The sequence below is a fragment of the Burkholderia arboris genome (assembly GCF_038723655.1).
Lineage (GTDB): Bacteria > Pseudomonadota > Gammaproteobacteria > Burkholderiales > Burkholderiaceae > Burkholderia > Burkholderia arboris.
On the sequence record NZ_CP109821.1, the window covers coordinates 2,780,691 to 2,838,361 of the forward strand.

General features: G+C 67.5%; 46 protein-coding genes and 1 pseudogene (2 of these 47 cut by a window edge). 21 read left to right on the plus strand and 26 right to left on the minus strand.

Translation table 11 applies throughout. The features are described 5' to 3' along the window. From OHZ10_RS13060 to OHZ10_RS13085, 6 genes are all read right to left on the minus strand, one after another. Nucleotides 1-220 carry the start of a PAAR domain-containing protein gene (locus tag OHZ10_RS13060; protein WP_196486591.1) on the minus strand. The gene continues 1,127 nt to the left of window position 1, outside the view, so only the first 220 of its 1,347 coding nucleotides appear in the window; it begins with the start codon at nucleotides 218-220; its stop codon lies beyond the left edge, outside the window. Nucleotides 221-232: 12 nt separating this feature from the next. Then, on the minus strand, nucleotides 233-1,048 hold the full coding sequence (locus OHZ10_RS13065) for a DcrB-related protein (RefSeq protein WP_059233494.1): 816 nt from the start codon (nucleotides 1,046-1,048) through the stop codon (nucleotides 233-235). A 98-nt stretch (nucleotides 1,049-1,146) separates the two neighbouring features. After that, a complete protein-coding gene (locus tag OHZ10_RS13070; protein ID WP_226196671.1) occupies nucleotides 1,147-1,833 on the minus strand; it encodes an ankyrin repeat domain-containing protein in 687 nt (228 codons plus the stop codon). Nucleotides 1,834-1,928: 95 nt separating this feature from the next. Next, nucleotides 1,929-4,928 carry a type VI secretion system tip protein TssI/VgrG gene (tssI, locus tag OHZ10_RS13075; protein WP_342702713.1) on the minus strand — a complete coding sequence of 1,000 codons (3,000 nt, stop codon included), beginning with the start codon at nucleotides 4,926-4,928 and terminating at the stop codon, nucleotides 1,929-1,931. A gap of 568 nt (nucleotides 4,929-5,496) precedes the next feature. Next, the gene (locus OHZ10_RS13080) at nucleotides 5,497-6,834 is read right to left on the minus strand and encodes an AAA-associated domain-containing protein (RefSeq protein ID WP_059233492.1); all 1,338 of its coding nucleotides are present in this window, start codon (nucleotides 6,832-6,834) and stop codon (nucleotides 5,497-5,499) included. A gap of 22 nt (nucleotides 6,835-6,856) precedes the next feature. Continuing rightward, nucleotides 6,857-8,614 carry an ABC transporter permease gene (locus OHZ10_RS13085; protein WP_059233491.1) on the minus strand — a complete coding sequence of 586 codons (1,758 nt, stop codon included), beginning with the start codon at nucleotides 8,612-8,614 and terminating at the stop codon, nucleotides 6,857-6,859. 496 nt (nucleotides 8,615-9,110) lie between these two features. Between OHZ10_RS13085 and OHZ10_RS13090 the strand changes: the two genes are divergently transcribed. Then, a complete protein-coding gene (locus OHZ10_RS13090; protein WP_011545926.1) occupies nucleotides 9,111-9,377 on the plus strand; it encodes a hypothetical protein in 267 nt (88 codons plus the stop codon). Nucleotides 9,378-9,419: 42 nt separating this feature from the next. Here OHZ10_RS13090 and OHZ10_RS13095 read toward each other — a convergent pair whose 3' ends face one another. After that, nucleotides 9,420-10,736, minus strand: a complete 1,317-nt coding sequence (locus OHZ10_RS13095) for an ATP-binding protein (RefSeq protein ID WP_059233490.1) — start codon at nucleotides 10,734-10,736, stop codon at nucleotides 9,420-9,422. Then, nucleotides 10,720-11,445, minus strand: coding sequence for a response regulator (locus OHZ10_RS13100; protein ID WP_006493394.1), 726 nt, complete (start codon nucleotides 11,443-11,445; stop codon nucleotides 10,720-10,722). Before OHZ10_RS13100 ends, OHZ10_RS13095 begins: the two co-directional genes overlap by 17 nt. 224 nt (nucleotides 11,446-11,669) lie before the next feature. Between OHZ10_RS13100 and OHZ10_RS13105 the strand changes: the two genes are divergently transcribed. After that, complete coding sequence (locus OHZ10_RS13105; protein ID WP_059233489.1) at nucleotides 11,670-12,224, plus strand: periplasmic heavy metal sensor; 555 nt, start codon at nucleotides 11,670-11,672, stop codon at nucleotides 12,222-12,224. A gap of 69 nt (nucleotides 12,225-12,293) precedes the next feature. Here OHZ10_RS13105 and OHZ10_RS13110 read toward each other — a convergent pair whose 3' ends face one another. Next, entirely contained in the window at nucleotides 12,294-12,992 is a 699-nt protein-coding gene (locus OHZ10_RS13110; protein ID WP_059233488.1) for a pirin family protein, read from the minus strand. Between the two features lie 360 nt (nucleotides 12,993-13,352). Here OHZ10_RS13110 and OHZ10_RS13115 point away from each other — a divergent pair, with 360 nt between their 5' ends. The 4 genes from OHZ10_RS13115 (at nucleotide 13,353) to OHZ10_RS13130 (ending at nucleotide 16,550) form a co-directional block, all read left to right on the plus strand. Next, entirely contained in the window at nucleotides 13,353-14,135 is a 783-nt protein-coding gene (locus tag OHZ10_RS13115; RefSeq protein ID WP_059236656.1) for an ABC transporter substrate-binding protein, read from the plus strand. Nucleotides 14,136-14,352: 217 nt separating this feature from the next. Continuing rightward, the gene (locus OHZ10_RS13120; protein ID WP_151066089.1) at nucleotides 14,353-15,042 is read left to right on the plus strand and encodes an ABC transporter permease; all 690 of its coding nucleotides are present in this window, start codon (nucleotides 14,353-14,355) and stop codon (nucleotides 15,040-15,042) included. Next, entirely contained in the window at nucleotides 15,039-15,752 is a 714-nt protein-coding gene (locus OHZ10_RS13125) for an ABC transporter permease (RefSeq protein ID WP_059233487.1), read from the plus strand. Before OHZ10_RS13120 ends, OHZ10_RS13125 begins: the two co-directional genes overlap by 4 nt. An 18-nt stretch (nucleotides 15,753-15,770) precedes the next feature. Continuing rightward, nucleotides 15,771-16,550: an ABC transporter ATP-binding protein gene (locus OHZ10_RS13130; protein ID WP_059233486.1), complete on the plus strand. Its 780-nt coding sequence runs from the start codon at nucleotides 15,771-15,773 to the stop codon at nucleotides 16,548-16,550. Nucleotides 16,551-16,612: 62 nt separating this feature from the next. On the opposite strand, the gene OHZ10_RS13135 is transcribed toward OHZ10_RS13130, so the two are convergent. Then, entirely contained in the window at nucleotides 16,613-17,110 is a 498-nt protein-coding gene (locus tag OHZ10_RS13135; protein ID WP_174992936.1) for a GNAT family N-acetyltransferase, read from the minus strand. A gap of 88 nt (nucleotides 17,111-17,198) precedes the next feature. On the opposite strand from OHZ10_RS13135, the gene OHZ10_RS13140 reads away from it, so the two are divergent. Beyond that, complete coding sequence (locus OHZ10_RS13140; protein WP_226196673.1) at nucleotides 17,199-18,170, plus strand: LysR family transcriptional regulator; 972 nt, start codon at nucleotides 17,199-17,201, stop codon at nucleotides 18,168-18,170. A gap of 562 nt (nucleotides 18,171-18,732) precedes the next feature. Beyond that, nucleotides 18,733-19,809: a porin gene (locus OHZ10_RS13145; RefSeq protein ID WP_059236652.1), complete on the plus strand. Its 1,077-nt coding sequence runs from the start codon at nucleotides 18,733-18,735 to the stop codon at nucleotides 19,807-19,809. Between the two features lie 139 nt (nucleotides 19,810-19,948). Here the strand turns inward: OHZ10_RS13145 and OHZ10_RS13150 are convergent, their stop codons facing one another. Beyond that, nucleotides 19,949-20,287 (minus strand): P-II family nitrogen regulator, encoded by a 339-nt coding sequence (locus OHZ10_RS13150; protein WP_006398637.1) that lies wholly within the window; start codon nucleotides 20,285-20,287, stop codon nucleotides 19,949-19,951. An 83-nt stretch (nucleotides 20,288-20,370) separates the two neighbouring features. After that, nucleotides 20,371-22,077, minus strand: coding sequence for an NAD+ synthase (locus tag OHZ10_RS13155; RefSeq protein WP_342702722.1), 1,707 nt, complete (start codon nucleotides 22,075-22,077; stop codon nucleotides 20,371-20,373). Between the two features lie 108 nt (nucleotides 22,078-22,185). Between OHZ10_RS13155 and OHZ10_RS13160 the strand changes: the two genes are divergently transcribed. Beyond that, complete coding sequence (locus tag OHZ10_RS13160) at nucleotides 22,186-23,364, plus strand: GNAT family N-acetyltransferase (RefSeq protein WP_256085173.1); 1,179 nt, start codon at nucleotides 22,186-22,188, stop codon at nucleotides 23,362-23,364. A gap of 71 nt (nucleotides 23,365-23,435) precedes the next feature. On the opposite strand, the pseudogene OHZ10_RS13165 reads toward OHZ10_RS13160, so the two are convergent. Further along, nucleotides 23,436-23,644: pseudogene (locus OHZ10_RS13165) on the minus strand (fibronectin type III-like domain-contianing protein); the annotation flags it as partial. A 77-nt stretch (nucleotides 23,645-23,721) separates the two neighbouring features. On the opposite strand from OHZ10_RS13165, the gene OHZ10_RS13170 reads away from it, so the two are divergent. Beyond that, complete coding sequence (locus OHZ10_RS13170; protein ID WP_342702724.1) at nucleotides 23,722-24,540, plus strand: GIY-YIG nuclease family protein; 819 nt, start codon at nucleotides 23,722-23,724, stop codon at nucleotides 24,538-24,540. Between the two features lie 54 nt (nucleotides 24,541-24,594). Here OHZ10_RS13170 and ppa read toward each other — a convergent pair whose 3' ends face one another. Then, nucleotides 24,595-25,122, minus strand: coding sequence for an inorganic diphosphatase (gene ppa / locus OHZ10_RS13175; protein ID WP_011352863.1), 528 nt, complete (start codon nucleotides 25,120-25,122; stop codon nucleotides 24,595-24,597). 225 nt (nucleotides 25,123-25,347) lie between these two features. On the opposite strand from ppa, the gene OHZ10_RS13180 reads away from it, so the two are divergent. The 5 genes from OHZ10_RS13180 (at nucleotide 25,348) to OHZ10_RS13200 (ending at nucleotide 30,961) form a co-directional block, all read left to right on the plus strand. Beyond that, a complete protein-coding gene (locus OHZ10_RS13180) occupies nucleotides 25,348-26,787 on the plus strand; it encodes an aldehyde dehydrogenase family protein (protein ID WP_059236649.1) in 1,440 nt (479 codons plus the stop codon). An 85-nt stretch (nucleotides 26,788-26,872) separates the two neighbouring features. Further along, a complete protein-coding gene (locus OHZ10_RS13185) occupies nucleotides 26,873-27,631 on the plus strand; it encodes an SDR family oxidoreductase (RefSeq protein WP_256085175.1) in 759 nt (252 codons plus the stop codon). Between the two features lie 146 nt (nucleotides 27,632-27,777). Continuing rightward, nucleotides 27,778-29,082, plus strand: coding sequence for an MFS transporter (locus tag OHZ10_RS13190; protein WP_256085176.1), 1,305 nt, complete (start codon nucleotides 27,778-27,780; stop codon nucleotides 29,080-29,082). A gap of 242 nt (nucleotides 29,083-29,324) precedes the next feature. After that, on the plus strand, nucleotides 29,325-29,738 hold the full coding sequence (locus OHZ10_RS13195; RefSeq protein WP_340624366.1) for a helix-turn-helix domain-containing protein: 414 nt from the start codon (nucleotides 29,325-29,327) through the stop codon (nucleotides 29,736-29,738). Next, entirely contained in the window at nucleotides 29,735-30,961 is a 1,227-nt protein-coding gene (locus tag OHZ10_RS13200; protein ID WP_342702729.1) for an alpha/beta fold hydrolase, read from the plus strand. Before OHZ10_RS13195 ends, OHZ10_RS13200 begins: the two co-directional genes overlap by 4 nt. A gap of 89 nt (nucleotides 30,962-31,050) precedes the next feature. On the opposite strand, the gene OHZ10_RS13205 is transcribed toward OHZ10_RS13200, so the two are convergent. The 3 genes from OHZ10_RS13205 to hemC are packed head-to-tail and all read right to left on the minus strand — an operon-like array spanning nucleotide 31,051 to nucleotide 35,212. Further along, the gene (locus OHZ10_RS13205; RefSeq protein ID WP_059233477.1) at nucleotides 31,051-32,238 is read right to left on the minus strand and encodes a heme biosynthesis protein HemY; all 1,188 of its coding nucleotides are present in this window, start codon (nucleotides 32,236-32,238) and stop codon (nucleotides 31,051-31,053) included. A 2-nt stretch (nucleotides 32,239-32,240) separates the two neighbouring features. After that, on the minus strand, nucleotides 32,241-34,211 hold the full coding sequence (hemDX, locus tag OHZ10_RS13210) for a fused uroporphyrinogen-III synthase HemD/membrane protein HemX (protein WP_174992944.1): 1,971 nt from the start codon (nucleotides 34,209-34,211) through the stop codon (nucleotides 32,241-32,243). Continuing rightward, nucleotides 34,211-35,212, minus strand: coding sequence for a hydroxymethylbilane synthase (gene hemC / locus OHZ10_RS13215; RefSeq protein ID WP_059233475.1), 1,002 nt, complete (start codon nucleotides 35,210-35,212; stop codon nucleotides 34,211-34,213). The genes hemDX and hemC overlap by 1 nt, the downstream gene beginning before the upstream one ends. Nucleotides 35,213-35,420: 208 nt before the next feature. Between hemC and ppc the strand changes: the two genes are divergently transcribed. Next, a complete protein-coding gene (ppc, locus tag OHZ10_RS13220) occupies nucleotides 35,421-38,435 on the plus strand; it encodes a phosphoenolpyruvate carboxylase (protein WP_342702732.1) in 3,015 nt (1,004 codons plus the stop codon). A 119-nt stretch (nucleotides 38,436-38,554) separates the two neighbouring features. Here ppc and OHZ10_RS13225 read toward each other — a convergent pair whose 3' ends face one another. Then, nucleotides 38,555-39,307, minus strand: coding sequence for a class I SAM-dependent methyltransferase (locus OHZ10_RS13225; RefSeq protein ID WP_256085181.1), 753 nt, complete (start codon nucleotides 39,305-39,307; stop codon nucleotides 38,555-38,557). Between the two features lie 218 nt (nucleotides 39,308-39,525). On the opposite strand from OHZ10_RS13225, the gene OHZ10_RS13230 reads away from it, so the two are divergent. The 3 genes from OHZ10_RS13230 (at nucleotide 39,526) to OHZ10_RS13240 (ending at nucleotide 42,628) form a co-directional block, all read left to right on the plus strand. Beyond that, complete coding sequence (locus tag OHZ10_RS13230; RefSeq protein WP_059233472.1) at nucleotides 39,526-40,335, plus strand: helix-turn-helix transcriptional regulator; 810 nt, start codon at nucleotides 39,526-39,528, stop codon at nucleotides 40,333-40,335. Nucleotides 40,336-40,438: 103 nt separating this feature from the next. Beyond that, a complete protein-coding gene (gene argH / locus OHZ10_RS13235) occupies nucleotides 40,439-41,848 on the plus strand; it encodes an argininosuccinate lyase (protein ID WP_059233471.1) in 1,410 nt (469 codons plus the stop codon). Between the two features lie 96 nt (nucleotides 41,849-41,944). Further along, on the plus strand, nucleotides 41,945-42,628 hold the full coding sequence (locus OHZ10_RS13240) for an HAD family hydrolase (RefSeq protein WP_059236646.1): 684 nt from the start codon (nucleotides 41,945-41,947) through the stop codon (nucleotides 42,626-42,628). A gap of 80 nt (nucleotides 42,629-42,708) precedes the next feature. Here the strand turns inward: OHZ10_RS13240 and OHZ10_RS13245 are convergent, their stop codons facing one another. The 5 genes from OHZ10_RS13245 to apbC all read right to left on the minus strand — a co-directional run bounded on the left by OHZ10_RS13245 (nucleotide 42,709) and on the right by apbC (nucleotide 48,337). After that, entirely contained in the window at nucleotides 42,709-43,533 is an 825-nt protein-coding gene (locus OHZ10_RS13245) for a lysozyme inhibitor LprI family protein (protein ID WP_342702733.1), read from the minus strand. Beyond that, a complete protein-coding gene (locus OHZ10_RS13250; protein ID WP_059233469.1) occupies nucleotides 43,533-45,812 on the minus strand; it encodes an arginine/lysine/ornithine decarboxylase in 2,280 nt (759 codons plus the stop codon). The genes OHZ10_RS13245 and OHZ10_RS13250 overlap by 1 nt, the downstream gene beginning before the upstream one ends. Before the next feature lie 81 nt (nucleotides 45,813-45,893). Beyond that, nucleotides 45,894-46,463, minus strand: coding sequence for a dCTP deaminase (dcd, locus tag OHZ10_RS13255; RefSeq protein ID WP_006398615.1), 570 nt, complete (start codon nucleotides 46,461-46,463; stop codon nucleotides 45,894-45,896). Between the two features lie 112 nt (nucleotides 46,464-46,575). Next, nucleotides 46,576-47,112: a superoxide dismutase [Cu-Zn] gene (sodC, locus tag OHZ10_RS13260; RefSeq protein ID WP_059233468.1), complete on the minus strand. Its 537-nt coding sequence runs from the start codon at nucleotides 47,110-47,112 to the stop codon at nucleotides 46,576-46,578. A 133-nt stretch (nucleotides 47,113-47,245) separates the two neighbouring features. Next, entirely contained in the window at nucleotides 47,246-48,337 is a 1,092-nt protein-coding gene (gene apbC, locus OHZ10_RS13265) for an iron-sulfur cluster carrier protein ApbC (RefSeq protein ID WP_059233467.1), read from the minus strand. Nucleotides 48,338-48,685: 348 nt separating this feature from the next. Here apbC and OHZ10_RS13270 point away from each other — a divergent pair, with 348 nt between their 5' ends. Both OHZ10_RS13270 and metG read left to right on the plus strand, forming a co-directional pair. After that, entirely contained in the window at nucleotides 48,686-49,330 is a 645-nt protein-coding gene (locus OHZ10_RS13270) for an OmpA family protein (RefSeq protein ID WP_059233466.1), read from the plus strand. 376 nt (nucleotides 49,331-49,706) lie between these two features. Beyond that, nucleotides 49,707-51,863 (plus strand): methionine--tRNA ligase, encoded by a 2,157-nt coding sequence (gene metG, locus OHZ10_RS13275; RefSeq protein ID WP_342702735.1) that lies wholly within the window; start codon nucleotides 49,707-49,709, stop codon nucleotides 51,861-51,863. A 118-nt stretch (nucleotides 51,864-51,981) separates the two neighbouring features. On the opposite strand, the gene OHZ10_RS13280 is transcribed toward metG, so the two are convergent. The 3 genes from OHZ10_RS13280 to OHZ10_RS13290 all read right to left on the minus strand — a co-directional run. Further along, nucleotides 51,982-52,998, minus strand: a complete 1,017-nt coding sequence (locus OHZ10_RS13280; RefSeq protein ID WP_342702736.1) for a methyltransferase — start codon at nucleotides 52,996-52,998, stop codon at nucleotides 51,982-51,984. Then, nucleotides 52,995-53,717, minus strand: a complete 723-nt coding sequence (locus OHZ10_RS13285; RefSeq protein ID WP_174992949.1) for a hypothetical protein — start codon at nucleotides 53,715-53,717, stop codon at nucleotides 52,995-52,997. Before OHZ10_RS13285 ends, OHZ10_RS13280 begins: the two co-directional genes overlap by 4 nt. A gap of 268 nt (nucleotides 53,718-53,985) precedes the next feature. After that, a protein-coding gene (locus OHZ10_RS13290; protein WP_342702737.1) for a translocation/assembly module TamB domain-containing protein crosses the window boundary here: on the minus strand, nucleotides 53,986-57,671 show its 3' portion. Its footprint extends 358 nt past the window's final position; 3,686 of the gene's 4,044 nt are visible here — the last part of the coding sequence; its start codon lies beyond the right edge, outside the window — the gene reads right to left on this strand; it ends in the stop codon at nucleotides 53,986-53,988.

Here is a 57,671-nt window from a genome sequence, read left to right on the forward strand (position 1 = left end):
GGGGCGCCCACGACATCGTGCCCAGCACTTCGCCGAGCCCGCCGCCCGCGGCAGCGCCCGCCGCGACTGCGGCAATCACCGTCAACGCGGCGCCGCCCGTTGCGACCACCGCCACGGCCCCGATTACCGCGCCGGCGATCAGCCCGGCAATCATCCATCCCTTGGACGCCGTATGCGCAATCGGATCGCCCAATCGCGCAGCAGCAAGCAATGTATCCACGCGCGCTCCCCGTTAGCCCGCGTTCGCAACCGCGGTCAGATAAGCACGCACGGCCTCGATGCTCTGCATGCCGGTCATGCCCTTCACCGCCGCCACACCGCCGAGCCGGTCGCCCAGCGGGGCATGCTCGCGCGCATCCGTCGTCCAGAGCGCGAACTGACGGCCGTCCAGTGCTCTCCACGCCGGTTGTCCGATCGGAGCAGGTTGCAACGCCAGCGGCTCACCGGACGGGCCGAAGAACGCGGTGTCGTCGAACATTTCCGTGACGTCGTGCCGGAACAGTTCGGCCAGGCCGGTGAGCGCATACAACGTCGCGCTCGGCTCATGCAGCACGAAGACGATGCCCGCCTCGTCCTGGCCGAGCGCGGTCGGCACGAAAGCCGCACGGTCGGGCCGGGCCAGCACGACACTCTCGAGCAAGCTCTTGTACTCCTTGCTCTTGTCCTCCGTGAACGACTTCGGACAGGTACCGATGAAACTGATCGCCACGCGCTCGCGCCCGGCCTTCGGCGACATCACCACCGTCTGGCGCTGATGCAGCGGCGTGCCTTCCGACACCCACTGATAATCGACTTCGCGTGCGGTTTCGCCGTCGATTTCCCGATTGTCCAGATGCTTCAATTCGAAACGCGGAAGCGACTTGCGCATCTCCGATACGAGCCGCGTCACGAACGTATCGACCGTGTCGTCCGGCTCCATCGGCGCACGCGAAACCACGAACGTGAATTCGCTGCTCCCTGCTTCATCGACCGTGAACAGGTGAATCGTCTTGTCTTTGAAGTGCGCCGGCAACTGAATGACGGCGTCGTTCATCTGATATTCGGACATGCTCTTCTCGGTTCGGCCTGCCCGTCGGGGCAGGCGCCGGATTGAAACTGTTCGCCGGCGGCACAGGCGCAGCCGGCGCAGCCGTCATGCGGCTTGCGTTACTGCACGCCGGCCGTGACCAGACGCTTGTGAATGGCTTCGATGCGACTCAGCTGCGGCGAGCCTTTCGGCGTCTGCTGCAGTTCGTCGCCGAGGACTTTCGAATAGGCGAGGCCGTTGTCGTTCTTCACCGACGGATCGGCGCCATGCGCGAGCAGATAATCGACGACGTCCCACTGCCGCAGGCGCGTCGCTTCGTAGAGCGCGGTTTCCTTCATCGAGTCCCGCAGATTGACGTTGGCCTTGTGTTCGACCAGCGCGCGCATTTGCGGCAACAGCGTGTCCTTGCAGGTTGCGAAGAGCAGCGGCGTATCGCCGTCGTACCTGAGATCCGGGTTCATGCCGCCGGCCAGCAATGCTTTCAGCAGGTTGGGCGTGTCGGCCCGCGCAGCCAGATAGGCGACGTTCGCGCCGTTCTCGCCGAACGGCTGTTCGGGCTTCGCGCCGTCCCGCACCAGTTCGCTGACGATCTGGAAGTGCACGTTCGTGGCGTCCGTCTTCACCGGAATCGCCTCCTGCACCGCGAACGACAACAGGGTGGCCTTCTTGTTGCCCGGCGCAGCCAGATCGGTATGCGTCGCAAGCGATTTGACCTGCTCGAGATTTCCGTCGCGAATGGCACGCGCCAGCTCGAGTTGCGATCCCGAGAAAAAGTCTTCGGGCGGGTAACGCTTGAAGTCTGCCATTTTTGTTTCCTGTGCTTGAGTCGGCCACCAGAACGGCGACGACAAACCGATTACCGCGACAACCGCGCCCGCGGCGATGACCTTGCTGTATTTCATCAATGTCCCTGAAGTTGGCTCAGCAACGACGCCTGCTGATCGGCAACGGTCGTTTCCAGCCCGCTCGTCACCTGCCCCATCATGTGGCGCTGAACGGTCGTCAAACTGGTACCCGGGATGGTGATCTGCTCACCGGCGGCCTTGGGCATCAATTGCGACGTCACGTCGCTGATCGGGCCCAGCCTGCCTTCCTGCACCCCGGTCAGGATGTCTCCGTCGACCCGGTAGTTCGTGATGGCCGACGCCCGCGGTGTTGCGCCGTACATCGGCAGCGTTTCTGAATTGAGGCCGGCCGCGTTGAACGTCGTCGCGCCCGCGCCGCTGGCCTGGGACGCCGCCGAAGCCAGCCCGCCGCCGAGCGAATGACCGGTGAGATCGAGGCCGCCTGCATTGCCGGAGCCGTAGATCTTCTTGCCGATGGTCACCGCGCGATCGTAGTACGGGGAGTTGTCGCCCAATCCCTGATTGAGGTTGTTCGACCAGTCTTCCTTGACCGTGGGCTGCGTTCCCTTGAAGGCCAGGGTAGGCTTCATGCTGTCGCCGAACACCGCGGGATCGGGCACGTATGCCTGCGCACCGAAGTTGCTGCCGGGAATCTGCAAGTCCTGCGGCCTCAGGCCGAACTTCTTGAGCGCTTCCGGATCGTTCGACACGTTCTTCCATCCCGGCGGCGCCGTACCCGGCGCATACACGGCTCCCGCGAGTTTGGCCAGCTGCTGCGCCTTGACCGTCGCCTGAAGCTTGCGTGCCGCTGCCTGCACCTTGGGATCGGCCGATGCGAGACCCGCCGCGATGATCGCCTGCTGATTGGCCCACTCGATCGCCATCGCCTGCTCGGGCGTCACGAACAGCCCCTGGTTCAGGTGGATCACCGGGCCGTCGAGAAAGATGCCGCTCTGATTGATCAGGATGCTCGATGCGCCGTGGGACAGCTTGATGCTGTCCGGCTTCAGCGTGACGATGCTCGCGCCCACGCGATGCTCGATCTCGTCCGTCGCCTGATAGCTCTGCTTGCCCGGCCCCGCATCGCCGGCCAGCGCCTGCACGCCGACACTGTTGGCCGTCGTGAAACGCGCTTTCGCGATCTTCTCCGACAGGTTGCCTTCCGCAACATGCTTGCTCTCGTCGCCTTTCAGCACCGACACGCTCCGCGCGCCGGATTCGACCGTGTGCGACTCGCTGTCCTTGACGATCGTTTTCATGTCCTTCTGCGCATGCAGAAAGACTTCCTGCGCCCCGTTCACGTCCGAGAAGCGCAGTTCGTTGAAGCCATCGCCCTTGTGCGTCTGGCTGCGCATCCCCATCGTCTGGCCGCCGCTGCCGTGGTACGGGTTGCCCGAATCGCCGTTGAACACGCGCCCGACGACGATGGGGTTGTCCGGATCGCCCTGGTTGAACGAGACGAGCACCTCCTGGCCGATCCGCGGGATCGCCGATCCGCCCCAGCCCTTGCCGGCCCACGGTTGCGACACGCGCACCCACATCGAGTCCGAACCGTCGAGCTTGCCGCGCCGGTCCCACATGAAATGCAGCTTGACCCGGCTGCCGTCGGTGTAAATTTCCTCGCCCTTCGGCCCGACCACGATCGCGGACTGCGTGCCCTGCATGTGCGGCTTGGGCGTACGCCGCTCCGGCCTGAACGGGATATCGATCGGCAGGCACGTGAACGTGTTGTGATACGGCAGCTTCGACGTCTGCTGGGTATAGTCGTTCGCCACCTGATGACGAACGCGGAGGATCACGAAGTCCTTGTTGTTGTAAGTGGACGTGCCGTGATTGACCAGCGTGAATCGCCCGTTCGTCGTCATCCCGTGCGCATGCCCCGCGCCGTTGAAGCGATGCGCGAGCGCCTCTTCCGCTTCCATTGCGTAGCACGCGTAACGTTGCCCGTCGTCGCCGTGGTCATACAGCGAATGGAACTGGTAACGCTCGGTCGTCTGGATGTTCGGGTGCTTCAGGTTGACCGTCGGCACCTCGACGTGCATCAGTTGCGAGGACGGCTGGTTGTAGTTGAAATCCCGGTACGTGATCTTGCCGACCCGGAAGCTGAACGCCTCATCCCATCGATCGATGCCGTTCTGCTCGCTCGCGGCGCTGCTGGCTTCGTACGGAATCGTCTTCAGGTTCGGAATCGGCTGAAACACCGCGTTGGTGTCACCGATCACGAGGACGTGCTTGTCCTGTTCGTAGCGGAGCGTCCAGATCAGCCCTTCCTGCTCCATCAGGCGCGAGCAGAAACCGTAGTACGACTCGTCGTACATGACGATGTACTCGAGCTTCGGACGCTCGCCCTGCATCGCGAACTCGAAATCCGCAAAACCCATCTCGCGGAAAATGTCGGTCAGGATGTCCTGCGGCGTCTGGTTCTGGAAGATCCGGCAATCGGTCGAGCGTGTCAGAAACCAGAACCACGGCACGACCGACATTTCGTAACGGGTCACCGAGCCCGATTTTCCGACGCGGCCGAACGACGCGACGTACCCGTCGAAATATCGCTTCGTCTCGGTATCCGCTGCCGACGTCACGACGCGCGTCAGACTGAAATTGCGGCTCTGCGGCTCGAGCGTGATCTTGACCCGCTGCCCGACAATTTCCTGGGGTTCGATATTGTTGCGATGGGACAGCAGGTCGAGATGTGTTTCGGTCAGCTGATTGACGTGTTCGTCGATGACCGCCGCGCTGACCAGCAGCACGTCCGGACCGAGCGGCGTTTCGATCGTGATGAAACGATTGTCCTGGGTCAGACGCGGAAGCCCGCCCGTCAGGCTGTTGATGGCTTCGGCAATCGACTCCGGGGCCTTGCCCATCAACGACAAGCCGGTCTGCGCCAGTTGCACCGCGCTCGCGGCCCCGCCAAGCAGCCCCGCACCGGGCATACCGGTCAACGCCCCCAGTTGTCCCGCCATTCCGGCAATCGAACCCAGATTGCCCAGACCGCCGGCCAGGGTCGCACCGCTCCCTCCCGTCCCTTCGGGGTTTCCGTTTGCTGCGAAACTCATCATTAACCTCGTTCTTTTTGTCGGGCGAACCCGCCGCGACCTGGACGCTATCGCACCAACAAGGCGCTCTCAGCCACCTTGAAGGCGCCAAATATATCAAATCACAAGAGAATTCATAACCATTTGTCAGCATTTAATGTTGAGGCGCGTTGACAGCCGTGATAGATCCCCAATATCGATTGCCGACCGCCAGTCTCAGGCGCCCGACTGTCGGACGCATCGCACGATCGGCCTGCGATGCACGGCCGGAGCGCGGCGTACACCGAAAAACGAACGAGCCGATGCAGCGGGAAATCAACGTGTGGCGGGCCGGATGGCGCAGCCGGTCGTGAGCAAGGCGGTGCGCGCGACGATCGAACCGGGCGCGGCATGCTTGACGCATGCCATGCGCCCGTGCCCCCGGCAGGGGCACGATCCGGCGTTCAGGTAGGCGGGTAGTCAACGCGCGGCGCTCGTGGCGAACGCCGGGGACAGGCCCCGTACGGCCCTTTGCGGGGAGCGGCCGAATCGAACCGCGGCAGGCATCCGTGCGATGTCCGCCGAATGCTTTCGACCGACTCCGCGGGCGTCAGGACTCGACGTCCTCGAGGCTGAAGATCTCGGTCTGGTCGTTGTACGAGAAGATCTCGCCGTAGCGGCCCCAGTCGATCACCGCGTCGAGCGTTTCCTCGGCCGCGCCGTCCGACAGGAAATCCTCCAGCTCCTGCTCGAAACGCACGCGCGGCGCGCGGTGGCCCGGGCGCTCGTTCAGCACCTTCTTGATCCGGGCAGCCAGCGGCACGTGCTTCAGCAGATGATCGGCGAACATCAGCTTGCGCTCCTGCGTGCCGAATTCCGCGAACACGCGGCCCGGCGGCGTCAGGAACACGTCGCCTTCGCGCACGTCCGCGAAGCCGAGGTACTGCAGCACTTCGGCGATCGGGAACAGGTCGTCGACCTCCAGATGCAGCGTGCGCGCGATTTCCGGCATGTCGGCACGGCCGTGGTACGGCGCCATCGCGAGCGTCTCGATCAGGCCGGCCATCAGGTTGGTCGACACCTGCGGCAGCCAGCTGCCGAGTTCGAGGCCCTTCTTCGTCGCCTCGCCGGTCTGGCGGGCCGTCATCTTCGCGTAGATGTCGTCGACGAGCTTGCGGAACGCCGGGTCGAGCCGGTTGCGCGGATGCTTGAACGGCACCTTGATCTCGGCGATCACGCGGCCCGGGTTCGACGACAGCACGAGGATCCGGTCGCACATGAACACGGCTTCCTCGATGTTGTGCGTGACGATCAGCACCGACTTGATCGGCATGCGGCCCTGCGTCCACAGATCGAGCAGGTCGGTACGCAGCGTCTCGGCCGTCAGCACGTCGAGCGCCGAGAACGGCTCGTCCATCAGCAGGATCGTCGGATCGACGACGAGCGCACGCGCAAAGCCCACGCGCTGGCGCATGCCGCCCGACAGCTCGCGCGGGTACGCGTTCTCGAAGCCGTCGAGACCGATCAGGTCGATCGCGGCCAGCGCGCGTTCGCGCCGCTCGCGCGCGCCGACGCCGAGCGCTTCGAGGCCGGCTTCCACGTTCTGCAGCACCGTGAGCCACGGGAACAGCGCGAAGGTCTGGAACACCATCGCAACGCCTTCGGCCGGGCCATCCAGCGGCTTGCCGAGATAGGTCACTTCGCCGCCGGTCGGTTCGATCAGCCCGGCGATGATTCGCAGCAGCGTCGACTTGCCCGAGCCGGAACGGCCGAGCAGGCCGACGATTTCGCCCTCGCGCAGCGACAGGTTCGCGTCGTCGAGCACGAGCAGTTCGCCCTGCGTCTTGTTGAAGCCGCGGCAGACGTGATCGACACGCAGGATTTCCTCACCGAGGCGCGGCGGCTGGGACGTCTGGACGGGGGCGTTTACAGCATTCGGATTGTGCATCGCGTTTCGCTCTCAATCGGTCTCAGTCGAGCCGCAGCTTCGCTTCGGCGAAGGCATACAGCGGGCGCCACAGCAGGCGGTTGAACAGGGTGACGAACAGGGACATCACGGCGATGCCCAGGATGATCTTCGGGAAATCGCCGGCGGCGGTGGTCTGCGCGATGTACGCGCCGAGGCCGTGGGCCTCGATCTTGGTGTTGCCCCACTGCACGGCTTCCGACACGATGCTCGCGTTCCACGCGCCGCCCGAGGCGGTGATCGCACCGGTCACGTAGTACGGGAAGATGCCGGGCAGGATCGCCTGCCGCCACCACTGCCAGCCACGGATGCGGAAGTTCGTCGCCGCTTCGCGATAGTCGTTCGGGTAGGACGTTGCGCCGGCGATCACGTTGAAGAGGATATACCACTGCGTACCGAGCACGATCAGCGGCGACAGCCAGATATCGGCGTTCAGGTGAAAGCGCGCGATCACGATCACGAACACCGGGAACAGCAGGTTCGCCGGGAACGCGGCGAGGAACTGCGCAAGCGGCTGCAGCTTCTCGGCCAGCTTCGGGCGCAGCCCGATCCACACGCCGATCGGCACCCAGATCACGGAGGCGATCGCGATCAGCACGACCACGCGCAGCAGCGTGATGAGCCCGAGCACGAGCACGTGGCCGACCTCGCCCATCGTCACGCCGGTCGAGACGAAGCTGACGACGCGCCACACGATATATGCCGTGCCGATCAGCACCAGAACCGCCCACGCGATGTCGACCGTGCGCGACGCCTTCTTCTCGACGCGCGGCAGCGTGAAGCGCATCGCGCCCGACAGCGGCAGTCGCAGCGGGATCCGCGCCGCCTTCGCGAAGAACCAGCCGGCCGGTACGAGCAGCTGATGGATCAGGCGCGTGCGGCGCACGAGGTCGAGCAGCCACGATTGCGGCGCATCGCCCGACGCGGTGTTCTCCATCCGGAACTTGTCGGCCCACGCGATGAGCGGGCGGAACAGGAACTGGTCATAGGCGAGGATCACGACCGTCATCGTGAGGATCACCCAGCCGATCGCGCCGAAGTTCTTGTCCGAGATCGCCTGCGCGAGATACGCGCCGATGCCCGGCAGCGTGATGGTCTGGTTGCCGACGGTGATCGCTTCCGACGCGACGACGAAGAACCAGCCGCCCGACATCGACATCATCATGTTCCAGATCAGGCCCGGCATCGAGAACGGCACTTCGAGCTTCCAGAAGCGCTGCCACGACGTCAGGTGGAAGCTGCGCGCCACTTCGTCCAGGTCGCGCGGCACCGTGCGCAGCGACTGGTAGAAGCTGAACGTCATGTTCCACGCCTGGCTCGTGAAGATCGCGAAGATCGCCGCCAGCTCGGCGCCGAGCACGCGGCTCGGGAACAGCGCGAGAAAGAACGTGACGGTGAACGAGATGAAGCCGAGCACCGGCACCGACTGCAGGATGTCGAGGATCGGGATCAGCACCATGCCCGCGCGGCGGCTCTTGGCCGCGAGCGTGCCGTAGACGAGCGTGAACGCGAGCGACGCGACCATCGCGGCGAGCATCCGCAGCGTGGTGCGCAACGCGTATTCGGGCAGGTTCGACGGATCGAGCGAGATCTTCTGCGTCTGCAGGGTGCCGATCGGCGCCATCGTCTCGTGAAAGCCGACGACCGCCATCGCGATCAGGCAGATGATCAGCGGAAATGCGATGAAGTCCCACCGGTTCGGCAGCACACGCCACGCGGATGCGTTGGCGGTCCGGTTCGGATTGAAGAATCCGACGTCCATCAGGCGCTCTCCCCGGTAAGGCCGAACGAAGCCGGCAGTCGATGTTGATTCATGGCAAAGCGCACGGGCGCGGTAATTCGATTGACTGGCGATCTCGCGCAGGCGCGAGGCGCCGTGCGTGCATGCGCCGTCACGGCCCGGTCGAGCCGGCCCGCGACGGCACGACACTACACCAACCTGTATTTCAGGTACAACCGTCCGGGGACGGCGCAGGCAGCGCACGGATCGTGCCCGGCGCGCGGTGGATGGCGGGGAACGGCCCGGCCGCAGTCCCACGGCCGGCATGCAGGCCCGAATTATGCCGTGATCCGGCCCGGCCGGGAACCCGCCAGCCGCACGCGGGCGCAAACCGTGTCGGGCATCAGCAGCCGGATCCGGCGAAGCAGGTATGATCGGGGCTAGCCCCCAGGGTCTGTTTCGGCCGTCTCGTGGCAACGCACGCGCGTTCCCCATGTAAACCGGCCCCGGGGATCGACCGACGAGCGGGAGGAAGGGAATGGCAGGAAACTTGGTGATCGTCTGCCGCGATCAGGATGCCGACGCGTTCTATGAACTCATGCAGGAGTACGGGTCGTTCCAGACGCGGCTGTCGTCGACGGCATGGTACCTGAACATGAACGTCGTGCCGGAATCGCTGCAGGAGGAAATCCTGGAGCGCCTCGGCCGGTATACGACCGTCTACATCTTCGAGGCCACCACGGTGACCTACAACACGATCGACAGCAACGCGGCCGAGACGCTCGGCACGCTGTTCGGCGAATGATGCCGGGCGGCGCCTGCCCGGCCGGGCAGGCGCCGCAACCGCTTACGCGGCCTGTGCGTGGGGTTCGTCCTTCGGCACGACCTCGAACGGGAACGTCATCGAGACACGCAGCCCGCCTTCGGGGCGGTTGCCGATGTCGCACGCGCCGCCCAGCCTGAGCACCAGCCGCTCGACGATCGCGAGCCCGAGCCCGCTGTGGCCGTTCCCGCCGCGCGCGGGGTCGAGCCGCACGAACGGCCGCGTGGCGGCCGCGAGGTCACGCGGCGCGATCCCGCCGCCGCTGTCGCTGACCGACAGCACGTAGCCAGCCGGCGTGCGCGCCGTCTCGACGAGCACGGGCGGTGCGCCGTACGCATGCGCGTTGTCCAGCAGGTTCGACAGGATCCGGTCGAGTGTCGCCGTCGGCAGCCGGAAGCCCGGATCGGCCTCCAGCCGCGTCTGGACCGTCGGCGCGTTCGGCGCGACGGCGCGATAGCTGCGTGCGATCCGCTCGCAGGCCTGGTCGACCGGCACCGGTTCGCTGCGATCGGCCCCGCCGTGCGCAAACACCAGAAACTGATCGACGATGTGCGACATCGAGTCGACGTCGCGCACGACCCCGTCGCGCAACCGTGCGTCGTCCATCATTTCCGCCCGCAGGCGCATCCGCGCGAGCGGCGTGCGCAGGTCGTGCGCGACGCCCGCCAGCATCACCGCGCGATCGCTCTCGGCCTGCGACACCTGCTCCACCATCTGGTTGAAGCCGTGCGTGAGCTGGCGCAGCTCGCGCGGGCCGCGCTCGCGCAGCGGCGGCACCGGCTGCCCGCGGCCGAAACGCGCGACCGCGCGCGCGAGCGAGCGCAGCGGCTGCTGCAACTGCCAGGCCGCGAACAGCGCGGCGATCACGCCGGCCGAGAAGATCGTGCCGAGCCACAGCAGCATCCGGTCGAGCGAGCGCGGCGGCCGCAGCGGCTGGACGGGCACGACGATCCAGTTGCGGTCGGCCGGCTCCTTCACCCACAGCACCGGCGGATGGCCGGGCACGCCGATCTGGACCTGCGTGCCGGGCGGCATGCGGTCGCTCACGTCGTCGCGGAACCGCTTGAGCGGCGGCGGCAATCCCGAATCGCCGCCCTTCGGCACGTCGGCACTGTCCGGCGACACGAGCCGCACGCGCGACGGCAGCGGCTGGTCCGGCGTGCGCGCGACGTGCTGGCGCACCGCGTCGACGAGGAAGGTGGCCTCTTCGACGGCATACCGTGTCTGCATCTGGTTGCGCTCGAGCCGCATCGCGAAAAACCACGCGAAGTGCGACAGGAGCAGGACACCGACGACGAGCAGCGCCAGCCGCCCGAACAGTGAATCAATGGGTTTGCGCATGAGCCTCGCCGTCGGGCACGAACACGTAGCCGCGCCCGCGCACCGTCTGGATGAAGCGCGGCGTCGACGGATCCGTTTCGAGGATGCGGCGCAGGCGCCACACCTGGACGTCGATGCCGCGGTCGGTACCGTCGTACTCGGGCCCGTGCAGCAGCTCGAGCAGCCGCTCGCGCGTAAGCGTGCGCAGCGCATGGTTCACGAAGATCTTCAGCAGCGCGAATTCGCTGCTCGACAGCGTGGCCGGCTTGCCGTCGACCGACAGCGTGCGCGCCTGGAAGTCCAGCAGGAAGCGGCCGAACGCGAACGGCTCGCGCTGTTCGGGCGCCGCCGCCGACGGCGTCGCGCGGCGGCGGCGCAGCACGGCCTGCACGCGCGCGAGCAGCTCGCGCGGATTGAACGGCTTGCCGAGGTAGTCGTCTGCGCCGAGCTCGAGCCCGACGATGCGGTCGACGTCGTCCGCGCGGGCGGTCAGCATGATCACGGGGATGTCGTCGCCGGCCGCGCGCAGCTGGCGCAGCGCGGTCAGGCCGTCCACGCCCGGCATCATCAGGTCCAGCACGATCAGGTCGGGCCGCTCGCGCTCGAGGCGCTTCTCGAGCGTCGCCGCGTCGTGCAGCACGGACACTTCCATCCCCTGGCGCACGAGATAGTCGCGCAGCAGGTCTCGGAGTTCTTGGTCGTCGTCGACGATGAGGATCTGGGTAGTCATGGCTCGAAGTTTACCGCGCGAGGGCGGAGTCGAAGAACGAAACAAAGGGACGAAAGGGTTACTGCGGGTTACCGCGCAAGGGAACTGTAATGCACGGTAACCGGGCCGCCGCCCCACGTAACACCCGCCGCGACCTGCATCGCTAACCTGCGTCTTACCGGATGCGGTACTCGGCTTTCCCGGCACCGCATCGCCGGACCCTTTGGATACAAGGAGTTTCTGAAATGTATAAGAAGACTTCCCGCGTGGCCATCGCGGCCGCCACCGTGCTCGCTCTCGCATTCGGCACCGCGCAGGCCGCGCAGCCCAACGACATGCCGCCGCCGGGCGGCCCCGGCATGCACCAGATGCACGGCGGGCACGAAGGCGGCCCGTTCGGCGCGATCATGAAACTGCACGACCAGCTGAAGCTCAACGCGTCGCAGGAACAGCAATGGCAGGCGGCCGTGAACACGATGAAGCAGAACCGCGACACGATGCGCAAGAGCCACGAGCAGATGCGCGAACAGTTCAAGGCGCAGCAGAACCAGCCGATCCTCGACCTGAGCGCGATGCACTCGGCACGCCAGCAGGCCGAGCAGCAGAACGCGCAACTGCGCGAGCAGACGTCCGCCGCGTGGCTCACGTTCTACAACGGGCTGAACGACCAGCAGAAGACGATGGTCAGCACGGCGCTCAAGCAGCAGTTCGCGAAGATGGAGCAGCGCCACGAGAAGATGAAGGAGCGCTGGGAGCAGCACCGCGCGGCCGCCAAGGGCGCGTCGGCGCCGGCGCAGTAAGCCGGCGGGCCGCTTCCCGGAGCGGCACCGGAGGGGACGCGGGCATCGGCCCGCGTCCCCTTTTTCGTTTCAGGCGACGTCGAACAGCAGCACTTCGGCCGTCCGGCCGCGCGCGAACGCCACCGCCTGCACGCCGCCGATCCGCGCGCCGTCGCCGGCGGCCAGTGCGCGACCGTTGACCTCGACGTCGCCGCGCACCACGTGCACGTAGGTGCTGCGCCCGGCGCGCACGTCGAACGTCGCCACCTCGTCGCCGTCGATCAGCCCCGCGAAGATGCGGGCGTCCGCGCGCATCGTCAGCGCGCCGTCGCCGCCGTCCGGCGCCGCGACGAGCCGCAGCCGGCCGCGTTTCTCGTCGTCGGCGAAATGCCGTTCCTCGTAACCGGGGCGCCCGCCCCGCTCGGCCGGCTGCAGCCAGATCTGCAGCAGATGCAGCGGCCGGTCGCACGACGCGTTGGTTTCGCTGTGCACGAGCCCCGTGCCGGCGCTCATCCGCTGAACACCGCCGGACCGCACGATCGCGCCGCAGCCGAGGCTGTCGCGGTGGGCGAGCGTGCCGTCCAGCACGTAGGTCACGATCTCCACGTCGCGGCGCGGCTGCATCCCGAAACCGCGCGTCGGCGCGATCAGGTCCTCGCTCAGCACCTGTAGCGCGCCGACCGGCGGATGCGCATGCGCGGCACGGCCGGCGGAAGAAAAGCTGTGACTCGATTCGAGCCAGCCTTGGCGCGTGTGGCAGCGTTCTTCGGCGCGGCGGATCTGGAACATGGCGCGGACACTCCGGGGGCAGATTCTTTGTTCGGGTTTACCTCCACTGTAGGGGGACACCGAACGCGGCACAATCCGCCGCCGGCGCACCGCATCGTTGCACCTGCGTCGCCAATTGCCGGAATACCCGTTGCGAATACCACGATTGCCGCAACAGCCGAATCGAAGAATCGATCGATCGCGCCGGATTGCGGTTTTCCGGGTATCGCGTTCGGGTAAAATACCGCCCTTTTGGCGCTCGCCTTGCCGGCGGCCGCCATCGCCAGAGCGCCGTTCCGCGATTTTTGGCCGTCTAGAATACGCCGCGGCGCCCGGTCCGACCGGCCGCGAGCGCCCCCGAAAAGCAACAGAAGGATGGAAATGAAGAAGGCCGCCCTGTGCGCCGCCCTCGCCCTCGTGGCGGGCAGCGCCTTCGCGAAGGAGTGGAAGACCGTTCGGATCGGCGTCGATGCCAGCTACCCGCCGTTCGAGTCGACCGCGCCGAGCGGTGAGATCGTCGGTTTCGACGTCGATCTCACCAAGGAAATCTGCAAGCGGATCAACGTGAAATGCGTGTGGGTGGCGCAGGATCTCGACGGGATCATCCCGGCGCTGAAGGCGAAGAAGTACGACGTCATCGTGTCGTCGCTGACCGTCACGGACAAGCGCCGCGAACAGATCGACTTCTCCGACAAGGTGTACGACGCGCCGGCGCGGATGATCGCGAAGACCGGCTCGCCGCTGCTGCCGACGGTCGCGTCGCTGAAGGGCAAGCGCGTCGGCGTCGAGCAGGGCTCGACGCAGGAGACCTACGCGAAGGCGTACTGGGAACCGCAGGGCGTGACGATCATTCCTTACCAGAACCAGGATCAGGTCTATGCCGACCTCGGCTCGGGCCGCCTCGACGCGACGCTGCAGGACGAGCTGCAGGCCGACTACGGCTTCCTGCGCACGCCGCGCGGCAAGGGCTTCGCGTTCGCCGGGCCGGAAGTGAAGGATCCGAAGACGATCGGCGACGGCACCGCGATCGGCCTGCGCAAGGACGATACGGACCTGAAGCTCAAGATCAACAAGGCATTGGCCGACATGCACAAGGACGGCACGTACGACCGGCTGTCGCACAAGTACTTCTCGTTCAGCGTCTATTCGGCTCCGGCCCGCTGAGCGCCGACAAGAAGAAGCAACGGATGCGGGGGCGGCCCCGTGTCCGCGCAGTACAGGCAGTCAACCACGCGCCGCCCGCCCCCTTGCCCGCCGCTCGCGCGACGGGCTCGCCCGGCACCGTTGCCGGGGCGGACGGTCATGATACGCACGGGGCGTTCCGCGCAGCTTGGCGGGCGCGTCTTTCGCGGCGCACTGCGTGCGCCGTCAAGGACCACATATGTTTCTACAAGGTTACGGCCCGCTGATCCTCGCTGGCACCTGGCAAACCGTCAAACTGGCGGTGCTTTCGCTTGCGCTGTCGTTCCTGCTGGGGCTGCTCGGCGCCGGCGCGAAGCTGTCGCGCAACCGCTTCACGAACGGCGTCGGCACCGTCTACACGACGCTGATCCGCGGCGTACCCGACCTCGTGCTGATGCTGCTGCTGTTCTACAGCCTGCAGATCTGGCTGAACATGGCGACCGACGCGATCGGCTGGGACCAGATCGACATCGACCCGTTCCTCGCCGGCGTGCTCGTGCTCGGCTTCATCTACGGCGCGTACTTCACCGAGACGTTCCGCGGCGCGTTCCTGTCGGTCCCGCGCGGCCAGCTCGAGGCCGGCAGCGCCTACGGGATGACGAACTGGCAGGTGTTCACGCGGATCATGTTCCCGCAGATGATGCGCTTCGCGCTGCCGGGCATCGGCAACAACTGGCAGGTGCTCGTGAAGTCGACCGCGCTGGTGTCGATCATCGGCCTGGCCGACGTCGTGAAGGCCTCGCAGGACGCCGGCAAGGGCACGCTGCGGTTCTTCTTCTTCACGCTGATCGCCGGTGCGGTCTACCTCGCCATCACGACGATCTCGAACTTCGTGCTGATGTGGCTCGAAAAGCGCTACTCGACCGGTGTCCGCAAGGCTGACCTATGATCGAACTCATCCAAGAATACTGGCGCAACTATCTCTACACCGACGGCTATCGCATCACCGGTGTCGCGATCACGCTGTGGCTGCTCGTCGTGTCGATCGGCCTCGGCTTCTGCCTGTCGATACCGCTCGCCGTGGCGCGCGTGTCGAAGAAGAAGTGGCTGTCGAGCGCCGTGTGGCTGTACACGTACGTGTTCCGCGGCACGCCGCTCTACGTGCAGCTGCTGCTCTGCTACACGGGCCTCTACAGCCTGCAGGCCGTGCGCGGCACGCCGATGCTCGACGCGTTCTTCCGCGACGGGATGCACTGCACGCTGCTCGCGTTCACGCTGAACACCTGCGCGTACACCACCGAGATCTTCGCCGGCGCCATCAAGGCGACGTCGTACGGCGAGATCGAAGCGGCGCGCGCGTACGGGATGTCCACGTTCACGATGTATCGCCGCGTGATCCTGCCGTCGGCGCTGCGCCGCGCGCTGCCGCTGTACAGCAACGAAGTGATCCTGATGCTGCATGCGACCACCGTCGCGTTCACGGCGACCGTGCCGGACATCCTGAAGATCGCGCGCGACGTCAACTCGGCGACCTACATGTCGTTCCATGCGTTCGGCATCGCCGCCCTGCTCTACCTCGTGATCTCGTTCACGCTCGTGTGGCTGTTCCGCCAGGCCGAGCGTCGCTGGCTCGCGTATCTGCGCCCGCAAGGCAAGTAAGTTTTCGCAGGACTATTGATGAATTCCCAGACTCAGAAGCTTTTCGTCGACGATCTGCACAAGCGGTACGGCGACAACGAGGTGCTCAAGGGCGTGTCGCTGAAGGCGAACTCGGGCGACGTGATCAGCGTGATCGGCTCGTCCGGTTCCGGCAAGAGCACGATGCTGCGCTGTATCAACTTCCTCGAGCAGCCGAATGCAGGCCGCATCGTCGTCGACGGCGAGGAAGTACGCACGACGCCCGACAAGACGGGCGCCCTGCGCGCCGCCGATTCGAAGCAGTTGCAGCGCGTGCGCACCAAGCTGTCGATGGTGTTCCAGCACTTCAACCTCTGGTCGCACATGAACGTGCTCGAGAACGTGATGGAAGCGCCCGTAAACGTGCTCGGCATCCCGAAGAAGGAAGCCGAGGCGCGCGCGCGCGAATATCTCGAGAAGGTCGGGCTCGCGCCGCGCGTCGAGAAGCAGTATCCGTCGCATCTGTCCGGCGGTCAGCAGCAGCGCGTCGCGATCGCGCGCGCGCTCGCGATGCATCCGGACGTGATGCTGTTCGACGAGCCGACGTCGGCGCTCGACCCCGAACTGGTGGGCGAAGTGCTGAAGGTGATGCAGAAGCTGGCCGAGGAAGGCCGCACGATGATCGTCGTCACGCACGAGATGGGCTTTGCGCGCAACGTGTCGAACCACGTGATGTTCCTGCATCAGGGCCGCGTCGAGGAAGAAGGCGTGCCGTCCGAGGTGTTTGCGAATCCGAAGAGCGAACGCCTGCGCGGGTTCCTGTCGGGCAGCCTCAAGTAACACGCACGAAACACACGAACGCACGACGTTCGAACGGGCGCCCCGCGGCGCCCGTTTTGCGTTTACGCGGCGCTCACCGGCGCGCTGTCGGCGAACGCGCGCAGCTCGTCGCCCGCCAGCCGGTAACGCACCCATTCGCTCTGCGGCGCCGCGCCGACGCTCTCGTAGAAGCGGATCGCCGGCTCGTTCCAGTCGAGCACGCTCCATTCGAAACGCCCGCAGCCGGATTCGACCGCGATCCGCGCAAGCGCCTTCAGCAGCCGCAGCCCGGCACCCGCGCCGCGAAAGCGCGGCGACACGTACAGATCCTCGAGATACAGCCCCTGCCGCGCAAGCCACGTCGAATACGAGAAGAAATACACGGCGAAGCCGGCCGGCTCGCCATCGACCTCGCACATCAGCGCGCGCGCCGGCGAGCCTTCGCCGAACAGGCTGCGCTCGAGCGACGCCGGCGTGGCGATCACTTCGTGCTCCGCCTTCTCGTAGACGGCCAGCTCGGTAATGAAACGCAGGATCAGCGGTACGTCGGCGACGGTCGCGGAACGGATATCGATTTGCACGGGTTGAGCCCTCCTCCGGCCCGGATGTGAAACGGAAGGCGGCAACGCGCAACCGCGCTGGCGCCGATCAAACCATCATGCTACGTTCATGCCACAACTGCAGGAAGTGCAGTTTCTTCATCCAGACATGAACATGATGCATCCCGATCTGCGCCGCCTCGACCTGAACCTGCTGCTCGTGTTCGACGCGCTGTACCGCCACCGCTCGGTCGCGGCGGCCGCGCACGAGCTCGCATTGAGCCCGTCCGCGTTGAGCCATGCGCTCGCGCGGCTGCGCGACGCGATCGGCGATGCGCTGTTCGTGCGCCTCGGCAACGAGATGCAGCCGACCGTACGCGCCGACGACATCGCCACATGGGCCGGCGATGCGCTCGACGCAATGTCGAAGGGGCTCGCCCGCGCGGGCCGCTTCGATCCCGCACAAAGCGACCGCACGTTCGTGTTCGCCGCGACCGACTACACGGCGTTCGCGGTGCTGCCGGCGTTCCTCGCGCGGATCCAGCATGTCGCACCGCACTTGCGGATCCGCGTCGTGCATTCCGACCGGAAGATATCCGTCGACGCGCTCGCGGCCGGCCGCATCGACTTCGCGCTCGGCTATCACGAGGAATCGGCGGCCGATGCGTCGGGCATCGAGGATTTCGACTGGTTCTCCGACGACTACGTCGTGATCGCGAGCGCCTCGCACCCGTCGATCCGCCGGCGGCTGACGCTCGATCAGTACCTGGCCGCCCGTCACGTGGTCGTCACGCCGTGGAACGAATCGCGCGGCGTCGTCGACTACGTGCTCGACCGGCTCGGCCTCGCGCGGCACGTGGCCGTGCAGTTGCCGACCGTGCTGGCCGCGCCGTTCGTGATCGCGGAATCCGAACTGCTGATGACCGTGCCGAACCGCGCGGCGCAGGCGCTGCAGCACGCGGCGCCGATCCGCATCTTCGCTGCGCCATTCGAAATCCCGCGCTACACGGTGAAGGTCTACTCGCACGCGAAGCATGCGCGCACCGATGCGCATCGCTGGATTCGCGCGCAGTTGCACGACGCACGGCCGGGCCCCGGCTGAACGCAGTACACCCTGGCCGCGCGCCTTGTGCAACGGGCGTTTCAGGCACTGCCGGCGGTGGCCGAAACCGCCCGATTCATTACGAAATACTTACCCATTTCGCGACTTTCGCGCTTACGCCCGCACTTCCGCAACGTCAATAGTGGCAATCCTTGACCCATGTTCGCGGAATTCGTGTCTCCCTTGCCAGACAAGGGTTTTCCGTTAATTGCTAACCCTCGGTGCACCTGTTGCGCACCGTGTTGCATGGCAATTTGGCGACAGCGGTTAGTCAAACAACGATTTCCATCGCCACAAAATTGTATTTTTGCTAAATTAGTAACCAAAGTAGCAAAACGAAGTTCGTGAAATGTAGTTTAGCTTCACGACACTACAAGGAGACCCCGCAGGCCGACCCGGCTGCGCGGGACTGCTCAACGGTTTTTCCGTCCGCTTGCCCGCGTGCTGCGCTTACCGGCCCTGCGCGAGGTCTCCCTGGTTATCCCGCTTTTGCCCGGCGCTTGTCGCTCCGGGCATCTCGTGCAGTTCTGGGTTGACTTTTTGACAGGGTATGGAGGAGACGATGAAGAAAGCTTTGGTCGCGGCCGCGCTGATGGCTGCTGGGGTGGTGACGGCGCACGCGCAGAGCAGCGTCACGCTGTATGGCCGCCTGGATGCAGGCATCGAGTACATGAACGGCCTGCAAAACGGCCACCAAGTGCGCGCGGAAAGCGGCGACTGGGGCACGAGCCTGTGGGGCTTGAAGGGTAGCGAAGACATCGGTGGCGGCAACAAGGTCCTGTTCCACCTCGAAGGCGCGTTCAACACGATGACCGGCGGCTTCAGCGGCTCGATCTGGGATCGTTATGCGACGGTCGGTATCTCGAACGACCGCTACGGTACGCTGCTGTTGGGTCGCGAGCTCGCGATCGCCAACGGCGTGTGGGACTTCGATCCGTTCGGCCAGTCGGCCTGGTCGACCGCATCGCTCGTGCGCGGCCGCAACTGGAACAAGACCAGCAACAACGTGTCGTACCAGTCGCCGCAGTTCTACGGCCTCGACTTCTACGGCCAGTTCTCGTTCTCGAACTCGACCAGCTTCAACGGCAACACGACGGCCGGCCAACCGGGCCGTGCAGCCGGCGCACAGGTCACCTACACGAACTCGCTGTTCCAGTTGCGCGGCATCTACGACGAAACGCGCGACAGCAACGGCCGCTTCTCGGACGTGTTCAACTACTCGCGTGAATACTTCGCGGGCGTGAACGTGTTCCTCGGTCAGTTCAAGGTTCAGGCGGCTTACCAGGCATCGCGCGCGGACGGCAGCGGCGGCCCGGCAGTGAACGCAGGCGTGACGGGCACCCAGCAGGTCTGGGGCGGCGTGACGTGGCAGGCCACGCCGGCAGCGGCGCTGATCGCAGCCGTGTATCACGTGAACGCGAACCACGGCGGCGGCAACGCGAACATCTACACGGTCGGCGGCTCGTACAACATCTCGAAGCGCACGCTGTTCGACCTGCAGGTCGCGACGGTGCGCAACAGCAAGAACGCCAACTTCGGCCTGAACGCGAACGGCGCCGGTACGGCCGTGTCGACGGGCAACCCGAATCCGGGCGGCAGCCAGACCGGCGTCTACGCCGGCATCCAGCACCTGTTCTGATCGGGCGCCGTCAAAGAACGATTCGACAACACTTTCCACGCTGCTGCGAGAGGCGCGTATCGGTGCGGTACCCAACCGGGTATCGCACCGTTTTTTATTGGCGGGCCGACTTTGCGCGGCCCATCGACGAAGTCGGCGCTCAGACGGCCGCTTCGTTCTCTTCGCCGGTGCGGATGCGGATCACGCGCTCGACGTCCGACACGAAGATCTTGCCGTCGCCGATCTTGCCGGTGCGTGCCGCGCCGATCACCGCGTCGATCACCTGGTCGACCTGCGCTTCCGCGACGACCACCTCGATCTTCATCTTCGGCAGGAAGTCGACGACGTATTCGGCACCGCGATACAACTCGGTATGGCCCTTCTGGCGGCCGAAGCCCTTCACTTCCGTCACGGTCAGGCCCGTGAGACCCACTTCGGCGAGCGCTTCGCGGACTTCGTCCAGCTTGAACGGCTTGATGATGGCGGTGATGCGTTTCATGGTGGTTGTCCCCCAATGCTCGTTTGGATGAAAAATCGCGATCCCGATTGTAAGCCTGCGAGCCGCATCCGGCCCAGCACGGCTCAATCGAGACGTTCGGTAAACCGCGACGTGACCGGGTAGCGCCAGTCGCGCCCGAATGCGCGATGCGTGACGCGGATCCCGATCGGCGCCTGGCGGCGCTTGTATTCGTTGATCTTGATGAGCCGCGTCACGCGTTCGACGTCGGCCCGTGCATAGCCGGCCGCGACGATCTCGGCGAGCGGCCGGTCTTCTTCCATGTACATCCGCATGATCGCGTCGAGCACGTCGTACGGCGGCAGGCTGTCCTGGTCGGTCTGGTTCTCGCGCAGCTCGGCCGACGGCGCGCGCGTCAGGATCCGCTCGGGGATCACGTCGCGCAGCGGGTAGTCGGCGGTTTCGTTGCGATAGCGGCAGAGCCGGTACACGAGCGTCTTCGCGATGTCCTTGATCACCGCGAAACCGCCGGCCATGTCGCCGTACAACGTGCAGTAGCCGACCGCCATCTCGCTCTTGTTGCCGGTCGTCAGCACGATCGAGCCGAACTTGTTCGACAGCGCCATCAGCAGCGTGCCGCGGATGCGCGCCTGGATGTTCTCCTCCGTCGCGTCTTCCGCGCGGCCCGCGAACTCGCCGGCAAGCGCCGCACGAAATGCGTCGAACATCGGCGCGATCGCGATCTCGTCGTAGCGCACGCCGACGCGCCGCGCCATCTCCGCCGCATCGGTGGTCGAAATGTCGGCCGTGAAGCGCGACGGCATCATCACCGCGCGCACGCGCTCGGGCCCGAGCGCGTCGCACGCGACCGCCAGCACCAGCGCCGAATCGACGCCGCCCGACAACCCGATCAGCGCGCCGGGGAAACCGTTCTTGCCGATGTAGTCGCGCACGCCGGTCACGAGCGCACGGTACACCTGCGCATCCGTCGGCAGCTCGGGGGCGATCGCGCCGGGCAGCGGCCGCGCGCCGTCGAATTCGACGATCGCGTGGCCTTCGTCGAACTGCGGCATCTTCGCGACGAGCGCGCCCTGCGCGTCGAGCACGAACGAGCCGCCGTCGAACACGAGCTCGTCCTGGCCGCCGACGAGGTTCACGTACACCATCGGCAGCCCGGTCTCGCGAATCCGCGCGCGCAGGATGTCGACGCGCACCGCCCCCTTGTTCATGTGGTACGGCGAGCCGTTCGGGATCAGCAGCACCTGCGCGCCGGCCGCCTTCGCGATCTGCGCGGCCGACGCATGCCACGCGTCCTCGCAGATGATCACGCCGTATTTCACGCCGTTCAGCTCGAACACCAGCGGCTCGGCGTCCGTCGCGAAGTAGCGCTTCTCGTCGAACACCTCGGCGTTCGGCAGATCCTGCTTGCGGTAGGTGCCGACGATCTCGCCGCCGACGATCAGCGACACGGCATTGAAGGTATCGGCAGGCGGCACGCCGCGCTCGATCGGGCGGTTTGCATTACCATCGACGGCTGGCGCGCGCGCATCGTCGCCCGCACCGCGCAACGGATGGCCGACCAGCACCGTGAGCCCGTCGAATGCCTTCAGCGCATCGGCCAAGGCGTCGAGCGCGGCGGCCGCCGCCGCGTAGAACGCGGGCCGCAGCAGCAGGTCTTCCGGCGGATAGCCGGACAGCGCGAGTTCGGGCGCGACCATCAGCTGCGCACCATCGTTGTGCGCGGCGCGCGCGGCCGCGACGATCCGCGCGACGTTGCCGGCGAAATCGCCGACGGTGACGTTGATCTGGGCGAGAGCGAGTCGGGTCTTCATGGCGGGATCGGCGCAACCCGGCGGCGCGCCCTGAACGGCTGACGAAATCGACCCGGGCGCGGCCGCAGCGGCACGCATCCGGCAACATCCAACGGTACGGATTCACGCTTGAAACACGAACGCATCGATTATCGCACGGGCATCCTGTCGTCCCCCGCCGAGGTGCCGGCCGACGAATGGAACGCGCTGCTCGCGCGCGACGCGCAGCCGACGCCGTTCCTGCGCCACGAATTCCTCGACGCGCTGCACGTCGCGCGCTGCGCGGTCGACGACACCGGCTGGTCGCCGCATTTCGTCACGCTGACCGACGAGCGCACCGGCCGCCTCGCGGCTGCCGCACCCGTCTACGCGAAACAGCATTCGTACGGCGAATACGTGTTCGACTGGGCGTGGGCCGACGCCTACCAGCGCAACAACCTGCCCTACTACCCGAAGCTGCTGTGCGCGGTGCCGTTCACGCCCGTACAGGGCACGCGCCTGCTCGCGGCCGACGACGACGCGCGCCGCCGGCTCGCGGCCACGCTGCTCGCATTCGCCGAGCAGAGCGACGTGTCGTCGCTGCACGTGCTGTTCCCGACCGGCGACGAAGCACGGTTGCTCGAATCGATGGGAATGATGCTGCGCGAAGGCGTGCAGTTCCACTGGCTCAACGACGGCTACCGCCACTTCGACGATTTCCTCGGCACGCTCGAGCAGAAGAAGCGCAAGAACATTCGCGCGGAGCGGCGCAAGGTGCAGGACGCAGGTGTGACATTCCGGCGGCTGACCGGCGATCAGATCACCGACGCCGACTGGCGCTTCTTCTCGCGCTGCTACCGGCAGACCTACCGCGAGCACTTCTCGAGCCCGTACCTGAACCTCGATTTCTTCCGCACGATCGGCGCGACGATGCCGGAGAACCTGCTGCTCGTGATCGCGGAAGCCGACGGCCAGCCGATCGCGAGCGCGCTCGCCGTGTACCGTCGCGGCGAGCACGGCGGCGGCACGCTGTACGGCCGCTACTGGGGGGCGATCGAGCACGTGCCCTGCCTGCATTTCGAAACGGCCTACTACCAGTTGCTCGAGTTCTGCATCGAGGCCGGGCTCGATACGTTCGAAGGCGGCGCGCAGGGCGAACACAAGCTCGCACGCGGCTTCCTGCCGACCGTCACGCACTCCGCGCACTGGCTCGCCCACCCGGCGTTTTCCGATGCGGTCGCGCGCTTTCTCGAACGCGAGACCGAGCATATCCACGCGTACGTCGACGAACTGCGCGAACACGATCCCTTCCGGCGCGGCGCCGAGTAGCGTCAGCCAGCACACCGGCATGCGGCAAGGCCACGACGGGCCTCGCCACATGCCGCACGGCTGCGTCCGGTTCAGTGCGCGGCGAGCGTCACCGTATGCGACAGCGCCTGCGGATCGCGCGACGACGCGGCCGCCGACAGCACGGCGCTGCCCGCGCCGATCCGCCATGCGTGCGCATTCGCATCCAGACCGCGAAGTGCTGCGCCGGCACCGCGACGCTGACCGTACGGGCCTCGCCCGGCTGCAGCGCGACCCTGGCCCAGCCGACGAGCCGCTTCGGCGACGGGCACGGCGACCGGTGGCGTTGACGCGCGCTTTTTCTGAGACACTGGCGGCTTCGCATCCCGCCGCCCTGCCATGTCCTGGTTTCTGTATCTGATCGAATGCGCCGACGACAGCGTCTACACGGGCATCACGACCGACGTTGCCGCACGCTTCGACGAACACGCGTCCGGCAAGGGCGCGCGCTACACGCGCTCGCGCAAGCCGCGCGCGGTGCTCGCGTCGTTTCCGCTGCCCGACCGGTCGAGCGCGTCGCGTGCGGAATACTGGGTGAAGCGGCTCACGCCCGTGCAAAAGCGGGAACTGGCGGCCGGTTTGCGGACGCTCGAATCGGTGTTGCCCGTCGTGGTGCCGCTCGATGAAAGCGAAGACCCGGCCGGGTTGAAGGCCGGTACGCGCAGGCGCAAGAAGGTGCAGACGGAAACCGCCGACGACACGCCGCAGGCGGTTGCAACGGCTCCGGTTGCCGGGAAAAACGTGAAGACCGGGAAAGTAGCCAAGTCCGCGAAGCCGGCGAAAGGCAAGCAAGCCTCGAAGACTACGAAGGCCGTGCCGGACACGAAGCGTGAGAAAACCGGCGGCGATGCAGTCGTAAAAAAAACTGCGTCGCGTAGATCGCCGGTAAAGAAGACCAGGACGTCCGAATCCGCGTCCTCGAAAAAGCAGGCGCCGGCCGCCGCCGGCAAACCCGTCGCGAACGCACGGGAAGATACCGCTCCGGCACCGGCTCGTCGCCGTGCGTCGGCCACGAAAGCCGTGAAAGAGAACGCACCCTCCGTTGCCCCGCGCCGCGCAAAACGCACGAAGGGTGCACTGGCCGCCCCGCCCCCGCCGCCTTCCACACCCGCACGCAAGAAACCCGCGCGCACAAAACAAAACCGCGCGGCCTCCTGAGGAGACACGCGCGGTTTGCGCTCCGTACGAACCGGCCGTCGGCCGGTACGCCGCTTACTTCTTGTAGTTCGCGGCGCCGTCGGTGATTTCCTTGTGCGCGGCTTCGATGCCGGCCCAGCCTTCGACCTTCACCCACTTGCCCTTCTCGAGCGCCTTGTATTGCTCGAAGAAGTGCTTGATCTGGTCCTTCAGGTACTCGGGCACGTCGTCGATCGACTTCAGGTTCGCCGTCATCGGGCAGACCTTGTCGTGCGGCACGGCAACCAGCTTCGCGTCGACGCCCGACTCGTCGGTCATCTGCAGCATGCCGAGCACGCGCGAGCGCACGATCGAGCCGGCCAGCAGCGGGAACGGCGTGATCACCAGCACGTCGACCGGATCGCCGTCGCCCGACAGCGTCTGCGGGATGTAGCCGTAGTTCACCGGATAGCGCATGCCCGTGCCGATGAAGCGGTCGACGACGAGAAGGCCCAGTTCCTTGTCCGCCTCGTACTTCACCGGATCGCTTTGCGCGGGAATCTCGATGATCACGTTGAAATCTTGCGGCAGGTCCTTGCCGGCCGGAACATGATTGAAGCTCATGAGCACTCTCTGTAGGTCGATGGGAATTCGGGACAGGGCGCCGCGGCCGATGCACCGCCGCGGGCGTCCCCCAAGGGAATGCGCCATTATAGCCAATCGACCGGTGGCGTCCGGATGACGATCGGCGCGATAATCGTTCCGGATGGTCGGTCGTCGAACCACCGGCCGCGTTGCATCGAATCGGCGTCGGCGCTGAAGCGCCCACCCTGGTACACGGGAGCAGGCATGGAAGAGGCGAAGCACTTCATCGCGGGCGAATGGACGTTGCCCGCGCAACTGGAAACCATCGCAGTCGTCGATCCTTCCGACGGCCAGCCGTTCGCGACGATCGCGCGCGGCACCGCGCCCGACATCGAGCGCGCGGTCGCCGCGGCCCGCGACGCCTTCGCGGGCCCGTGGGGCGCCGCGAGTGCCGCCGAACGCGGCCGCGTGCTGATGCGGCTGTCGGCGCGCGTGGCCGATTCGATCGAGGAACTCGCCGCGATCGAGGCGCGCGACACCGGCAAGCCGCTGAAGCAGGCGCGCGCCGACGCGGCCGCGCTCGCGCGCTACTTCGAGTTCTACGCGGGCGCCGCCGACAAGCTGCACGGCGAAACCCTCCCCTACCAGGCCGGCTACACGGTGCTGACGGTGCGCGAGCCGCACGGCGTCACGGGCCACATCGTGCCGTGGAACTATCCGATGCAGATCTTCGGGCGCAGCGTCGGCGCGGCGCTCGCGGCCGGCAACGCCTGCGTCGTCAAGCCGGCCGAGGATGCATGCCTGTCCGTGCTGCGCGTCGCCGAGCTCGCCGCCGAGGTCGGGTTGCCGGCCGGCGCGCTCAACATCGTCACCGGCTACGGCCATGAAGCCGGCGCCGCGCTCGCGCGCCATCCGGGCATCGACCACATCTCGTTTACGGGCTCGCCGGCCACCGGCAAGCTGGTCACGCAGATGGCGGCGGAAAACCACGTGCCCGTCACGCTCGAACTCGGCGGCAAGTCGCCGCAGATCGTGTTCGCCGATGCCGATCTCGACGCGGCGCTGCCCGTGCTCGTATCGGCGATCGTGCAGAACGGCGGGCAGACCTGCTCGGCCGGCAGCCGCGTGCTGATCGAGCGCGCGGTGTACGAGCCGCTCGTCGAGCGCCTCGCCACCGCGTTCAACGGGCTGCGTGTCGGCCCGAGCCGCGCCGATCTCGACTGCGGCCCGCTGATCAACGCGAAGCAGCAGCAGCGCGTATGGGATTTCCTGTCCGACGCGCAGCACGACGGCATTCCGATGGCCGCGCACGGGCAGGTCGTCGCCGACGCGCCCGAAAGCGGCTTCTACCAGGCGCCCGCGCTGTTGCGCGACGTACCGCCGTCGCACCGCCTCGCGCAGGAAGAAGTGTTCGGCCCCGTGCTCGCCGCGATGCGTTTCGTCGACGAAGACGAAGCCGTCGCGCTCGCGAACGGCACGCCGTACGGCCTCGTCGCGGGCATCTGGACGCGTGACGGTGCGCGCCAGATGCGGCTCGCACGGCGCCTGCGTGCGGGCCAGGTGTTCATCAACAACTACGGCGCGGGCGGCGGCGTCGAGCTGCCGTTCGGCGGCGTCGGCCACTCGGGCCACGGCCGCGAGAAAGGCTTCGAGGCGCTGTACGGCTTCACCACGCTGAAGACGATCGCGATCCGGCACGGCTGAACCCGCGGCGCGCGACATGCGGCCGGCAGCGCCCGGCCGCCGATCGCTACACGGCGACTCTCATCACCAGCACAGGAGACACACCATGCGGTTGAGCGGCAAGACGGCCATCGTCACGGGCGGCGGCTCGGGTTTCGGCGAAGGCATCGCGAAGACGTATGCGCGCGAAGGCGCGAACGTCGTCGTCAACGACCTGAACGGCGCGGCGGCCGAGCGTGTCGCGAGCGAGATCGCGCTCGAGGGCGGCAAGGCGATCGCCGTGGCCGGCGACGTGTCGAAGCAGGAAGACTGGCAAGCGCTGCTGCAGGCCGCGCTCGACGATTTCCACTCGGTGCAGATCGTCGTGAACAACGCGGGCACCACGCACCGCAACAAGCCCGTGCTCGACGTCACGGAAGCCGAGTTCGACCGCGTGTACGCGGTCAACATGAAAAGCCTGTTCTGGTGCGTGCAGACCTTCGTGCCGTACTTCCGCGAGCAGGGCGGCGGCGTGTTCGTGAACGTCGCGTCGACGGCCGGCGTGCGACCGCGCCCGGGCCTCGTCTGGTACAACAGCACGAAGGGCGCGATGATCACCGCGAGCAAGTCGCTCGCGGCCGAGCTCGGCGCCGATCGCATCCGCGTGAACTGCATCAACCCCGTGCTCGGCGAGACGGCGCTGATGACCGAGTTCATGGGCTGCGAGGACACGCCCGAGAATCGCCGCCGCTTCCTCGCGACGATCCCGCTCGGCCGTTTCTCGACGCCGCAGGACATCGCGAACGCGGCGCTTTACCTCGCCTCCGACGAAGCCGAATTCATCACCGGCGTCTGCCTCGAAGTCGACGGCGGGCGCTGCATCTAGCCGCACCGGGCAGCACGATCGCCACGCATTGCATCGCACGAATCCGGAATCGGCGCCGCGGCGCCTGTTCCGGCCAACTATAAGGACAGCGGTGCATGGGATCCAGGTAACCGCTGAAGCGCTCACTCAGATCGACAGGAGACAACATGGCAACATCGACGCAGTCGCTGCCGGGCTCGTCCGGCGCATTCGAGGAAGCAACCTATCGCAAGGTGTCGTGGCGGCTCGTGCCGCTCCTGCTGCTGTGCTACGTGGTCGCGTATCTCGACCGCGTGAACGTCGGGTTCGCGAAGCTGCAGATGGCGAGCGACCTGAACCTGAGCGATACCGTGTACGGGCTTGGCGCCGGGATCTTCTTCTTCGGCTATTTCCTGTTCGAAGTGCCGAGCAACATCATCCTGCACAAGGTCGGCGCGCGCGTGTGGATCGCACGCATCATGGCGACCTGGGGCGTGATCTCGATCCTGACGATGTTCGTCACGACGCCCGCGATGTTCTACGTGATGCGCTTCCTGCTCGGCGTCGCCGAAGCGGGCTTCTTCCCCGGCGTGATCCTCTACCTCACCTACTGGTATCCCGCGCACCGGCGCGGCCGGATGACGACGTTCTTCATGACGGCAGTCGCCTTGTCCGGCGTGATCGGCGGCCCGATCTCGGGCTTCATCCTGAAGGCGTTCGACGGCGTGAGCGGCTGGCACGGCTGGCAATGGCTGTTCCTGCTCGAAGGCATCCCGTCGGTGCTGGTCGGCGTCGTCGTGTTCCTCAAGCTCGACGACCGGATCGCGAAGGCGAACTGGCTGACCGACGAGGAAAAGGCGCTGCTCGCGCGCAACGTCGACGCGGAAGAAGCGACGAAGCAAGACCTGCCGCTCGGCGCCGTGCTGGCCAGCCCGCGCGTGTTGCTCATGGCGCTCATCTACTTCTCGTTCGTGATGGGGCTCTACGGCGTCGGCTTCTGGCTGCCGACCATCATCAAGGCGACGGGCGTCACCGACACGGTCGCGATCGGCCTGCTGTCGGCGATTCCGTATGCCGCCGCGGTGGTCGCGATGATCCTGATCGCGCGCAGCGCAGACAGGCGCCGCGAACGCCGCTGGCACGTCGCGATTCCGGCCGCGATCGGTGCAATCGGACTCGTGCTGTCGGTGATCTGGGCGCACCAGACCTCGCTCGCGATGCTCGGCCTCACGCTCGCGACGATCGGCATCCTGACGACACTGCCGCTGTTCTGGAGCCTGCCGACAGCGTTCCTCGGCGGCACGGCGGCCGCGGCCGGCATCGCGATGATCAACTCGATCGGCAACCTGGCCGGCTTCCTGAGCCCGTACCTGATGGGCTGGCTCAAGCAGGCGACGGGCGCCAACGATGCGGGCATGTACATGCTTGCCGCGTTCCTCGTGCTCGGCGGGCTGCTCGCGCTGTCCGTGCCGAAGCAGCTGGTCGACAAGTGATGCGCGGCGCGTAACTGCACGCACGGCACGCGAAGCACGCCGGCCGATCGATTGCCGGCCCCCGATAACGCCCCGGCAGCCGGAATCCCCCGGTTGCCGGGGCGTCTTCGATTCCGGGCAGGCGCTATCCGGATCAGCCGAGCCAAGTCAGCCGGATGATGGCGCCCTATTCACCAAATTATTCCCTTATGCTCCCTTTTATATGGAACAATAAAGAGTATTAAGGAAATCATTTGCCGACCATGTTCCACACCGTCGAAGACACTGCCGCCCGCCTTCGCGTCCATCCGAAGACCATCCTGCGGTTCATTCGCGACGGCAAGCTGCGCGCGACGCGGGTCGGCCGCGCGTACCGCATCCTCGCTGCCGACCTTGCCGCGTTCGCGCCAACGGAGCCGGCCGCGCCCGTGCCGCGCGCGGTGCGCGTCACCAGCATCGTCGACATTCCGGACGCGTCCCAGTCGCTGCACCAGTACCTGTCGCGCTCGCTGCATGCGATGGCGTCGGGCCGCACGTCGTACGTCGATCCCGTGCGGATCGACGTGACGTTCGATCCCGCCGCGAGCGTGGTCAAGATCATCGTCGCCGCGACACCGGCCGACACGGCTGCGCTGATGTCGTCGCTCGAGAGGTTGCTGCAGCAAAGCGGGGCATGAGCGCGATCTTCCGGTCGCCCCGCCACGCGCGCGCGATTCGTGCTGCTTACGCGGCCGCACTGTCGCACTGGCCGGCCGGGCATCGGCGCGTCACGGTGCAAACACGGCACGGCGCGACGCACGTGATCGACTGCGGCCCCGAACACGCGCCGCCGGTCGTGCTGATCCACGGTGCGCAGACGACGGCGGCAAGCTGGCAGCATTACGCGGCCGTCTGGTCGACGCACTTCCGGCTCTACGCGATCGACGTGATCGGCGAAGCGGGACCGAGCGCGCCGTCGCGCCCTCCACTCGCGAGCGACGCGTACGCGCAGTGGCTCGACGACGTGCTCGACGGCCTGCAGGTATCGCGCGCCGCGTTCGCCGGCATCTCGCTCGGCGCGCGAACGGCACTCGACTTCGCGTTGCGCCGGCCGGCGCGCGTCACGCGGCTCGCGCTGCTCTGCCCGTCCGGCATCGGCCGGCAGAAACCGTTTCTGTGGTGGGCGCTGCCGTTGTTGCTGCTCGGCGATATCGGGCGCGCGTGCGTGCGGCGGCGCGTGCTCGGTCGTCTGCCGCCCGCATCGACGCCGGCCGAACGCGACACGCTCGCATTGATGCACGCCGTCGACCGCGGGTTTCGCCCGCGCATCGAACCGATCCCGGTATTCGACGACGATACGCTCCGCACATTGTCGATGCCCGTGCTGGCGGTCGTCGGCGGACGCGACGTGATGCTCGATTCACGCGACACCCGTGATCGTCTGACGCGTCTCGTGCCGCACGCGCAAGTCCGGTTTCTTCCCGGGCAGCCGCACTTCATCCGCGGGCAGCGCGACACCGTGCTCGCATTTCTGACATCGACGGAACCCGACACCATGTCCCACCGAATCGTTCAGGCAGCCGGCAGCCGTGTGCTGGTCCGCGCCCCTTCCTCCGCCCTCGTGCAGCGGGAAAGCGATGCGCTCGATCTCGTCGCGCTCGCGCACGAGCACGAAGCCGACTGGATCGCGATCCCCGCCGACGCGCTGCACGACGACTTCTACCGGCTCGACAGCGGGCTGGCCGGCGCCGTGCTGCAGAAGCTCGTCAATTACGGCGTCCGGCTCGGCGTGGTCGGCGACATCGACCGCTGGCTCGCGCGCAGCGAAGCGCTGCGCGCGCTCGTTCGCGAATCCAACCGCGGCCAATCGGTGTGGTTCGTCGCGAGCGAGGACGACCTGCTGCGCAGGCTCGGCGCGTAACGCGTTCGGGCCGGCCGGCGACGGACGAAAAAAGCCCCGAAGGCCGCTTGGCGTTCGGGGCTTTTTACGCCGTGCAGTGCAGCGCCGCGTCAGACCACGGTGATCGCGAGCGCGCTTTCGCGATAGTGCTTTGCCGCCTTGTCGGTTTCGCCGAGATGCTCGAACAGGCGGGCGAGCGCGCGATGCGCCCGCACCTTCAGCGCCTCGTTGTCGGCCAGCTTCAGCGCCGATTCGAGGAACGACTGCGCCTTGCCCCACAGCTGCTGCTGCTGGCAGAGGCGGCCGAGCGCGAACAAGAGGTCGGCGTCTTCCGGATGATCCTTCTTCCACCCTTCCGCCTTCTGGATCAGCGGCAGCGCATCGGCGCCGGCCGTATCCGGGTAACGGCGCAGCAGGCGGGCATCCCAGTTGTGCGCGAGCGCGTCCTCGACGATGCGGCGCGCTTCGTTGCGGCGCTCGAGCGGTACGAGCAGGTCGGCCGCGAGATCGGCCAGACGCGGCGACTGGCGCTCGACCGGCGACAGCGACTGCCACACTTCGAGCAGCGCGTCCGGGTCGTGCCGGCGTTCGCGCAGCAGGTTTTCCGCCGCCTGCTGGCGCAGCCGCACGGCCGCGGCCGGATGCAGCGCCTCGCGCTTCTCGAGCGCCTTCGCGAGCTTCAACACCTCGGCCCAGTTCTTCAGTTGCTGCTGCGCGCGCAGCGCAACCTGCTGCGCGTGAATGCGCTTGCCGCCGGCCTGCATGTCGGCCAGCGCGGCGAGCGCGCCGTCGGCATCGCGCGCATCCGCGCGCATGTCGGCAGCCGCGAGCAGCCGGGCGTCCTGCCATTCGGGCGCGTCCACCTTCGACAGCCAGTCGTCGCGGCGCGTGTACTCGTGCATCCGGTGCGCGGCCGTGGCCGCGACGAGACTCGCGGCGCCCAGGTTCGCATCGACCGTCAGCGCTTCACGCGCGGCCTTCTCCGCGCGCGAGAAGCGGCCCGCGTACAGGTTCGAAATTGCGTCGCGCAGCGACGCCTGTGCCTTCTCGTTGCGCGAGCGTGCCCGATATGCGGCGACCCGCTGCGGCATGCGCCAGATGTTGCGCACGATGCGCAGCAGCGCGTACACGACGATGAACAGCACGACGATGGCGATCACGAACAGGTTCAGCGACACGTCGATCCGGTACGGCGGATAGACGAGCAGCACCTGCCCCGCGTCGAAACGGCCGACGGTGGCGAGCGCCGCGGCGATCGCGAACAGGACCGCGAGCCAGACGATTCCTCGAAGCGTCATCGTTACCCCCGGCTCTTGAACTGCTGAACGGCGTTCAGGCTCGTATTCAGGTTCGGCACCGCGACCGTCAGCGATGCGCCGTCGACCTGCTTGAGCAGATCCTCGACGGTCTGCGTGTCCTTCGATGCCTGATCGAAATACTTCCCGAGCGACGCCTGCGCGGCGTGCAGGTCGGCCTTCATCGCGCTGTCGTTGCGCGCGAGCAGCGACAGCCGCGCGGTGAGCAGGCGCAGCTTCACGTTCTCGCGCACGAAATAGCCCTGATCGGGCGACGCGAGCATCGCGTCCGCGTTGTCGATCCGGCGCACCTGCACGAGGCTCTTCAGCTGCTGGCCGAGGCCGGCCGAGAAGTCGTGCCACCACACCTTCCAGCGCGGCTCGCCGGCCACGGCCGACGATGCGGCTTCGGCCGGCACAGCCTTCGGCTCCGCGTGCGGCACGATCGCCTCGCCGGACAGCGGCAGCGCGTCGATCTTCGCGATTGCGTCGTCGAGCTTGATCGCGAGGCCCGTGAGATCGGCCGCCGGTGCGGCCTTCAGCTTCTCGATGTCCTGCGCGAGCGCCTTGCGCACCGTGACGGCCTGCGCGCTCTGCGACGTCGCGAGACGCGCGTCGGCATTCTGCAGCGCGATCAGCGCGAGCTGCGTGTTGCCGGTCAGCTGAAGCTGCTGGCTCGCGCTCGACAGCATCTGGTCGACTTCCTCGAGCATCCACGCGTCGCGGTTGCGCGACAGGTCCTGGTATTGCTGCTGCAGCGCCTGCTGCGCGCTCTGCGCGTCGGCGAGCTTGCCGTCGAGCTGCGCGAGCTGCGTGTCGACCTGGTGCGTGCTGGCGAGCGCCTGCTCGGTCTTCATGCGCGTTTCGGCCGTCTGCGCGTCGAGCGCCTTCTGGCGCGTGACGAACGTGCCGTCGAGCCGGTCGATCTTGCGGTTCAGCGCGTAGCCGCCGACACCCGCCGCGCAGCCGAGCACGACGACGACGAACCACAGCACCGCGCTGCCGCCGCGACGCGCGGGCGGCTCGGGCGCGAGATAAGGGGGACTGGGCGGCGGTGCGGATGCAGCGGCCGGCTGGGAAGCGACGCTTTTGGAATCGTTGGTATCTGTCATGCGTTTAGTCACCGGTGCGGCTGTCGCCGGTTGGACGGCCTCGTCGGCCATCGTTCGAAACGCGCGGACGATGCGCTCATCGCCCGCGCCGGTCAGCGTAATCCTATCAAAACCCAATGCGCGCGCGGTCTGCTCGATCCGCGGGTGCGGCGTGACGAGCGGCGCATGCTTCAGCGCCTCGATCTCGGCATCGTTCAAGTGCGCCCGCGCAAGCTCGTGCAGGTTGCGCACACCTTCCGAGCTGGTGACCAGCCACGCATGCGGCTGGCCGTCGAGCAGCGCGTGCACGCGCTCCCACGCGCCGACGCGCGGCTCCGGCACGACTCGCCGGTAGGCCGCGACGAGCGTGACGTCCGCGCCGGCCTCGCGCAGGCGGTCGGCAAGCCATTCGCGCCCGCCGTCGCCGCGCACGATCAGCACGCGCTTGCCCGCCAGTGCCTGCGCGCCGCCGAACGCGGCCTCGATGCATGCGAACAGGCTTTCGGAATCGTAATGAGGCATGCCGCCGTCGGCCGGCGCCTGCGGCGCGATCACGCGATGCGCGGGCGCCGCGATGCCGTGACGCTCGAGCGCCGCGACGCTGCCGGGCCCGACCACGCCGACCGGCAACGCGTTCGGCCAGATCGCGCCGTACTGCGCGAGTGCGCGGTCGATCGCGTTCGGCGACACGAAAATCACCAGCGCGTAGTCGGCAAGCGCCGCGAACGCGGCGTCCAGCGGTGCCGGATCGTCAACCGGCGCAATATCGATCAGCGGGAATTCAAGCACGTCGCAACCGGCATCGGCCAGTTGCGATGCCAGCGCGTCGGACTGGCCGTCCGGACGCGTCAGGACAGCGGTGAACGCGCGCGCGCCGCCCGCCATCAGGCGTCGCCCTTGCCGGCCTGCGAGGCCGCGAGCAGCGCCTGGACGATATCGAGCGCGCCTTGCGCCTCGAGCTCGTCGGACACCGCACGGCCCAGCGCGAGCGCATCGGCGACGGTCATCACGGCACCGCACTCCTCGGCGGTCAGCACGCGTTTGCCGTCAGTCGTCGACACGCGGCCCGTCAGGTACAGCTCGCCCGCGCGCCACACCGCGTGCGCGGCGAGCGGCACCTCGCAGCTGCCGCCGAGCGCGCGCGACACCATCCGCTCGGCCTCGACCGCGAGTGCGGTCTGCGGGTCGTGCAGCGGCGCGAGCCACGCAGCGACGTCGTCGCGGTGCGCGGCGATCTCGATGCCGAGCGCGCCCTGACCGGCCGCGGGCGGGCTCGCTTCGACGTCGATCAGCGCGCGAATCCGCGCTTCGAGGCCGAGGCGTTTCAGGCCGGCGGCCGCGAGGATGATCGCCGCGTAGTCGCCGCGGTCGAGCTTCGCGAGACGCGTGTCGAGGTTGCCGCGCAGCGGCAGGACGTCGAGATGCGGATAACGCGAACGCAGCATCGCTTCGCGGCGCAGGCTCGACGTGCCGACGACCGCGCCGGCCGGCAGCGCGTCGAGCGACGCGTAGTCGTTCGACACGAACGCGTCGCGCGGGTCTTCGCGCTCCATGATCGCGGCGAGCGTGAAGCCGTCGGGCAGCGCCATCGGCACGTCCTTCAGCGAATGCACGGCGAGATCGGCGCGGCCGTCGGCCAGCGCGGTCTCCAGTTCCTTCACGAACAGGCCCTTGCCGCCGACCTTCGACAGCGTGCGATCGAGAATCTGATCGCCGCGTGTCGTCATCCCGAGGATTTTCACGTCACAAGCTGGATATAATTTGCGCAGCGCATCACGCACATGTTCGGCTTGCCACATCGCCAGGCGGCTCTCGCGCGAAGCAATCGTCAACGTCGCGGGCGGCTGTGCCTGTTGCGGCCCGGCCGCAGGGGTCTCGGAATTCATTGCTGGAACATCGAAGGACGGGATTGAAGATCGAACAATGGTAGCACGCACGCCCCGGCCCGCCCGGGCCCGGAGCCTGCGCCCGGCCTGCCCCTGTGCGGGTCGCGGCGCCGATGTGCGGATGTGCCGCACGTAGCTGGTTGCTTGACCGCAGTTCCCGCAGTTTCCGCAGTTCCTTTTGACTCGAGCTTTCCCAAGGAAACCCATCGTGAAGTCTTCCGGATCGGCGCGCACGGCGCGCCGCAATGCTGCCCTGTCCTCCTCCGACGCCTCGACGGACACCGTCGCCACCGCCGCGAACGGCCGTGCGAAAACGGCAACGAAACCGAAAGACCCGATACGTCAGACAAAACGCGCGCCCCGAGCCGCCGGCCCCGCTGCCCGCAAGGCCGCCGCGCCGAAGGCCGGCACGCGCACGCGCGACGACAAGGACGGCCCGCTGTTCGAGGACATCCGCTTCCTCGGCCGTCTGCTCGGCGACGTCGTGCGCGAACAGGAAGGCGATACGGTATTCGACGTCGTCGAAACGATCCGCCAGACCGCGGTCAAGTTCCGCCGCGAGGACGACAGCGAAGCCGCGCAGACGCTCGAGAAGAAACTGCGCAAGCTGACGCCGGAACAGACGGTGAGCGTCGTGCGCGCGTTCAGCTATTTCTCGCATCTCGCGAACATCGCGGAAGACCGCCATCACAACCGCCGCCGCCGCATCCACGCGCTGGCCGGCTCCGCGCCGCAGCCCGGCACCGTCGCGTACGCGCTCGAACAGCTGAAGACGACCGGCAACGCGTCGAAACGCCTGCTGCAGCGCTTCTTCGACGATGCGCTGATCGTGCCGGTGCTGACCGCGCACCCGACCGAAGTGCAGCGCAAGAGCATCCTCGACGCACAGCACGACATCGCGCGCCTGCTCGCCGAACGCGACCAGGAACTGACCGCACGCGAGCGCCAGTACAACGAAGCGATGCTACGCGCGCGCGTGACCGCGCTGTGGCAGACGCGCATGCTGCGCGACTCGCGCCTGACGGTCGGCGACGAGATCGAGAACGCGCTGTCGTACTACCGCGCGACGTTCCTCGACGAACTGCCCGCGCTCTACGGCGACATCGAGGCCGCGCTCGCCGAGCACGGCCTGTCCGCCCGCGTGCCCGCGTTCTTCCAGATGGGCAGCTGGATCGGCGGCGACCGCGACGGCAACCCGAACGTGACCGCGCCGACGCTCGACGAAGCGATCAACCGCCAGGCCGCGGTGATCCTCGAGCACTACCTGGAACAGGTGCACAAGCTCGGCGCCGAGCTCTCGGTGTCGAACCTGCTCGTCGGCGCGAACGACGCGGTGAAGGCGCTGGCGGCCGCATCGCCCGACCAGTCGCCGCACCGCGTCGACGAACCGTATCGCCGCGCGCTGATCGGCATCTACACGCGGCTCGCCGCGAGCGCGCGCGTGCGCGTCGGCGAAGGCACGGTGCCCGTGCGCAGCGCGGGTCGCGGCGCGCCGCCCGTGCGCGCGATCCCGTATGCGGATTCCGAGGCGTTCGTCGCCGACCTGAAGGTGCTGACCGCGTCGCTCGACGAGCACCACGGCACGTCGCTCGCCGCGCCGCGCCTCGCGCCGCTCGTGCGCGCGGCCGAAGTGTTCGGCTTCCATCTCGCGAGCATCGACCTGCGCCAGAGCTCCGACATCCACGAAGCGGTGGTCGCCGAGCTGTTCGCGCGCGCGGGCGTCGAGGCCGACTACGCGGCGCTCGCCGAGGAAGACAAGCTGCGCGTGCTGCTCGCCGCGCTCGCCGATCCGCGCCCGCTGCGCTCGCCGTACTTCGAATACTCGGCACTCGCGCAAAGCGAGCTCGGCGTGTTCGAGAAGGCGCGCGAAGTCCGCGCGCAATTCGGCGCGCGCGCGGTGCGCAACTACATCATCTCGCATACGGAAACCGTCAGCGACCTCGTCGAGGTGCTGCTGCTGCAGAAGGAGACGGGCCTGCTCGAAGGCACGCTCGGCGTGCCGGGCAGCGACGCGAGGAACAGCCTGATGGTGATCCCGCTGTTCGAGACGATCCCCGACCTGCGCGACGCGTCGCGCATCATGCGCGACTACTTCGCACTGCCGGGCATCGACACGCTGATCGCGCACCAGGGCGCCGAACAGGAAGTGATGCTCGGCTACTCGGACAGCAACAAGGACGGCGGCTTCCTCACGTCGAACTGGGAGCTGTATCGCGCGGAACTCGCGCTCGTCGACCTGTTCCGCGAGCGCAAGATCACGCTGCGGCTGTTCCACGGCCGGGGCGGCACGGTCGGCCGCGGGGGCGGCCCGACCTACCAGGCAATCCTGTCGCAGCCGCCGGGCACCGTGAACGGCCAGATCCGCCTGACCGAACAGGGCGAGGTGATCGCGAGCAAGTTCTCGAACCCGTCGATCGGCCGCCGGAACCTCGAGACGGTCGTCGCCGCAACGCTCGAAGCGTCGCTGCTGCCGCAGTCGAACGCGCCGGCGCAGTTGCCCGCGTTCGAAGCCGCGATGCAGACGCTGTCCGACTCGGCGATGGCCGCCTACCGCGCGCTCGTCTATGAAACCCCGGGCTTCACCGACTACTTCTTCTCGTCGACGCCGATCACCGAGATCGCCGAGCTGAACATCGGCAGCCGCCCGGCATCGCGCAAGCTGCAGGATCCGAAGCAGCGCAAGATCGAGGATCTTCGCGCGATTCCGTGGGGCTTCTCGTGGGGCCAGTGCCGGCTGCTGCTGACCGGCTGGTACGGCTTCGGCAGCGCGGTGAGCGCGTATCTCGACAGCGCGCAGGACGACACCGAGCGCACGAAGCGCGTCGCGCTGCTGAAGAAGATGAACAAGACCTGGCCGTTCTTCTCGAACCTGCTGTCGAACATGGACATGGTGCTCGCGAAGACCGATCTCGCGGTCGCGTCGCGCTACGCGCAGCTCGTGTCCGATCGCAAGCTGCGCAAGCACGTGTTCGAGCGGATCGTCGCGGAATGGGAGCGCACGTCGCACGCGCTCGCGGAAATCACCGGGCACGAAGGCCGCCTCGCGACCAACCCGCTGCTCGCGCGCTCGATCAAGAACCGCTTCCCGTATCTCGACCCGCTGAACCACCTGCAGGTCGAGCTGATCAAGCGTCACCGTGCGGGCGACACGAACGCGCGGCTGCGCCGCGGGATTCACCTGACGATCAACGGGATCGCGGCCGGCCTGCGCAACACCGGCTGATCCGCAGGCGGCGCGGGCTCGCTCCGCGCCGGCCCGCATCGTGAAAGCCGCGATACGCGAGTAGGCGTATCGCGGCTTTTTTCATGCTGCCGCGTAACGGCGCAGAACGCGCCACCCGCTCAATGCGCGTCGATCAGCAGCGCGTCGTGCTCGAACGAACCGTCGGGCTGCACCGCGTAATAGCCGCGCACCTCGTCCGGCGCATGCGCCCACAATGCGCGAATGCCGGTCACGCTGTCGGCCGGCGTGCGGATGCGCGCAACCCACGTCTCGAAATCGATCGGCAGCCGCCAGCGGCTGTGCACCTGCGCGTCGAAGCCGGCCTCGCGGAACATCGCGAGCCATTCGTCGGCGCGGTAGTCGCGCACGTGCGACGCGTCGCGCAACACTTCCGCCGCCTGCAGGTACGTGTCGAGAAGCGGATGATCGTTGCCCGCGATGTCGATCATCAGCACGCGGCCGCCCGGTTTCAGCACGCGGCGCACCTCGGCGAGCGCCGCGCGCATGTCGTGCCAGTGATGCGCGCTCATCCGGCTCACGACCCAGTCGAACGTCGCCGTGTCGAACGGCAGCCGCTCGGCCGGGCCCTGCTGCGTGCGGATGTTCGCGAGCCCGCGTTCGCGCGCGGCCGCATCGACGGTCGCGAGCATCGGCGCGGCCAGATCGTAGGCGACCACGTCGCGCACGTGCGGCGCGACCGCGAAGCTCGCATGGCCGGCGCCGCAGCCGAGATCGAGCACCGCGGCATCGGGTGTCGCGCTCACCGCGTCGGCGAGCGTCTGCAGGTCGGCGCCCGTCGCATGAACCGTGCTCGTCAGATAGGCGGCGGCCGTCGTGCCGAATGCGTCGGCGACCTGGTCGTGGTGTTTCATCGTTCGCTCCTTTCCTTGATGCAGTCGCCCGGTGTTGGCGCTTCAGCGCGCGTTCCGGCCCCGTGCAACGCGTTTTGTGGGACGCCCGCTGCCCTGCCAGCGCGCGAGACGCTACAATAGGCCCACGCCTGTACCAGTACAAGTTAAGCAGTTATTCTGGTATTCGATCCACCTGTCTGAACGTTGCCGCGTCCTCGTATCCATTTCGCCGTTCCCGCATGAACCAGCCGCCCTCCGCCCCCGTCCCGCCGCTCGACGCCACGCCCGCCCGCGCGCTCGGCGAATTCATCCGCGCTCACCGCGAGCGGCTGTCGCCGCAGGCCGTCGGCCTGCCGCCCGGCCCGCGCCGCCGCACGCCGGGGCTGCGGCGCGAGGAAGTCGCGCAACTGTGCGGCGTCAGCCCGACCTGGTACACGTGGATCGAACAGGGCCGCCCGGTGTCCGCGTCGGCCGACGCGCTCGCGCGGATCGCCGTCGCGCTGCAGCTGTCGAAGGCCGAACGCGCGTACCTGTTCGAGCTGGCCGCGCAGCGCGACCCGGCCGAGCCCGACGTCGCGGGCGGCGACCTGCCGCCGACGCTCGCCGCGACCGTCGCGGCGATCGCGACGCCTGCCTACGTGCTCGACCGCCAATGGAACGCGCTCGCGTGGAATGCGCCGGCCGCCGCGCTCTTTTCCGGCTGGCTCGACGGCGAGCACGATCGCAACCTGCTGCGCTTCACGTTCATGTCGCCGGCCGCGCGCACGCTGATCGTCGACTGGGAAACCCGCGCCCGGCGTCTCGCGGCCGAATTCCGCGCCGATTCGATCCGCCACCTGGCCGACGCGCCGACGCGCGCGCTGATCGACGCGCTGACCGCCGGCAGCGACGCATTCGCGCAGTACTGGGCGTCGCAGGACGTGTTCGAACGCGAAGGCGGGCTGCGCGAATTCGACCATCCGGCCGACGGCCGCCTCGTGTACCAGCAGATCACGCTAAAGCCCGCGCACCGCGAGGACCTGAAGCTCGTCGTGCTGGTGCGCGACTGAGCGGGCCGGCCCGCGCGGGCCACGGCCGGCAGGCCCGCGAATGCTAGAATTGCGGGATTCCCTCGGCGGCGCACGCTGCCCAACTCCCCTTCGAAGAATCGCCATGACGTCCCAACTGCACAAAAAGGGCGAGGCCTGGTCGGCCCGCTTCTCGGAACCGATGTCGGAACTGGTCAAGCGCTACACGTCGTCGGTGTTTTTCGACAAGCGCCTCGCGCTCGTCGACATCGCCGGCTCGCTCGCGCACGCGAACATGCTCGCCGCGCAGAAGATCATCAGCGCCGACGACCTGGCCGCGATCGAACGCGGGATGGCGCAGATCAAGGGCGAGATCGAGCGCGGCGAATTCGAATGGCAGCTCGACCTGGAAGACGTCCACCTGAACATCGAGGCGCGCCTGACCGCGCTGATCGGCGACGCGGGCAAGCGCCTGCACACGGGCCGCTCGCGCAACGACCAGGTCGCGACCGACATCCGCCTGTGGCTGCGCGGCGAGATCGACCGCATCGGCGGCCTGCTGAACGACCTGCGCGGCGCGCTGGTCGACCTCGCGGAACAGAACGCCGACACGATCATGCCGGGCTTCACGCACCTGCAGGTCGCGCAACCCGTCACGTTCGGCCACCACCTGCTCGCGTACGTCGAGATGTTCACGCGCGACGCGGAACGCATGCGCGACTGCCGCACGCGCGTGAACCGCCTGCCGCTCGGCGCGGCCGCGCTCGCGGGCACGAGCTACCCGATCGACCGTCATGCCGTGGCGAAGACGCTCGGCTTCGACGGCATCTGCGCGAACTCGCTCGACGCGGTGTCCGATCGCGACTTCGCGATCGAATTCACGGCGGCCTCGGCGCTCGTGATGACGCACGTGTCGCGCTTCTCCGAAGAACTCGTGCTGTGGATGAGCCCGCGCGTCGGCTTCATCGACATCGCCGACCGCTTCTGCACCGGCAGCTCGATCATGCCGCAGAAGAAGAACCCGGACGTGCCCGAGCTCGCGCGCGGCAAGACCGGCCGCGTGAACGGCCACCTGATGGCGCTGCTGACGCTGATGAAGGGCCAGCCGCTCGCGTACAACAAGGACAACCAGGAAGACAAGGAACCGCTGTTCGACACGGTCGACACCGTCGCCGACACGCTGCGGATCTTCGCCGAGATGGTTGCCGGCATCACCGTGAAGCCGGACGCGATGCGTGCGGCCGCGCTGCAGGGCTTCTCGACCGCGACCGACCTCGCCGACTACCTCGTGAAGCGCGGCCTGCCGTTCCGCGATGCGCACGAAGCCGTCGCGCATGCCGTGAAGATCTGCGACGACCGCGGCATCGATCTCGCCGACCTGACGCTCGACGAGATGAAGCAGGATCTGCCGAACGTCGCGCACCTGATCGGCGACGACGTGTTCGGCTACCTGACGCTCGAGGGGTCGGTCGCGAGCCGCAACCACCCGGGCGGCACCGCACCCGACCAGGTGCGCGCGGCCGTCAAGGCAGCCCGCGCCGCACTCGGCCGGTAACCGCCTGCTGTTCCGGACGGACGCCTTCGGCGTCCGTTTTTCATTCGGGCGGCCGTCACGCCGCCCGTCGCCTGCCCCGCTTCACGGATGCCGCCGATGACCTTTTCCGCCGCGCTCTTCGACATGGACGGCCTGCTCGTCGATTCCGAGCGGACCATCATGAACACGTGGATCGACGTGTCGAATGCACACGGTGTCGCGCTGACCGTCGCCGACTACCTGCAGATCGTCGGCCGTTCGTTCGCCGAAGGCCAGGTCATCCTGGCGCGGCTGATCGGCAACCCCGATACGTTCGACGCCGTGCGCACCCGCGTGCGCGAACAGCTCGCGGCGCCCGAGCCGCATCCGAAGTTTCCGCTGAAACCGGGCGCGTTCGCGCTGCTCGATGCACTCGCGCAGGCCGGCATTCCGTGCGCGGTCGCGTCGTCGTCCGCCGGCGACGTGATCCGTGCGCGGCTCGACGCGGTCGGCGTGCTGCCGTTCTTCCGTGCGATCGCGGGCGGCGACGAAGTCGCGCGCGGCAAGCCCGATCCGGCCGTCTACCGGCTCGCGGCCGAACGCCTCGGCGTGCCGGCCCACGCGTGCGTCGCGTTCGAGGACAGCGACTTCGGCGCGCAGTCGGCCGCCGGCGCCGGCGCATCGGTCGTCACCGTGCCCGATCTGAAGGCGCCGACGCCCGAAATCATCGCGCTGAGCCTGCACGTGCTCGCGTCGCTCGACGATGCGGTCGCGCTCGTGCCGTCGTGGTTCGGCCTGCAGGGTACGTCGCAGCCCGCGTAATCGGCCACCGCGCCATGCAAAACGGGCACCCGAGGGTGCCCGTTTTGTCGTGTCGCCAACCTGCCGGCGTCGCACCGGCCTTACTGGTTGCCGGCCGTCTCCGACAGACGCTTCATCGTCGCGATGCGCGCGCCGATCAGGTCGACGCGCCCGTCCTCGCCGACGAGCGGCGCCGTCGCGTCGCGGAACGCCATCCACGCACGCTGTGCGCGGACGAGCGTCGCGGCCGAATGCACAGGCATCTTGCGGCGCAGTTTCTGGTAATAGCGGTTCAGGTCGAATATCGCGTGCTCGCATGCGGCATCCTGCGCACAGGGCCGCACACGGCGCACGGCCGGATCGCGCGGTGCGTTCGCCGGCTTGCCGCCGGCCGGCGCGGCCGCCGCGCCTGCACCACCCTGCGCGCCGCTCGTCGCCGCGACCGGTACCGCGGCGGGCGGCTGCGGCGCATAGCGATCGGCTGCGCCGCGCAGCGCCAGCGCGCGATCGCGCACCGGCTGCAGCTGCAGATCGGCGCTCGACATCGCATACGCGGTGCCGCGCGTCGTGTCGTACACGGCCTTCAGCAGATGCACTTCGTCCTTGCGCCACGTGAGCCAATGGCGCTGGCTGTCCTGCCAGCCGCGCTTCGCATCGGCCGGCGCATCCTTCAACAGGCGCTGGTACGCGCCGTCCATCACGGCCTGCCACTGCTGCTGCGTTTCGCCCATGCACTGGATCTGGCCGGCCGGCGACGACCGGTCGCGCCGCGCGAGGCATTGCCGCATCGCGACGTCGATCGGATCGGCCGCCGCGACTTCCGCGTGCGCGGCGCCCGGCCCTGCCAGCCCCGCCGCGCCAGCCGCCCAGACGACGAGCGCGGCCAGCGCCGCGCGCATCGCCCGGAATCGTCCGTACGTCGCCATCAGTCGCGCACGCAGTCGACGAAGTACTCGACGCGGCCGTTCACCTCTTCCGCGACGAGGCCGTGGATGTCGGTGTGGAAGCCCGGGAAACGCTCGTTGAAGTCGCGCGCGAACCGCAGGTAGTTCATGATCGTCTTGTTGAAGCGCTCGCCCGGAATCAGCAGCGGAATGCCCGGCGGGTACGGCGTGAGCAGGATGCTCGTCACGCGGCCTTCGAGCTCGTCGAGCGGCACGCGGTCGATCTTGCGGTGCGCGAGCTTCGCGAACGCGTCGGACGGCTTCATCGCCGGCTCCATGTCCGACAGGTACATCTCCGTCGTCAGGCGGGCGATGTCGTTCGCGCGGTACACGTCGTGGATCTGCGTGCACAGGTCGCGCAGGCCGACGCGCTCGTAGCGCGGATGCTGTGCGACGAATTCCGGCAGCACGCGCCACAGCGGCTGGTTGTTGTCGTAGTCGTCCTTGAACTGCTGCAGCTCGGTCACCATCGAGTTCCAGCGGCCCTTCGTGATGCCGATCGTGAACATGATGAAGAACGAGTACAGGCCGGTCTTCTCGACGATGATCCCGTGCTCGGCCAGGTACTTCGTGACGATCGCGGCCGGAATGCCCGTCTCGCCGAACTCGCCGTCGACGTCGAGCCCCGGCGTGATGATCGTCGCCTTGATCGGGTCGAGCATGTTGAAGCCTTCCGCCAGCGAGCCGAAGCCGTGCCAGTGGTCGTTCGGCTTCAGCATCCAGTCTTCGCGCGAACCGATGCCTTCCTCGGACAGGTTGTCCGGGCCCCACACGCTGAAGAACCAGTCGTCGCCGTATTCGGCGTCGACCTTGCGCATCGCGCGGCGGAAGTCGATCGCCTCGGCGATCGATTCCTCCACGAGCGCGGTGCCGCCCGGCGGCTCCATCATCGCGGCCGCGACGTCGCACGACGCGATGATCGCGTACTGCGGGCTCGTCGACGTGTGCATCAGGTACGCCTCGTTGAAGCGGTGCTTGTCGAACGTGCGGTTCTCCGAATCCTGCACGACGATCTGCGATGCCTGCGAAATGCCCGCGAGCAGCTTGTGCGTCGAGTGCGTCGCGAACACGAGCGCGCCCGTGCGCGGACGGCCGTCGCCGATCGCGTGCATGTCGCGGTAGAAATCGTGGAACGTCGCGTGCGGCAGCCACGCTTCGTCGAAGTGCAGCGTGTCGAGCAGGTCGCCGAGCAGGTCCTTGATCATCTCGACGTTGTAGACGACGCCGTCGTACGTGCTCTGCGTGATCGTCAGGATCCGCGGCTTCATGTCCGGGTTCTCGCGCATCGCTTCGCGCGCGAACGGGTTCGCCTCGATCTTCTTGCGGATGTTCTCCGGCTTGAATTCGTCGCGCGGAATCGGCCCGATGATGCCGAAGTGGTTGCGCGTCGGCGTCAGGAACACGGGGATCGCGCCCGTCATCGTGATCGCGTGCAGGATCGACTTGTGACAGTTGCGGTCGACCAGCACGATGTCGCCCGGCGCGACCGTCGCGTGCCAGACGATCTTGTTCGACGTCGACGTGCCGTTGGTCACGAAGAACAGGTGGTCGGCGCTGAAGATGCGCGCCGCATTGCGCTCGGACGCCGCGACCGGGCCCGTGTGGTCGAGCAGCTGGCCGAGTTCGTCCACGGCGTTGCAGACGTCCGCGCGCAGCATGTTCTCGCCGAAGAACTGGTGGAACATCTGGCCGAGCGGGTTCTTCAGGAACGCGACGCCGCCCGAGTGGCCCGGGCAGTGCCACGAGTACGAGCCTTCGTCCGCGTACTTGACGAGTTCCTTGAAGAACGGCGGCGCGAGCGAGTCGAGATAGACCTTCGCTTCACGGATGATGTGGCGCGCGACGAACTCCGGCGTGTCCTCGAACATGTGGATGAAGCCGTGCAGTTCGCGCAGGATGTCGTTCGGCAGATGGCGCGACGTGCGCGTCTCGCCGTACAGGAAGATCGGGATGTCCGCGTTGCGGCGGCGCACTTCGGTGACGAACGCGCGCAGCTCGATGATCGCGGTCGCGAGCTCGGGCAGCTCGCCGTCCTGGCCGGTCTCGCCGAGCATGAGTTCGTCGTCGTCGATCGACAGGATGAAGCACGACGCGCGGCTCGACTGCTGCGCGAACGACGTCAGATCGCCGTAGCTCGTGAGGCCGAGGACTTCGACGCCCTCCTTCTCGATCGCTTCGGCCAACGCCCGGATGCCGGAGCCCGAGATGTTCTCGGAGCGGAAATCTTCGTCGATGATGACGACGGGGAAACGAAACTTCATGGGCGATTCTCCAAAAAGAACGACCGCGGCGCGTCACGCGCAGCGGTCACCCGGAAACTGGTGAGACGTTATGCAACCAGATCAGGTTTTCGGCAGCGTGACACCGCGCTGCCCCTGATACTTGCCGCCGCGATCGGCATACGACACGTCGCACACTTCGTCGCTCTCGAAGAAGAGCACCTGTGCGACGCCTTCGTTCGCGTAGATCTTCGCGGGCAGCGGCGTGGTATTCGAGAATTCCAGCGTGACGTAGCCTTCCCACTCGGGTTCGAACGGCGTCACGTTGACGATGATCCCGCAGCGCGCATAGGTCGACTTGCCGAGGCAGACGGTCAGCACGGTGCGCGGGATCCGGAAATATTCGACGGTGCGGGCCAGCGCGAACGAGTTCGGCGGGATGATGCACACGTCGCCCTTGAAATCGACAAACGAACCCTCGTCGAAGTTCTTCGGATCGACGATCGTCGAGTTGATGTTCGTGAAGATCTTGAATTCGTCTGCGCAGCGAATGTCGTAGCCGTAGCTCGACGTGCCGTAGCTGACGATCCGGCGGCCGTCCTCGGACGCGCGGACCTGATCGGGCACGAACGGCTCGATCATTTTGTGCTCTTCGGCCATGCGCCGAATCCATTTGTCGGACTTGATACTCATATCGGGGCGCCAGGAAACGCTGCGTGACAGTCAGGGAGGGCCGCTCGCGCAAGGCAACGGCCGGGAAAGGCGGACATTTTACGCGATCATCGGCCGGCGCACGCGGCGGCCGTCAACGGATCACGCCGCAGGCCAGCGCAGGCCCCGCGCCATGGTGCGGAAACGCCGGGTCGCTCGGGTCGCGGTGCACCAGCGCCGCACGGCTCATCGCCGAGCGCACGCCATCGAGGGCCAGATCGGGCGCGACGATGAAGCCGGCCGCGACGCCGTTCGCATCCGCATGGATGTTGCCGAGATCGCCGGCGACGCGCGCGCCGGCGCGCAGCCGGTCGGCGGCTGGCGCGAACACCTGGCCGGCGCTCGAGCCGTCGCCCGCGTTGCAGTCGCCGCGCTCGTGCACTTGCAGCGCGTGGTCGCTGTTCGGCGGCAGGCCGACCAGGTTGTAGGTCACCTGCACGCCGTCCGGGCGCTCGACGAACGTCACCGCGCCGCGCGCCTGCGCGCCGACCGTCGGCTGCAGTTGTGCATCGGCCCGTTTTTCGTGCGACGAGGAAAAGGAGGTACAGCCGGCCAGCAGGCCCAGCGCGGCGGCGGCCAGCAGCGCGCGCTGCGCGCGGCCGGCGCGCACGCCGTGATGTCGTTGTTTCATTCGATCCTCATGCCGGCTGACGGCCGTTTGACACGACGGCCGCGCCGGGCGGGTAAAGGGACCCGGGAAAAGTCGCCATGATACCGCGCCTCGCGGCGCCGTAAACAGCGTAAGGCCCCGCCCCGCAAGGGTTTTACGTATTTTGAACAACGATCGACGGGAACTTCGACGTCATGTCGCGCGATCGCTCGGCAATTGCCAGCGCGACGCCGCGCGCGATCTCGCGGTAGCGGCGCGCCAGCGCGCCGTCCGGATCGGCCGCCACCGTCGGCGTGCCGCTGTCGGCGCGCTCGCGGATCGCGATGTCGAGCGGCAGGCTGCCGAGCACGTTCACGTCGTAGTCCTTCGCCATCCGCTCGGCCCCGCCGGCGCCGAAGATGTGCTCTTCGTGGCCGCAGTTCGAACAGATGTGGATGCTCATGTTCTCGACGATGCCGAGGATCGGGATCCCGACCTTCTCGAACATCTTCAGGCCCTTCTTCGCGTCGAGCAGCGCGATGTCCTGCGGCGTCGTGACGATCACCGCGCCGGTGACGGGCACGCGCTGCGCGAGCGTGAGCTGGATGTCGCCGGTGCCGGGCGGCATGTCGACGATCAGGTAGTCGAGCTCGCGCCAGTTGGTCTGGCGCAGCAGCTGCTCGAGCGCGGAGGTCGCCATCGGGCCGCGCCACACCATCGGGTTGTCTTCCTCGATCAGGAAGCCGATCGAGTTCGCCTGCAGCCCGTGGCCGACGAGCGGGTTCATCGACTGGTTGTCCGGCGACTCCGGGCGCTGGCCGTGGATGCCGAGCATCGTCGGCAGCGACGGGCCGTAGATGTCCGCGTCGAGGATGCCGACCGACGCGCCTTCCGCGGCCAGCGCGAGCGCGAGGTTCACGGCCGTCGTGCTCTTGCCGACGCCGCCCTTGCCCGACGCGACCGCGACGATGTTCTTCACGTTCGGCAACAGCTTCACGCCACGCTGCACCGTGTGCGCAACGATGTCCTGCGACACCGCGACGCGTGCGTCGCGCACGCCCGGCACGGCCTGGAGCGCGGCGGCGACGCGCGCGCGCACGTCGTCGTGCTGGCTGCGCGCGGGGTAACCGAGCACCACGTCGAGCGTCACGACATCGCCGTCGATCGCGACGTTGCGCACGCCCTTGTTCGCCGCATACGGGCGGCCGGTATTGGGGTCGACGACTGCCGCCAGCGCGGCGTCGACTTGTGCCCGGTCAATGCTCATCGAAACTCCATGAAAACGTTTTTCTCGCGCGCAAACGTCAAAAAATATCAAATTACGCTGCGAAAATCGGGAAAAGTGAAAGAATCTGTTGCATGCCATTGCGCGAACGCGCGGCCCGGCGCACTCTTCGCGTGCGGCACGCTATAGGGCCAAATCGGCCACTAACCGCCTATATTGTAGAGGCTGACGCGTCGCGCTGTCTGAACAGCCACGCTGGCGGACAGGGCATGCGGCCGCCTCGGCGGCTGCCGCAAGCGCCGGGCGACCCTGCTTTTTCGGGTGGTCCGCGCAGGGAGCCGTAACTGTTGTCGTCGTTGTCGACTCGTTCAACCAAGAGAGGAATCCAAGATGAACATGAAAATCGCGACCCGCTTGTCCGTCTTCGCATTGGCCGGCGCACTGCTGGCAGGCTGCGCCACGCAGCAAGGCAACAACACGGCCGTCGGTACCGGCACGGGTGCGGCGCTGGGCGCAGGCATCGGCGCGCTGGCGGGTGGCGGCAAGGGCGCGGCGATCGGCGCAGGCGTCGGCGCACTGGTCGGTGGCGTGACGGGCTACAACTGGCAGGCGATCAAGAACAAGCTCGCGCCGTCGGCAGCGAAGACGGGCACGCAGGTCACCGAGCAGCCGGACGGCTCGCTGAAGCTGAACGTGCCGAGCTCGGTCACGTTCGCGACGAACCAGTACGCGATCACGCCGGCCTTCACGCCGCTGCTGAACGACCTGGCCACGACGCTGAACCAGAACCCGCAAGTCACGGCTTCGATCGTCGGCTACACCGACAGCACGGGCTCGGCGCAGCTGAACCAGACGCTGTCGCAGAACCGCGCGCAAAGCGTCGTGAACGCACTCGCCCAGCGCGGCGTGAACGGCGGCCGCCTGTCGGCCCAGGGCATGGGCCCGTCGAACCCGATCGCGGACAACGCGACCGAAGCCGGCCGCGCACAGAACCGCCGCGTCGAGATCTACCTGCGCGCCGCCCAGGCGCAGTAAGCGCACGACGAGGGGAATACGCGGGCGCGCTGCCCGCGGGGCCCCGCCGGACAAGGCTTCCGGCGGGCCCGGTAACGAATCGAAAAAATTTTCGAACTTCTGTCGCAGGCCGTGGTCAGTATTTACGGTACGTGGCTGGTGTTGCCGGCGCGTCACCATTCTCCTCTTGTCGTTGTTGCTCCGGGGCCGTATCCGCCCCGGTTTTTTTTGCCTGCAAAATGCGTGCTGCAACGCAGCACAACCTCGCCAGGCACGCCGCTTGCGCGGCCCCGCCCCTTCCGGCGCCCGGTCCGCGGCGCCGGCTCGCATCGCCGGCCCGCGCCCCTGCTAGAATCGCACTTTCCCGTTGTTTTTCCGCTGTTCCTCTACAGACCCTATGTCCGCATCCGACCTCACTTCCGTGCAGGCTGCGGCGCCGCAAGGCGGCCGCCAGATCCTCGTAACGTCCGCACTGCCCTATGCCAACGGGCAGATCCACATCGGCCACCTGGTCGAGTACATCCAGACCGACATCTGGGTGCGGACGCTGCGAATGCATGGCCATGAGGTCTACTACATCGGCGCCGACGACACGCACGGCACGCCGATCATGCTGCGCGCGGAGAAGGAAGGCCTGACCCCGAAGCAGCTGATCGATCGCGTGTGGACCGAACACAAGCGCGACTTCGACAGCTTCGGCGTGTCGTTCGACAATTTCTACTCGACCGACTCGGACGAGAACCGCGTGCTGAGCGAGAAGATCTACCTCGCGCTGCAGGACGCCGGCCTGATCGCCGAGCGCGAGATCGAGCAGGCGTACGATCCCGTCAAGGAAATGTTCCTGCCGGACCGCTTCATCAAGGGCGAGTGCCCGAAGTGCCACGCGAAGGATCAATACGGCGACAACTGCGAAGTGTGCGGCTCGACCTACCTGCCGACCGAACTGCTGAACCCGTACTCGGTCGTGTCAGGCGCGACGCCGGTGCGCAAGACCTCGAAGCACTACTTCTTCCGCCTGTCCGACCCGCGCTGCGAGTCGTTCCTGCGCGATTGGGTGAGCGGCCTCGCACAGCCCGAAGCAACCAACAAGATGCGCGAGTGGCTCGGCGATGCCGGCGAAGCCAAGCTCGCCGACTGGGACATCTCGCGCGACGCGCCGTACTTCGGCTTCGAGATCCCGGGCGCGCCCGGCAAGTACTTCTACGTGTGGCTCGACGCGCCGGTCGGCTACTACGCGAGCTTCAAGAACCTGTGCGACCGCAACGGCGTCGACTTCGACGCGTGGATCCGGCCGGGCTCGAAGGCCGAGCAGTACCACTTCATCGGCAAGGACATCCTGTACTTCCACACGCTGTTCTGGCCCGCGATGCTCGAGTTCTCGGGCCACCGCACGCCGACCAACGTGTTCGCGCACGGCTTCCTGACGGTCGACGGCGCGAAGATGTCGAAGTCGCGCGGCACGTTCATCACCGCGCAGAGCTATATCGACACGGGCCTGAACCCCGAGTGGCTGCGCTACTACTTCGCCGCGAAGCTGAACGCGACGATGGAAGACATCGACCTGAACCTCGACGATTTCCAGGCGCGCGTGAACAGCGATCTCGTCGGCAAGTACGTGAACATCGCGAGCCGCGCGGCGGGCTTCCTGATCAAGCGTTTCGACGGCCGCGTGCAGGACAGCGCGATGAATCACCCGCTCGTCGCGAAGCTGCGCGATGCGATTCCACAGATCGCCGCGAACTACGAAGCACGCGAATACGGCCGCGCGCTGCGCCACACGATGGAACTCGCGGATGAAGTGAACGCGTACGTCGATGGCGCAAAGCCGTGGGATCTCGCGAAGGATCCGGCCAACGCGGTCGCGCTGCACGAGACCTGCAGCGTGAGCCTCGAGTCGTTCCGTCTGCTGTCGCTCGCACTGAAGCCGGTGATGCCGCGTGTCGCCGAAGCGGTCGAGGCGTTCTTCGGGATCGCGCCGCTCGCATGGGCCGACGCCGCGAAGCCGCTGTCGTCGGAGCAGCCGATCAAGGCTTACCAGCACCTGATGACGCGCGTCGATCCGAAGCAGATCGAAGCGCTGCTCGCCGCGAACCGCGATTCGCTGCAGGCCGAGGCAACCGGCGCGGCCGCCGCGAGCGCCAATGCCGCGAAGGACGCGAAGAACAATGCCAAGGCGAACGCGAAGCAGGCGGTCGTGAACGGCGCCGACGACGCGCCGATCTCGATCGACGATTTCGCGAAGATCGACCTGCGCATCGCGAAAATCGTCGCGTGCCAGGCCGTCGAGGGCTCGGACAAGCTGCTGCAGCTCACGCTCGACGTCGGCGAGGAAAAGACCCGCAACGTGTTCTCGGGCATCAAGTCCGCTTACCAGCCCGAGCAACTCGTCGGCAAGCTGACGGTGATGGTTGCGAACCTCGCGCCGCGCAAGATGAAGTTCGGCCTGTCCGAAGGGATGGTGCTCGCCGCATCGGCCACCGACGAGAAGGCGGAACCGGGCCTCTACATCCTCGAGCCGCACAGCGGCGCGAAGCCCGGCATGCGCGTGAAGTAAGCCGCACGCGCTGCTTGCGAAGAAAAAGCCCCGCACGATTCGTGCGGGGCTTTTTCATGTCTGCGTGTCGCCAGGTTCGTGCACCGCCTCTCCGCGACAAGCGCCCTTACCGGCATCGTCACGGCTTACGGCCCGTCACGAGGCTATGATCGCCGAAACTCGGCACGGTTTCGATCGACACGAATCCGGCGTCCGCGAGCAGCGCTTCGAGCTCGCGCGCCGAGTACTGCTCGCCCTGTGTCCACCCGAGCATCATCAGGCTGTATGCGGGTGCCGCGAGCGGGCCACGCTTGTCGTCGCGGTAAAGCACTTCGTGCAGCACGATGCGGCCACGAGGCGGCAACGCGTCGAAGCTCTTGCGGGCGAGGAACGCGTTGCGCCCGGCTGGCCAGTCGTGAAAGATATTCGAATAGAAATGCAGGTCGGCGTCCGGAAACGGATCGCACCACATGTCGCCGGGATGCAGGGTCACCCGCGCCTGCCACGGCGGCGCGGCAACGAAGTGCGCGGCCAGTTCGCACCCGGTCGGCAGATCGAAAAGCGTCGCGCGCAGCGCCGGCCATGCCGCCAGCGCCCCCTTGATGTGCGCGCCGGAACCCCCGCCGATGTCGAGCATGTGCCGATGCGCGCCGAGATCGATGCGCGTCGGCCACACGGGCGCATGCGACGCGCTCAGGCTCTCCATCGCACGCATGAAGCGCAACCCGAGTTCGACCTGCTGCTCATGCGTGCGGAAGATGTCCGCATCGCCGTACGCGCATGGCGCGTCGCGTCGCAACGCGGCCTCGAGCCCGGCCACCGAGAACGTCTCGGCGTTGTCGTACATCAGGTCCCAGAACGCGCCGAAGTACGTCGGACTCCGTTCAAGCAGCAGGTCCTCGCCGAGCGACGTCAGCGCATAGCGATTGGCGTCGCACTGCACGAAACCCAGCGCAACCGCGAGATTCGCCAGCGCCTCGGTCGGCCGGCGCGCGAGCCCGAGCGCGTCGCCGAGTGCGGCGACGGTCGCAGGCCCCTCGTCGAGGCGACGAAACAGGCCGAGCCGGTGCGCGATCAGCATTGCGGGTCCGACGAACAGGCCGCGGGCGATATCGTATGCGGCGCGGTCGTCGTGACGCGGCAGCGCGGCACTCATGGCAGGCTCCGCGCAACCGGCACGATATCGGCCCCAGCCGCGGCCATATCGATCTGCGTCGCCGCTTCGTGCGTCCACGCGGCAAACGCACGGAACACACGATCGACAAGCGCGATGCAGCGCGCGCGGCTGTCGCCGCCCAGCGCGATCGACGCCAGTTCCGCGTGCTCGCCGTTCTGCAGGTGGCCCGACTCGAGTGCGAAATGAAACGCCCCGAGGTAACGCAGCTCGCGCCCCGTCTGCGCACGCACCTGCGCGGCCACATGCGTCGTCAGCGAAAACAGCACGTTGCCGGTTTCCTCGATCGCTTCGATGACGGCAAGGCGCTCGACGCCGTCCGCGTCGCCGACGATCGCGCACAGCTCGTACATCAGCAGACGGCTACGATGGGTGTGCTCGCTCCACAGCATGCGCAGCGTATCGATCAGCGTCGTCGCATCGTTCCAGCCCAGCGTCTCGACATCCTCGAGAAACCACGGCCAGTGATGATCGTCCTCGCGCGTATGCGCGTTCACGCGCGCCTGGTACGCGTCGGCCGGCGGCTCCGCACGCAGCACGTAGCGATTCAGGTCGCCGAACGCCATCACGAAGAACATGAAGCCGCGCACGAACTCGAGCCGCACGAGCGGCGGCAGGCGATCGTCGCGCAGCCGGTCGAACAGCGGAAGATTTTCGTAGTCCTCTCTGTTCCGCCTCACATGAGCCAGTACCGCTTTCATCGGCGTGCTCCTGCGTGACGCCATCGACGCAGACGTGACGCGTCCGGCCGGCCGCGCGCCCGCCGATCATGCCGCTTCCGTGCCCATTGCGTATCGTTGACGAAATCGAAACGCCCGCGCGTATTGCGTCGAACGCCCGCTCGGCGCCGGTCACGCGAACGTGATCAATCTAGAATGATTTGAACGATTGTCAAGGATAGGTGCACAAACCGCACGCAGCGGAATCAATCGGCGCGGCGCGCCACACTGTCGCGCGCCGCGGCCGCCGTCACCGCTGACTGAACCACCGGTCGAAGCGCCGCGTGTAGTTCAGGTCGACGCCCTGGAACGTGCCGCCGTACGCGGACACCGACCAGAAGCGCGTCAGGTTGATCGTCGCCTTGAACGCGTTGGCCGCCGATTGCAGCCCCTGCTCGAAGCCGAGCACGAACCGCTCGTTGATCGCCTTCGACACCAGCACGACCTGCGGATCGGTCAGGCCGACTTCGCTGCGGCCGACCGACACCTCGTCGAGACCGAAGGTCTGCGCGACGCGCTTGCCGGTCACGCTGCCGAGCAGCCCGAGCGCCGCGGTCATCGCACCCTGCTGGCCGACGTTGTTGCCCTGGTCGGTGCCGTGCCCGAACAGCAGCCACGACAGCTTTTCGTTGTCCGTGACGTTCGGCTCCGACACGAGCTTGACCGTCAGCGACTGGATCGTGCCCGTCACCTGCACGCCGGCCTCGACCTCCTGGTTGCGCCGCATCGCGAGGATGTTGACGCCCGGGTTCGACACGGGGCCGTTGAACGTGAAGAAGCCGTTCTCGATCGCGAGCTTGCGGCCGAACGACGTGTACGTCGACCCTTCGGTCACGCGCACGTTGCCGACCGCGCGCAGCGGCACGCCCGGCGCGCTCATCACGGTGATCGTGCCGCGCAGCCCGAGATCCGCGCCGTGGCCCTTGAAGCGGAAGTTGTTGCCGAGGCCGATGTCGATGTTCGCGCGCGGCGCGAGCGACGGCGCCGGCTTGTCCTCGACCGGCTTCGGCTTCGCGACCGCGGTGCCCGTCGGCGTCTCGCCGCGCACCGTGCCGTCCGGCTGCACGATCACGACGTCGTCGGACAGGTGCGGCGCCGATTGCTCGGGCAGGTCGAACAGCGCGCGATCGACGACGAATTTGCCGTCGATCGACAACGCACCGCGCGGCCCGTCGTTCGCGACAGTCGCCTTGCCCGACAGCGACAGCTTGCGGTCCGGCGCCGCGAACAGCTCGAGCTTGTCCGCGACGATGCTCGCGGTCAGGTCGGGCGCCTCGCCGTCGAGGCGCACGCGGCCGAGCGCGCGCAGCGTGCCGTCGCCGCCGTGGAACTCGACTTGCTGGAATTCGACGAGGTTGTCCGACAGCTTCACGCGCACGATGCCGTCCTTCAACTGCACGCCCTGGTCGATGAGCGTCGCGGACAGATCGTCGCCCGTCAGCATCCCCGACAGGTTCGGCTTCACCGGCGTGCCGGCGACCGTCAGCTTCAGCGCCGCGCGTCCGCCGAGCAGGTAGCTCGGCCCGAACAGGTTGCCGGTCGTCTTCAGCGCGGGGATGTCGGCGTCGATGCGGCCCGACAGCGGGCCGTCGTTGACAACGCCGAACACGCCGTCGCGCAGCGCGAACGGCACCGTGACGTTGGCGTCGAGCGTGCCGATCCGGCTCGCCTTCGCGAGCGCCGTCACGTTGAGCCGGTTGCCGGGCGTGAAGTTCGCGCGCGCCGACAGGTCGGTCAGCCCGAGCGACGCGATGCCGCGCCCGCTTTCGATCGTGACGTCGCCGCCGCGGCGCTTCACCTGCACGTAACCCGTCGCGTTCGCGCCGAGCGAGAAATCCCAGTCGGCATCGAGCACGACGTCGGTCCGCACCGGCGGCCGCTGGCCGGTCAGCTCCTGACGAACCTCGAGGAAACGTGCGACCGACGCGCCGCTCACCGAACCGGCCGAGCGCATCTGGCCGTGATCGAACACGAACGACTTCAGGTCGATCGCCGCGCCTTCGAGCGTGAGCCGCGTCGCGCCGAGCGTGACGCGACCGGCGCCGGCCGATACCGTCAGCGGCGCCTGCAGTGCAAGCGCCGGTGTGCCGCGGTTCGCGAGGCGCGTGACGGTACCGTCCCAGCGCATCCCGTCGCGATTCTCGACCACGCCGCCGTTCGCCGCGAGCGTCAGGTCGATCACGCAGCCGCCGGCCATCCCGAGCGCCGATGCATCGAGCGTGTGCTTCGCGCGCGTGCCGTCGAGGTTCGCGCGCAGCGATTTCAGCTTCAGCGAACCGAGTGCGATATCGGACGCGTCGGCCGTGAACACGAGCGCGCCGTGCGCGCCGTCGCGGATGTCCGCGCGGCCCTGTGCCGTACCGATCCGGTTCGAGCCGACGACGACGTGCTCGGCCTTGTAGGTAGCCGTCACGTTCGGATGCGCGAAGCTGCCGGTCAGGTCGCCCTGCGCCTGCACGAGCCCTTCGACGCCGAAACCGAGCCGGTCGAGCTGCGGCGCGTCGACGACGAAGCGCAGCCGGTCGCCGGGCGCGCCGAAGCTGCCGCGCAGGTCGACGTGGTTGCCGGCGATCGACAGGGTCGCGTTGCTCGGCAGGATCCGCGAACCGGCGAGCTGCACGACGCCGGCACCGGTCAGCGGCACGCCGTCGTACAGGCTGTCGCCGAGCTTGAACGTTGCCTTCGTCGACACCTGCGGCGCGAACGCGCCCGATGCCGTCAACGTGCCCGACACGCGCGTCTCGCCGCGCGTGGCCGGTGCCTTGGCCGCCTTGGCGGGCGCCTTGCCGCCGCCGGCCTTCGGCGCACTCAGCGCGGCTAGCAGCAGCGGATCGAACGTCGTCAGCGTGGCCTTCGCGTCGTAGCTCGAATGCGCGTCGTGACGGAACACGCCCGTCAGGTCGATGCGGCCCTTGCCTGCCGTCACGCGCGCGTCGGTCAGCACGGTCTGTTGCGGCGTCAGCGCGACTTTCGCGCGCGCGCCCAGCGCAAGCTTCGGGTCGTTCAGGTTGAAGTCGACGGTCGTCACGTCGCTCGCTAGCGTCACACCGAGCGGGCCGCCGAGGCGCATCGGCCGGAGTTCGGCAACGAACGCGTTCAGGTCGAGGTTCGCGACCTTCAGGTCGAAGCGGCCCTTGCCGCCCTTCAACGTGCCGTTGCCCGTCACGCTGCCGTCGCGGATCAGTTTCAACGCGAGATCGTCGATCCGCTGCGCGTGCGCGTCGAGAAGCACGCTCGCATGCGCGTCGATCACCGGCAGCAGATGGTCGCCGAGCGTGCCGGGCTTGGCGTTGACGATCGACACCGGGCCCGTCACCGCGAAACCCTTCGCCGGCGCGGAGCCGGCCGGCGCGGTCACCGGCGCGAGTTCCGCCCGCACCGCGAGATCGGCCATCGGTGCGCCGGGTGAAAGCGCCTGCGGGTTCACGTGGTCGAACGCGAGCGACGCGCGCGTGAGCGGCACCGCGCCGAACGGCGCGGCCTCGACGTGCGCGCGCCCGTTCAGCTTCATCCCGCTCGCAGTGACGTCGGCGACGAGCGCCTCGAGCGAGCCCGACACGCGCGCCCGCGCGTCGACCGGCTCGTCGGACAGCTTGCCCGCGTAGGTGGCTTCGCCCGTCAGCGCGAACGGCTTTACCCCGTCGAGCTTCGCGCGCGCGGTCAGCGCGCCGTACGGCGTATCGACGCCGTCGAGCACGAGTTCATGGTGACGGCCGTCACTGCGGCCGTTCAGCGCGATATGGTCGAGCTGCGTCGTCGACCCGCCGTCGTGGATTGCCAGGTGATCGACGCGCAGGTCGTCGATGCGCAACTGCAGCGGCAGGCTCAGGTCCTGCGGCGTCGTACTCGGCGTCGACGGCCCCGGCGGGATGCGCACGTCGATCGTGCCGGCGCGAAGATAGGCAATGGACAGCCGCCACGGCGCGCGGGTCAGCG

Excerpts from the sequence above, each read along its gene's own strand:
- sodC (WP_059233468.1), bottom strand. The coding sequence starts at position 47,112 with ATGAAACAACGACATCACGGCGTGCGCGCCGGCCGCGCGCAGCGCGCG.
- argH (WP_059233471.1), top strand. The coding sequence starts at position 40,439 with ATGACGTCCCAACTGCACAAAAAGGGCGAGGCCTGGTCGGCCCGCTTC.
- apbC (WP_059233467.1), bottom strand. The coding sequence starts at position 48,337 with ATGAGCATTGACCGGGCACAAGTCGACGCCGCGCTGGCGGCAGTCGTC.
- OHZ10_RS13080 (WP_059233492.1), bottom strand. The coding sequence starts at position 6,834 with ATGCACAATCCGAATGCTGTAAACGCCCCCGTCCAGACGTCCCAGCCG.
- OHZ10_RS13070 (WP_226196671.1), bottom strand. The coding sequence starts at position 1,833 with ATGGCAGACTTCAAGCGTTACCCGCCCGAAGACTTTTTCTCGGGATCG.
- OHZ10_RS13145 (WP_059236652.1), top strand. The coding sequence starts at position 18,733 with ATGAAGAAAGCTTTGGTCGCGGCCGCGCTGATGGCTGCTGGGGTGGTG.
- OHZ10_RS13120 (WP_151066089.1), top strand. The coding sequence starts at position 14,353 with ATGTTTCTACAAGGTTACGGCCCGCTGATCCTCGCTGGCACCTGGCAA.
- OHZ10_RS13250 (WP_059233469.1), bottom strand. The coding sequence starts at position 45,812 with ATGAAGTTTCGTTTCCCCGTCGTCATCATCGACGAAGATTTCCGCTCC.
- OHZ10_RS13180 (WP_059236649.1), top strand. The coding sequence starts at position 25,348 with ATGGAAGAGGCGAAGCACTTCATCGCGGGCGAATGGACGTTGCCCGCG.
- ppa (WP_011352863.1), bottom strand. The coding sequence starts at position 25,122 with ATGAGCTTCAATCATGTTCCGGCCGGCAAGGACCTGCCGCAAGATTTC.
- OHZ10_RS13285 (WP_174992949.1), bottom strand. The coding sequence starts at position 53,717 with ATGAAAGCGGTACTGGCTCATGTGAGGCGGAACAGAGAGGACTACGAA.
- OHZ10_RS13205 (WP_059233477.1), bottom strand. The coding sequence starts at position 32,238 with ATGACGCTTCGAGGAATCGTCTGGCTCGCGGTCCTGTTCGCGATCGCC.
- OHZ10_RS13110 (WP_059233488.1), bottom strand. The coding sequence starts at position 12,992 with ATGTTCCAGATCCGCCGCGCCGAAGAACGCTGCCACACGCGCCAAGGC.
- OHZ10_RS13170 (WP_342702724.1), top strand. The coding sequence starts at position 23,722 with ATGTCCTGGTTTCTGTATCTGATCGAATGCGCCGACGACAGCGTCTAC.
- OHZ10_RS13245 (WP_342702733.1), bottom strand. The coding sequence starts at position 43,533 with ATGGCGACGTACGGACGATTCCGGGCGATGCGCGCGGCGCTGGCCGCG.
- OHZ10_RS13155 (WP_342702722.1), bottom strand. The coding sequence starts at position 22,077 with ATGAAGACCCGACTCGCTCTCGCCCAGATCAACGTCACCGTCGGCGAT.
- OHZ10_RS13185 (WP_256085175.1), top strand. The coding sequence starts at position 26,873 with ATGCGGTTGAGCGGCAAGACGGCCATCGTCACGGGCGGCGGCTCGGGT.
- hemC (WP_059233475.1), bottom strand. The coding sequence starts at position 35,212 with ATGAATTCCGAGACCCCTGCGGCCGGGCCGCAACAGGCACAGCCGCCC.
- OHZ10_RS13195 (WP_340624366.1), top strand. The coding sequence starts at position 29,325 with ATGTTCCACACCGTCGAAGACACTGCCGCCCGCCTTCGCGTCCATCCG.
- hemDX (WP_174992944.1), bottom strand. The coding sequence starts at position 34,211 with ATGGCGGGCGGCGCGCGCGCGTTCACCGCTGTCCTGACGCGTCCGGAC.
- OHZ10_RS13090 (WP_011545926.1), top strand. The coding sequence starts at position 9,111 with ATGGCAGGAAACTTGGTGATCGTCTGCCGCGATCAGGATGCCGACGCG.
- OHZ10_RS13140 (WP_226196673.1), top strand. The coding sequence starts at position 17,199 with ATGCCACAACTGCAGGAAGTGCAGTTTCTTCATCCAGACATGAACATG.
- OHZ10_RS13230 (WP_059233472.1), top strand. The coding sequence starts at position 39,526 with ATGAACCAGCCGCCCTCCGCCCCCGTCCCGCCGCTCGACGCCACGCCC.
- OHZ10_RS13115 (WP_059236656.1), top strand. The coding sequence starts at position 13,353 with ATGAAGAAGGCCGCCCTGTGCGCCGCCCTCGCCCTCGTGGCGGGCAGC.
- OHZ10_RS13150 (WP_006398637.1), bottom strand. The coding sequence starts at position 20,287 with ATGAAACGCATCACCGCCATCATCAAGCCGTTCAAGCTGGACGAAGTC.
- OHZ10_RS13085 (WP_059233491.1), bottom strand. The coding sequence starts at position 8,614 with ATGGACGTCGGATTCTTCAATCCGAACCGGACCGCCAACGCATCCGCG.
- OHZ10_RS13225 (WP_256085181.1), bottom strand. The coding sequence starts at position 39,307 with ATGAAACACCACGACCAGGTCGCCGACGCATTCGGCACGACGGCCGCC.
- OHZ10_RS13100 (WP_006493394.1), bottom strand. The coding sequence starts at position 11,445 with ATGACTACCCAGATCCTCATCGTCGACGACGACCAAGAACTCCGAGAC.
- metG (WP_342702735.1), top strand. The coding sequence starts at position 49,707 with ATGTCCGCATCCGACCTCACTTCCGTGCAGGCTGCGGCGCCGCAAGGC.
- OHZ10_RS13280 (WP_342702736.1), bottom strand. The coding sequence starts at position 52,998 with ATGAGTGCCGCGCTGCCGCGTCACGACGACCGCGCCGCATACGATATC.
- OHZ10_RS13095 (WP_059233490.1), bottom strand. The coding sequence starts at position 10,736 with ATGCGCAAACCCATTGATTCACTGTTCGGGCGGCTGGCGCTGCTCGTC.
- OHZ10_RS13125 (WP_059233487.1), top strand. The coding sequence starts at position 15,039 with ATGATCGAACTCATCCAAGAATACTGGCGCAACTATCTCTACACCGAC.
- OHZ10_RS13065 (WP_059233494.1), bottom strand. The coding sequence starts at position 1,048 with ATGTCCGAATATCAGATGAACGACGCCGTCATTCAGTTGCCGGCGCAC.
- tssI (WP_342702713.1), bottom strand. The coding sequence starts at position 4,928 with ATGAGTTTCGCAGCAAACGGAAACCCCGAAGGGACGGGAGGGAGCGGT.
- OHZ10_RS13105 (WP_059233489.1), top strand. The coding sequence starts at position 11,670 with ATGTATAAGAAGACTTCCCGCGTGGCCATCGCGGCCGCCACCGTGCTC.
- OHZ10_RS13130 (WP_059233486.1), top strand. The coding sequence starts at position 15,771 with ATGAATTCCCAGACTCAGAAGCTTTTCGTCGACGATCTGCACAAGCGG.
- OHZ10_RS13240 (WP_059236646.1), top strand. The coding sequence starts at position 41,945 with ATGACCTTTTCCGCCGCGCTCTTCGACATGGACGGCCTGCTCGTCGAT.
- OHZ10_RS13270 (WP_059233466.1), top strand. The coding sequence starts at position 48,686 with ATGAACATGAAAATCGCGACCCGCTTGTCCGTCTTCGCATTGGCCGGC.
- OHZ10_RS13190 (WP_256085176.1), top strand. The coding sequence starts at position 27,778 with ATGGCAACATCGACGCAGTCGCTGCCGGGCTCGTCCGGCGCATTCGAG.
- OHZ10_RS13200 (WP_342702729.1), top strand. The coding sequence starts at position 29,735 with ATGAGCGCGATCTTCCGGTCGCCCCGCCACGCGCGCGCGATTCGTGCT.
- dcd (WP_006398615.1), bottom strand. The coding sequence starts at position 46,463 with ATGAGTATCAAGTCCGACAAATGGATTCGGCGCATGGCCGAAGAGCAC.